The 56,240-nt window shown below is 62.9% G+C and carries 42 protein-coding genes, 1 tRNA gene and 2 pseudogenes; 24 read left to right on the top strand and 21 right to left on the bottom strand.

Translation table 11 applies throughout. From position 1 onward, the window contains the following. Positions 1–12: 12 nt before the first annotated feature. The 6 genes and pseudogenes from V7773_RS24700 to pvdM form a co-directional block, all read right to left on the bottom strand. Positions 13–4,161, bottom strand: a complete 4,149-nt coding sequence (locus V7773_RS24700) for an amino acid adenylation domain-containing protein (protein ID WP_336075712.1) — start codon at positions 4,159–4,161, stop codon at positions 13–15. A gap of 37 nt (positions 4,162–4,198) precedes the next feature. Beyond that, positions 4,199–5,857 carry a cyclic peptide export ABC transporter gene (locus V7773_RS24705; protein ID WP_336075713.1) on the bottom strand — a complete coding sequence of 553 codons (1,659 nt, stop codon included), beginning with the start codon at positions 5,855–5,857 and terminating at the stop codon, positions 4,199–4,201. Positions 5,858–6,167: 310 nt separating this feature from the next. Then, positions 6,168–6,299 (bottom strand): annotated as a pseudogene (locus V7773_RS24710) (formylglycine-generating enzyme family protein); the annotation flags it as partial. A gap of 166 nt (positions 6,300–6,465) precedes the next feature. After that, entirely contained in the window at positions 6,466–7,341 is an 876-nt protein-coding gene (gene pvdO / locus V7773_RS24715) for a dihydropyoverdine dehydrogenase (RefSeq protein ID WP_336075714.1), read from the bottom strand. Positions 7,342–7,364: 23 nt separating this feature from the next. Next, positions 7,365–8,645, bottom strand: coding sequence for a pyoverdine-tailoring periplasmic protein PvdN (pvdN, locus tag V7773_RS24720; protein ID WP_336075715.1), 1,281 nt, complete (start codon positions 8,643–8,645; stop codon positions 7,365–7,367). Beyond that, the gene (pvdM, locus tag V7773_RS24725; RefSeq protein WP_336075716.1) at positions 8,642–10,012 is read right to left on the bottom strand and encodes a pyoverdine-tailoring dipeptidase-like protein PvdM; all 1,371 of its coding nucleotides are present in this window, start codon (positions 10,010–10,012) and stop codon (positions 8,642–8,644) included. Before pvdM ends, pvdN begins: the two co-directional genes overlap by 4 nt. A 177-nt stretch (positions 10,013–10,189) precedes the next feature. Between pvdM and pvdP the strand changes: the two genes are divergently transcribed. Next, entirely contained in the window at positions 10,190–11,812 is a 1,623-nt protein-coding gene (pvdP, locus tag V7773_RS24730; RefSeq protein WP_336075718.1) for a pyoverdine maturation tyrosinase PvdP, read from the top strand. A 192-nt stretch (positions 11,813–12,004) separates the two neighbouring features. Here pvdP and V7773_RS24735 read toward each other — a convergent pair whose 3' ends face one another. The 4 genes from V7773_RS24735 to V7773_RS24750 form a co-directional block, all read right to left on the bottom strand. Further along, positions 12,005–12,331, bottom strand: a complete 327-nt coding sequence (locus V7773_RS24735) for a DUF6124 family protein (protein ID WP_092152579.1) — start codon at positions 12,329–12,331, stop codon at positions 12,005–12,007. A gap of 627 nt (positions 12,332–12,958) precedes the next feature. Next, complete coding sequence (locus V7773_RS24740; RefSeq protein WP_336075721.1) at positions 12,959–14,353, bottom strand: efflux transporter outer membrane subunit; 1,395 nt, start codon at positions 14,351–14,353, stop codon at positions 12,959–12,961. Positions 14,354–14,363: 10 nt separating this feature from the next. Continuing rightward, positions 14,364–16,334, bottom strand: a complete 1,971-nt coding sequence (locus V7773_RS24745) for a MacB family efflux pump subunit (protein WP_336075723.1) — start codon at positions 16,332–16,334, stop codon at positions 14,364–14,366. Further along, a complete protein-coding gene (locus tag V7773_RS24750; protein ID WP_336075725.1) occupies positions 16,335–17,486 on the bottom strand; it encodes an efflux RND transporter periplasmic adaptor subunit in 1,152 nt (383 codons plus the stop codon). It lies immediately after the preceding gene. 461 nt (positions 17,487–17,947) lie between these two features. Between V7773_RS24750 and V7773_RS24755 the strand changes: the two genes are divergently transcribed. The 11 genes from V7773_RS24755 (at position 17,948) to V7773_RS24805 (ending at position 32,261) form a co-directional block, all read left to right on the top strand. Then, complete coding sequence (locus V7773_RS24755) at positions 17,948–18,430, top strand: sigma-70 family RNA polymerase sigma factor (RefSeq protein WP_058546861.1); 483 nt, start codon at positions 17,948–17,950, stop codon at positions 18,428–18,430. Between the two features lie 145 nt (positions 18,431–18,575). Then, the gene (locus V7773_RS24760; protein WP_336075727.1) at positions 18,576–19,910 is read left to right on the top strand and encodes a lysine N(6)-hydroxylase/L-ornithine N(5)-oxygenase family protein; all 1,335 of its coding nucleotides are present in this window, start codon (positions 18,576–18,578) and stop codon (positions 19,908–19,910) included. A gap of 275 nt (positions 19,911–20,185) precedes the next feature. After that, on the top strand, positions 20,186–23,386 hold the full coding sequence (locus tag V7773_RS24765) for a transporter substrate-binding domain-containing protein (RefSeq protein WP_336075728.1): 3,201 nt from the start codon (positions 20,186–20,188) through the stop codon (positions 23,384–23,386). 127 nt (positions 23,387–23,513) lie between these two features. Further along, positions 23,514–23,948 (top strand): response regulator, encoded by a 435-nt coding sequence (locus V7773_RS24770; protein ID WP_336075729.1) that lies wholly within the window; start codon positions 23,514–23,516, stop codon positions 23,946–23,948. Positions 23,949–24,062: 114 nt separating this feature from the next. Next, positions 24,063–24,677 (top strand): response regulator transcription factor, encoded by a 615-nt coding sequence (locus V7773_RS24775; RefSeq protein ID WP_063325033.1) that lies wholly within the window; start codon positions 24,063–24,065, stop codon positions 24,675–24,677. 128 nt (positions 24,678–24,805) lie between these two features. After that, entirely contained in the window at positions 24,806–25,672 is an 867-nt protein-coding gene (locus V7773_RS24780; protein WP_336075732.1) for a pirin family protein, read from the top strand. A 120-nt stretch (positions 25,673–25,792) separates the two neighbouring features. After that, complete coding sequence (locus V7773_RS24785) at positions 25,793–27,235, top strand: mechanosensitive ion channel family protein (protein WP_092149218.1); 1,443 nt, start codon at positions 25,793–25,795, stop codon at positions 27,233–27,235. 304 nt (positions 27,236–27,539) lie between these two features. Then, positions 27,540–27,980 (top strand): carboxymuconolactone decarboxylase family protein, encoded by a 441-nt coding sequence (locus V7773_RS24790; RefSeq protein ID WP_336075733.1) that lies wholly within the window; start codon positions 27,540–27,542, stop codon positions 27,978–27,980. 223 nt (positions 27,981–28,203) lie between these two features. Next, positions 28,204–28,704 carry a sigma-70 family RNA polymerase sigma factor gene (locus tag V7773_RS24795; RefSeq protein ID WP_092149230.1) on the top strand — a complete coding sequence of 167 codons (501 nt, stop codon included), beginning with the start codon at positions 28,204–28,206 and terminating at the stop codon, positions 28,702–28,704. A gap of 37 nt (positions 28,705–28,741) precedes the next feature. Then, a complete protein-coding gene (locus V7773_RS24800; protein ID WP_336075734.1) occupies positions 28,742–29,725 on the top strand; it encodes a FecR family protein in 984 nt (327 codons plus the stop codon). A gap of 97 nt (positions 29,726–29,822) precedes the next feature. Continuing rightward, complete coding sequence (locus tag V7773_RS24805; protein WP_336075735.1) at positions 29,823–32,261, top strand: TonB-dependent siderophore receptor; 2,439 nt, start codon at positions 29,823–29,825, stop codon at positions 32,259–32,261. A 204-nt stretch (positions 32,262–32,465) separates the two neighbouring features. Here the strand turns inward: V7773_RS24805 and V7773_RS24810 are convergent, their stop codons facing one another. Beyond that, positions 32,466–33,617, bottom strand: a complete 1,152-nt coding sequence (locus V7773_RS24810; protein ID WP_336075736.1) for an MFS transporter — start codon at positions 33,615–33,617, stop codon at positions 32,466–32,468. 179 nt (positions 33,618–33,796) lie between these two features. On the opposite strand from V7773_RS24810, the gene V7773_RS24815 reads away from it, so the two are divergent. After that, positions 33,797–34,789, top strand: a complete 993-nt coding sequence (locus V7773_RS24815) for a diaminopimelate epimerase (protein WP_336075739.1) — start codon at positions 33,797–33,799, stop codon at positions 34,787–34,789. A 200-nt stretch (positions 34,790–34,989) separates the two neighbouring features. Here V7773_RS24815 and codA read toward each other — a convergent pair whose 3' ends face one another. From codA to V7773_RS24840, 5 genes are all read right to left on the bottom strand, one after another. Beyond that, positions 34,990–36,237 carry a cytosine deaminase gene (gene codA / locus V7773_RS24820; protein ID WP_336075741.1) on the bottom strand — a complete coding sequence of 416 codons (1,248 nt, stop codon included), beginning with the start codon at positions 36,235–36,237 and terminating at the stop codon, positions 34,990–34,992. 12 nt (positions 36,238–36,249) lie between these two features. After that, positions 36,250–37,521, bottom strand: a complete 1,272-nt coding sequence (codB, locus tag V7773_RS24825) for a cytosine permease (RefSeq protein ID WP_072345861.1) — start codon at positions 37,519–37,521, stop codon at positions 36,250–36,252. A 212-nt stretch (positions 37,522–37,733) separates the two neighbouring features. Then, entirely contained in the window at positions 37,734–38,564 is an 831-nt protein-coding gene (locus V7773_RS24830) for an alpha/beta fold hydrolase (protein WP_092347654.1), read from the bottom strand. Positions 38,565–38,796: 232 nt separating this feature from the next. Further along, positions 38,797–39,153 carry a 6-carboxytetrahydropterin synthase QueD gene (gene queD / locus V7773_RS24835; protein ID WP_003203918.1) on the bottom strand — a complete coding sequence of 119 codons (357 nt, stop codon included), beginning with the start codon at positions 39,151–39,153 and terminating at the stop codon, positions 38,797–38,799. 83 nt (positions 39,154–39,236) lie between these two features. Then, positions 39,237–40,316, bottom strand: coding sequence for a hypothetical protein (locus V7773_RS24840; protein WP_092149248.1), 1,080 nt, complete (start codon positions 40,314–40,316; stop codon positions 39,237–39,239). Between the two features lie 143 nt (positions 40,317–40,459). Between V7773_RS24840 and V7773_RS24845 the strand changes: the two genes are divergently transcribed. The 7 genes and pseudogenes from V7773_RS24845 to V7773_RS30610 all read left to right on the top strand — a co-directional run bounded on the left by V7773_RS24845 (position 40,460) and on the right by V7773_RS30610 (position 46,566). Then, a complete protein-coding gene (locus V7773_RS24845; protein ID WP_063320292.1) occupies positions 40,460–40,768 on the top strand; it encodes a PepSY domain-containing protein in 309 nt (102 codons plus the stop codon). After that, the gene (locus V7773_RS24850) at positions 40,768–41,079 is read left to right on the top strand and encodes a PepSY domain-containing protein (RefSeq protein ID WP_063320293.1); all 312 of its coding nucleotides are present in this window, start codon (positions 40,768–40,770) and stop codon (positions 41,077–41,079) included. Before V7773_RS24845 ends, V7773_RS24850 begins: the two co-directional genes overlap by 1 nt. Then, entirely contained in the window at positions 41,079–41,747 is a 669-nt protein-coding gene (locus tag V7773_RS24855) for a response regulator transcription factor (protein WP_063320294.1), read from the top strand. The genes V7773_RS24850 and V7773_RS24855 overlap by 1 nt, the downstream gene beginning before the upstream one ends. Then, on the top strand, positions 41,744–43,057 hold the full coding sequence (locus V7773_RS24860; protein ID WP_336075749.1) for a sensor histidine kinase: 1,314 nt from the start codon (positions 41,744–41,746) through the stop codon (positions 43,055–43,057). Before V7773_RS24855 ends, V7773_RS24860 begins: the two co-directional genes overlap by 4 nt. Positions 43,058–43,310: 253 nt before the next feature. Next, positions 43,311–44,627, top strand: coding sequence for a Na+/H+ antiporter family protein (locus V7773_RS24865; protein WP_336075754.1), 1,317 nt, complete (start codon positions 43,311–43,313; stop codon positions 44,625–44,627). Between the two features lie 259 nt (positions 44,628–44,886). Further along, positions 44,887–45,708, top strand: a pseudogene (locus tag V7773_RS30605) (cache domain-containing protein); the annotation flags it as partial. 102 nt (positions 45,709–45,810) lie between these two features. After that, the gene (locus V7773_RS30610) at positions 45,811–46,566 is read left to right on the top strand and encodes a methyl-accepting chemotaxis protein (protein WP_371856978.1); all 756 of its coding nucleotides are present in this window, start codon (positions 45,811–45,813) and stop codon (positions 46,564–46,566) included. A 274-nt stretch (positions 46,567–46,840) separates the two neighbouring features. On the opposite strand, the gene trhP is transcribed toward V7773_RS30610, so the two are convergent. Continuing rightward, a complete protein-coding gene (gene trhP / locus V7773_RS24875) occupies positions 46,841–48,172 on the bottom strand; it encodes a prephenate-dependent tRNA uridine(34) hydroxylase TrhP (protein WP_336075756.1) in 1,332 nt (443 codons plus the stop codon). A 147-nt stretch (positions 48,173–48,319) separates the two neighbouring features. Here trhP and V7773_RS24880 point away from each other — a divergent pair, with 147 nt between their 5' ends. Further along, complete coding sequence (locus V7773_RS24880; RefSeq protein ID WP_336075751.1) at positions 48,320–49,381, top strand: AI-2E family transporter; 1,062 nt, start codon at positions 48,320–48,322, stop codon at positions 49,379–49,381. Here V7773_RS24880 and V7773_RS24885 read toward each other — a convergent pair. The 3 genes from V7773_RS24885 to V7773_RS24895 form a co-directional block, all read right to left on the bottom strand. After that, positions 49,378–49,560 carry a hypothetical protein gene (locus tag V7773_RS24885; RefSeq protein ID WP_003203898.1) on the bottom strand — a complete coding sequence of 61 codons (183 nt, stop codon included), beginning with the start codon at positions 49,558–49,560 and terminating at the stop codon, positions 49,378–49,380. The two genes, V7773_RS24880 and V7773_RS24885, sit on opposite strands and share 4 nt — an antisense overlap. Positions 49,561–49,650: 90 nt before the next feature. Continuing rightward, entirely contained in the window at positions 49,651–49,845 is a 195-nt protein-coding gene (locus V7773_RS24890; RefSeq protein WP_003203896.1) for a hypothetical protein, read from the bottom strand. A 248-nt stretch (positions 49,846–50,093) separates the two neighbouring features. Beyond that, positions 50,094–50,169 (bottom strand) — tRNA-Asn (locus V7773_RS24895). Positions 50,170–50,404: 235 nt separating this feature from the next. Between V7773_RS24895 and V7773_RS24900 the strand changes: the two genes are divergently transcribed. Further along, positions 50,405–50,632, top strand: coding sequence for a hypothetical protein (locus tag V7773_RS24900; protein ID WP_063320300.1), 228 nt, complete (start codon positions 50,405–50,407; stop codon positions 50,630–50,632). Positions 50,633–50,844: 212 nt separating this feature from the next. Here V7773_RS24900 and V7773_RS24905 read toward each other — a convergent pair whose 3' ends face one another. After that, positions 50,845–52,041 carry an amino acid aminotransferase gene (locus V7773_RS24905; RefSeq protein WP_014337444.1) on the bottom strand — a complete coding sequence of 399 codons (1,197 nt, stop codon included), beginning with the start codon at positions 52,039–52,041 and terminating at the stop codon, positions 50,845–50,847. 331 nt (positions 52,042–52,372) lie between these two features. Between V7773_RS24905 and uvrB the strand changes: the two genes are divergently transcribed. Beyond that, a complete protein-coding gene (uvrB, locus tag V7773_RS24910) occupies positions 52,373–54,388 on the top strand; it encodes an excinuclease ABC subunit UvrB (RefSeq protein ID WP_336075752.1) in 2,016 nt (671 codons plus the stop codon). 224 nt (positions 54,389–54,612) lie between these two features. Next, positions 54,613–56,094 (top strand): glutamate--tRNA ligase, encoded by a 1,482-nt coding sequence (gltX, locus tag V7773_RS24915; RefSeq protein ID WP_336075753.1) that lies wholly within the window; start codon positions 54,613–54,615, stop codon positions 56,092–56,094. Positions 56,095–56,240 lie beyond the last annotated feature (146 nt).

The following is a 56,240-nucleotide window of genomic DNA, read 5'->3' on the forward strand; positions in this document are numbered from 1 at the left end:
TCGCGCTTGACCCTACTTATCGTGTGTCGTGCTGCTCAGAAAAGCCTCGATCAGCGAATCGAGCAACGTCTCATCAAAGATCATGCTGCGATGGCGCAGCGGGGAATACACCGAGCAATGCAGCTCCCCAGTTAGGCTATAACCCTTGATCAAACTCTCGCAGAAGGCCAGTTCTTCCGGCGTTTTTTCCGCCTGGGTCCACCAGCAGCTCGGGCGTACCCGTACCGGTTTGAAGGTGAATGCGTCAAACGCTTCCAGCAACCGATCATGCACCGAGAACGCCTGGGCGTTCATGACTTCATCCTTGACGCTCTGCACGATTGACAACAAGTCGCCTCGCCCCGGCTCGATCTGGCTGGCGGCCCATTCGTGGAATGCCTGGACCGTGCTGTCGGGGTTCTGTTGCCGGTAAGCCGCCGTGCGCTCGGTGAGGGTTGGAAACAGCAGATCGAAGTATTCGATGGCCCCCAGCAGATCCTGGGAGGCCGGGTCGGTTTGCCCATCGCCTGGCAAATGCCGATGACGCGATAGGGTTGCCGGGTACAGGTGTTCCGGAATCGTGCTGTCCACCAGGCCAAGGAAACTCACCGTATGGCCCTGGCTTTCCAGCGTCGCCGCAATGTCCAGGGCGATGGTCCCGCCCAAGGACCAGCCCATCAGGTAATACGGGCCCTGGGGCTGGGCGTTGACGATTTCCCGGCTGTAGTCGGCGATCATCTCGCGCCAGGCTTCAGGGCTCGCATGGGGCTCGCTGAAGCCACGGTGCATGACGCCAAAGGTGCGCGCCCGGTGTTGGAGTTTGCGCGCCAGTGGCTGATAGCAGAAGACGATGCCCCCACTGGGATGCAGGCAAAATAACTGCGGTGCGCTGGCGGGGGCGTTGTTCAATTCCACAAGGCATGGGGTCTGCTCCCGATGTTTTTGCGAAATGAACAGGGCCAACTCGGCGATGCTCGGGTGGGCCAGCAGCTCTTGCAGCCGCACCGTGATATTCAGGCGGGCCTTGAGGTTGGCGATCAGCTCGATGGCCAGGATCGAATGCCCGCCCAGTTCAAAGAAGCTGTCGTTGACACCCACGCGCTCAACCTTGAGGGACTGTTGCCAGAGCTGCGCCAGGGCCTCTTCCAACTGAGTGCGGGGCGCTACGTAGTTCGAATGCCGGAGGCTGGCGTCAGGCTCCGGCAAGGCCTTGCGGTCGAGTTTGCCGTTGGCGTTGAGAGGGAACCGGTCGATGAACAGCAGGTGGCTGGGCACCATGTAGTCCGGCAGCTGCGCTTTGAGCGCGCTCAACAAACCTTCGCGTAACTCGGCGCTGGGCGGCTGCGTGGCGATCACGTAGGCGACCAGTTGCAGGCCGGTCGGGCCGTCATGGGTCAGCACCACACAATCCTGGACCGCCGGCAGCGTTTGCAAACGTGCCTGGATTTCGCCCAATTCAATGCGGAATCCGCGGATCTTGACCTGATGATCCAGGCGCCCGATGTACTCGATGCTGCCGTCGGTGCGGTAGCGCGCCAGGTCGCCGGTGCGATACAGGCGGCCACCCGGCAGCGGATCGAACGGATCGGGGATAAACCGGCTGGCGGTCAGGTCGGCGCGCTGGTGGTAGCCACGAGCCAGGCCGGCCCTGCCGACATACAGCTCACCGATGCACCCCTTGGGGACCGGGTTCAGGTGCGCGTCGAGCAAGTACCAGGACAGGTCGACGATGGGCTGGCCGATCGGGCTCGCGGTCTCGCTGTGCAAGTCGCCGATCGACAGCGGTCGCCAGGTGACATGGACCGTGGTTTCCGTGATGCCATACATATTGATCAATTGCGGCGATTGGTCGCCGAAACGTTCGAACCAGGGGCGCAGGCTCTGCACGTCAATCGCTTCGCCGCCAAAAATCACCTGCCGCAACCGATGAGCAAGCGGCTGGTGAGCGTCGCAGGCGACCTGCAACAACGACTTGAACGCCGAAGGTGTCTGGTTGAGCACCGTAACGCTTTCCTGGCAAAGCAGGGCGTAGAACTCCTGCGGCGAACGGCTCACGGCGTGGGGCACGATGACCAGTCGGCCGCCGTGCAGCAACGCGCCGAAAATCTCCCACACGGAAAAGTCGAAGGCATAGGAATGAAACAGGCACCAGACGTCCTGGTGATCGAAGCTGAACCAGTGCTCCGTGGCCTGGAACAAGCGGCTGACGTTGTGATGCGCGAGCAGTGCGCCCTTGGGCTTGCCGGTCGAGCCTGAGGTGTAGATCACGTACGCCAGGTTATCCGGGTGTATCGGCACATCCGGATTGTGTTCGGGATAGGCGCTATCGGCGTCGCCCGAATCCAGCAACAGGCAGCCTATGCCAGCGGGCAGCGCCAGCGACTCACGCAGATGAGTCTGGGTCAGGATCTGCGTCACGCCACTGTCCTCGATCATGTACGCCAGGCGGTCAGCCGGGTAGGCCGGGTCCAGTGGCACGTAGGCACCGCCGGCCTTGAGGATTGCCAGCAGGCCGATGATCATCTGCGGTGTGCGCTCGACGGCGATGCCGACCAGTACGTCGGGTCCGACGCCTTGCTCGATCAGCCGGTGGGCCAATTGGTTGGCCCGTCGGTTGAGCTCGGCATAGCTCATGTGCAGCCCTTCAAACGTCAGGGCGATGGCGTCGCCCGTGGTGGCGGCATGGCTTTCGATCACCTGGTGCAGGCAACGCCCACGGGGCAGTTGGGTCGGCTGGCGGTTCCAGTCGTGCAGGGTGAGCTGGCGTTCATCAGCACTGAGCAATGGCAGCTCGCCGAGGGCGCGTTCAGGTGTTTCGATCAGGCCCCGCAACAGGTTCTGCCAGTGCTCGGCCATGCGCTCGATGGTGTCAGTGCGATAGAGATCACGGCTGTATTCGAAGGTCGCCACTATCTGCTGTTGTGAATAGTCGACATCCAGCGACAGGTCGAACTTGGCCTGGCTGTCGCCTGTGTCGAGAAATTCCAGGGCCAGTTCGCCTTTGGGGGAGATCGGCAGGGCCGGTGAGCCGGTGCGCCAGTTGAACAAGACCTGGAACAAGCCCTGTGCGCCGGGGTGTTGCAGTTGATCGAGGATCAGCTCCAGCGGGTAGTCGGCATGTTCAAGGGCGGCGAGGGACTGCCCGCGCAGATCCCGCAGAAAATCCAGCCCGCTGCGGCTCGAGTCGATTCGTGTGCGATACACCTGGCTGCTGACGAAAAAACCTACCAGGTCTTGGCTTTCATGGCTGTTGCGGTTGGCGTTGGGGACGCCGACGGTGAAATCGTCCTGGTTGCTGTACCGGCCCAGCAACATTTGCCAGGCCCCCAGCGCCACCACGAAAGGCGTCAGCCCCTGGCGTTGGCAGAACGTGTCCAGGGCCTGGGCCATTGCGGGGGCAAGTGACAGATGTACGCGTCCGGCCATATGTTGCTGGCCCGTGGCGCGGGGGAAATCCTGGGGCAGCTCCAACGTGGGCAGGTCCTGCCCCAAGTAGCGACTCCAGTATTCGCCACTGCGTTGGCAGGCCGTGCTTTGTAAATACTCGCCTCGCTGGCGGGTGGCGTAGTCGGCGTATTGCATGGGCAACGGCGGCAGCGGTGTCGGATCGTCGAGCACCGCACGGGCATAGGCCTGGGTCATGTCCTGCATGAGGATCGTGTTGGACCAGGCATCGGAGACGATGTGATGCATGTTGAGCAGCAGCACGTGTTCGGCGCTGTCCAGCCTCAGGAGCGTGGCCCGCATCAGCGGCGCGCGGCTGAGGTCGAACGGTTGCCGGGCGTGCAGCTCGATGCGCTGTGAGAGTGCCGAGGCACGCGCCTGGGGGGCGAGGGCGCCGAGGTCTTCCCGGTGCAGGACGAGGCAGGCGTCGCGCTCGACGACCTGGACCGGCGCGCCGTCGATGTCATTGAACGCGGTACGCAGGATGTCGTGTCGGTCGATGACCCGATTCAGGGCCTGTTCCAGGGCGTCGGCATCGAGCTCACCGCTCAGGCGCAGGGCCCGTGGCAGGTTGTAGGCCGAACGGGCCGGGTCACGCTGGTGCTCCAACCACAAGCGTTGCTGGGCGAAAGACAGGGGGGCGCGGTCCAGTCGGCGGCGGCTGGAGCTGGCGTGCGTGTCGCCCGCCAGGTCATCAAGCAGCAGCGTCAGCAGATCATCATCTAGCAGTTCGTTCATGGTGTTCTCGCGGTAAACAGCATTGCGTCGGGCGGGTTCAGGCAAACGCCGCCGGAGCTTTTTCACTGATCACCTGACCGGCCTGCATCCGGACCAGTTGATCGGCGATGTCGAAATAGCGGTCGTCGTGGGAAATGACGATGATGGTTTTGCCCAGCGCCTTCAGTTCCGGCAGCAGTTCGGTATAGAACACCCGCCGGAACAGCGGATCCTGGTCGGCGGCCCATTCGTCGAACACCAGCACGGGACGCTCCTCGAGCCAGGCATTGAGCAACGCCAGGCGTTTGCGCTGACCGGTGGACAGATCGGTGGTGTTGAAGGCACCGTCGCGGATGCTGACCTTGTGGGCGATTTCCAGGCGCTCCAGGTAGCGGTTGGCGTCCTTGGGCACCTGTTGATCGCCCTGGACCAGCTCATCGAACAGGTAGTAGTCGGCAAAGATCGTGGTGAACAACTGGCGATAATCGTCCCGTTGAGCGGCCCCTACCGGCGCGCCGTCGAGGAGGATTTCACCACCCTGGGGGAAGTAGAGGCCCAGCAGCAGTTTGATCAGCGTGGTCTTGCCTCCACCGTTTTCGCCGACGATGAACACGATGTCACCTTGGGCGATGGACAGGTTGACCGGTCCCAGGGCGAAGGGTTGGCTGCCTTCGACCACCGGGAAGGCGTAGTGCACATCACGCAGTTCCAGCTGTTGGATCGTGGGCTTGCGCAGGTGCTTGTCGTTGAGCAGCAGGTGCGGCTCGGGTGAGGAGAATTGCTCGGCCAGTTCGGCAATGCGCTTGAAGGCGATGTTCGCCCGGCTGATCACCGGCAAGGTCATCACCAGGTATTCCAGCGGGCCCTTCATGTACAACAGCACTAGCACGAAGCCGCTGAGCACGGTTTTATCGATGCCCAGCCACAGTGATTGCAGGGCCAGGACCAGGCCAATGACCACAAAAAACAGCATCGAGCCGAAGGTCTTGGCCACCACGAACGTGTTGACCGAGCGGATGTTGGTCGCGCAGATGTAGTCGGCGGTCGCTTCGATGCGCTGGCTGAACATGCGCTGGCGGCGTGGGCGATGAATGCGCAGTTCCTTGGCCCCGGCGGCGATGGCGCCGTAGTGTTTCTGCAGCGCATCCTCGGCCTCACGGGCCGCTTCGAAACCGCGGATGCCACGGGCACGCGCCAGGTATTGCACGACCGTGCCGATCACCAGCGCCACCAGCAGCAGCAAAAACATCGGCAGTGACAGGTAGGCCAGGTAACCCAGGCAACCGAGGGTGACCGTGAAGGCGATGGCCAGCGGCGCGAAGGAAAACGCGAAGTCGCTGACGGTGTTGACGTCGTGGGTCAAGACCGGAATGAGCCGATGGCTGCGATAGCGTTCGATCTGTTCGATGGGCGCCAGCAGGACTTTCTTGCCCAGGGACTTACGCAGCTCGGCGATGATGTTCTGGCCGACATGGTTGGTGCCGATGTCCGACAGAATCGAGGCCAGCAGCGCCGCCGCGCAAAGCCCGGCGAACGTCGCCAGCAGCCGGGGCGTGGGCGTTGTGGCGGCGTTCAGGGCGTCGTTGATGGTCGCCAGCAGGGCGGTGATGCTCAGGCCGCCCAGCATGCCCAAGAGAATGGAACCTACGACAATCAGCCGGAAGGGTTTGAGCAGGCTGAACATTTCATTGATCACCCCGCGGGTTGGTTGGCTCATGGAGGTTTCCCTGCTTGATGAAAGGGCGAAGGCCAGCGCGGGCATTCACCGCATGGGCTGGAGGACGGCGGCACGCCGGTTGGGGCGCGCCCACCTGTAGAACGATTGGTAGGAGAGGGGATTTAACGAGGATTCGCCTGACACACATTATTGTGGCGAGGGAGCTTGCTCCCGCTGGGCTGCGCAGCAGCCCCAAAAGCCCTCACGCGGTGAGCCAGACAAATAGCGGCAGCCGGTTTCAGGACTGCTGCGCAGCCCAGCGGGAGCAAGCTCCCTCGCCACAAAAGCGGATCTTCAGGCGGGCAGTTGATTACAAATCCCGCGCCACCCGAAAACCAATCCAGTCCCCCCGATCGCTGGGCACCAATGCGTTGCGGTTGCCGGAGCGGGAGAACACCGGGGCTTCGCCCCAGTCATTGCCACGGATACGCTTGAACTCGCACTTTTGTGGCAGGGGATTTAACGAGGAATCGTCTGACACACATTATTGTGGCGAGGGAGCTTGCTCCCGCTCGGTTGCGCAGCGACCGCAAAATCTGGGGCCGCTACGCAGCCCAGCGGGAGCAAGCTCCCTCGCCACAAAAGTGGGTCTTCAGGCGGGCAGCTGATTACATATCCCGCGCCACCCGAAAACCAATCCAGTCACCCCGATCGCTGGGCACCAGCGCGTTGCGGTTGCCCGAGCGGGAGAACACCGGCGCTTCGCCCCAGTCGTTGCCACGGATGCGCTTGAACTCGCACTTGCCGGTCAGCCAGGCGCTGCCATCGCTCGGTGCGCCGACGTAGCTGTCGTTGTAGCAATCGGCCGTCCACTCGTAGATGTTGCCGTGCATGTCGTAGACGCCGAAGGCATTGGGCGCGTAGCTGCCGGCCGGCGCGGTGAAGTTGTAGCCGTCCGCCGCACCGTAGGTGTTGGCGTGTTGGGCGATGCTGTATTCCTTGCCTGCGTCGAACGGGAAGGGGAACGGGCCGGCGCTGCCGCCGCGTGCCGCGTACTCGCGCAGGGATTCGCTGACCAGCCGGTACTGTTTGCCGGTTTTTTTCGATAGCCAGGCCACGTAAGCATTGGCCTCGGCGAAGTCCATGCACACCGCCGGGTGTCGGTCGGTGTATTGCTTGCGTGGGTCGCTGCCCTGGTAATCCGGAATGCCCGCCTTACAGGCGCGACCGGGGCGCTTGTCGCCGTCGGGCATCGTGTAGCCGGTGTCGCGCAGGTAGGCGAACCATTCGCCCTTGAGCACCTGGAAGCGGCTGATCGCCAGGGGCTTGGCAAACGTCACCGGGTGCATCGGACCTTCGTCGGGTTCGCGGCCCACTTCATCTTCCGGGGTGCCCATCTGAAAGGTGCCGGTGGGCAGCACGACCATTTCCGGGCAGTCCTTGCAGTCACGGAATACCTGGCCCGGTTGCGAGGCCTGGGCGCCGGAGGGCAAAAGGGCGGCGAGGGTCAGTGCCGGCAATAGTTTCAACGAAAAACTGTTCATCCGTCTCTCTCGATAAGTCAGGTTCAGAGTGTCTTGCTCAGCAAGCCCATGAAGCGGTCGATCTCGGCTTCGCTGTTGAGCAACCCCGGCGCGGTACGGACCACCGGCCCCGCATCGCGGTGCACGGCGTCGGCGATCACGCGGTTCTTCATCAGGTAGCCGGCGATCTCATCGCTGTCGCGGCCCTTGACCCGGAAGAAGGTGAAACCCGCGGACAGGTCCGGGCTCAGCGGCGTGACCAGCTCGATTTGCGGCTGTGCCACCAGCTGTTTTTTCAAGTAGCTGTTGAGGGTATGAATGCGCGCCTGCACCTCGGCCTTGCCCAGTTGCAGGTGCAGCTTGAAGGCTTCGTCCGCCGCCCAGCGATGCTCGAAGGCGTGGTAACCGCCGGGCGTCATGGTGGTGGAAAACGCCGTGGCTTCGGAAAAGGTCGGGATGATCGGCGTGACGTACTTGAGCTCTTCGCTGCGGCTGCACACCAGCCCCGTGCCCCGTGGGCCGAACATCCACTTGTGGGTGCCGGCGATGAAGAAGTCGCAGTTCATCGTCGGGAAGCTCAGGTCCTCGACGCCAAACCCGTGGACGCCGTCCACCACGTACACGATACGCTGCGCCTCGCTGCGGCCCTGGTTGTGCTTGTCCACCAGCGCGCCGATCTTGTCGATGGGCAGCTTCACGCCGCTGCCCGAGTGCACCCAGGTCATGCCCAGCACCCGAGTCTCGGGGCGGATGTTGCGGTCGATGGCTGTGAGGATCTGTTCATGGCTGGCATCGTGGGCGTTGTCGAACAGCTTGATCTTGCGCACCCGGGTGCCGCTGCGTTGGGTGCGCAGGTCGAGAATGGTGTGGGTGGCGTAGTGTTCGTGGGCCGTGGTGAGGATTTCCTGGTCGGCCGCCACGTGGACGCCGCCATAGATGATCGACAGGCCTTCGGTGGTGCTGCCGGTGAGGGCGATCTGCTTCGGGCTGGCTTGCAGGTAACGGCCGGCCCAGATGCGCACGTTTTCCTCACGCTCTTCGGTGACGCCCAGGTCCCAGTCCATCAACAGCCCCGGGTTTTTATCCAGGGCCGCGCGGTGCTTTTCGATGGCCTCGCGCACCGGGCGCGGGTGGGTGGTGACCAGGAAATTGGAGAAGTGCAGGTAGTCCGGGTCCTGGTCGAACAGCGAGCGCAGTTGTGCCCATTTATTCTTGGGCAGCGGCGGCAGAGGATCGGCACTGGCCGTGGCGGACAGGCTGGTGGCCAGGGGCAGGCCGGCGGCGAGGATCCCGGCCTGCTTCAGGAAGGTGCGACGTTCATTCATGGCTGGACGGTCTTCTGGGTCGAGGCGATGGCGGGGCGTGCGGCTTTCTGGACCTGATCCCAGACCCGCAGGAAATTGCCGCCCCACAGTTTGGCGATGTCGGTTTCGGAGTAGCCACGGGTCAGCAGTTCGGCGGTGACGTTGCGGATGTCGCCGACGTTCTCCCAGCCTTTCACACCGCCGCCTTCGTTGAAGTCCGAACTGATGCCGACGTGGTCGATGCCGATCTTGCGCACGGTGTAGTCGATGGCATCCCCCAGGTCCTTGAGGCTGGCCTTGGGTTCTTCTTCCAGGATGGCGTAGAGCTGGCTCGCGTACTGGCCGAACTTCTGCTCGGGCCAGGCGGCGATGATGGGGTCGCCGGGCATCAGTGCCATCGCCAGGTTGGGCAGCGGTTGCAGACCAAAACGCTCGCGCAAGGCGTTGAGTTTGTCCTGGGTTTTTTGTGTCAGGGGGCGCAGGTATTGGGAGAAACCGACGATCTGCACCACGCCGCCGCTGGCCTTGATCAGCTGCATTTCCTTGTCGCTGAGGTTGCGCGGGATGTCCACCATCGCCCGTGGCGCCGAATGGGAGGCGACCAGGGGCGTGCGGCTCAGTTGTGCGACTTGCTCCAGGGCCTGGGTCGACATCTGCGACACATCGATGATCACGCCCAGGTCGTTCAGGCGCGCCACCGCTTGCTTGCCGATGTCCGACAGGCCGCCCAGGGCATCGGGCGAGTCGTTGAAGAACGGCAGCGGACGCGAGGAGTCGGCCCAGTCGTTGTTGCCGATGTAGCTGAAGCCGAACATGCGCATGCCCCGCGCCGTCCACAGGTCCAGCAGGCTCAGGTCGTGGCCGAGGGGGTAGGCGTTGAGCATGCTGATGAAAATCGCGAACTTGCCTTCGCCGTGCAGGCGGCGGAAATCATCCGGGGTGTAGGCAATGGCGACCTGGTTGGGAAAGTCCCGGACCAGGCCGGTGATGATCTTGTAGCGCACTTCCTGTTGGTTGCGCGCTTCCTCGACGAAACCGGCAGTAGGCTTGTGCGGCGCATTGTCGCCGTTCCACAGCTCGGGCCAGCCGAACACCGTCAGGGCCGCGCCGGACAGCTGCCCGCGGTTGGCCTTGACCAGGTCGAACTGGCCACTGCCGTCCTTGTCTGCTTCATTGCCGGCGGTGCCGAAATCCAGCGGCACGGTGATGTGGCTGTCGAAGGACAGCAGGCGTTCGTGCAGCTCCCGGGCTTCTTTCATCACCTTGACCGGGTAGCCGGGGTTGTCCCGCCACCAGTGGTCCCAAGCCGCGACGCCAGCACCGACGGCCAACGCCAGGGCCAGGGGTAGGCCGATGAAAAGAGCCTTTTTCGAACGTCGTGTTGTCATTGCCGATCTCAGTCAGGTTCGCCTTGGAAGGACAGGCGCGGGGGCCTTTGCTATCTGGGGAGAACGAGTGATCGGTGGGGAAATTTAGGTGGCTTCGAGGGCCTCTATAAATTTGTTGGCCCACCCATCGTTCTAGCTTGGATAAAGCCCGTTCCAGGGCTGGACACAGGTAAGGCAATGACGATTTCTCGACGATGGTTCATGGCAGGCCTGGCGCTGACCGGTGCCGCCGTGCCTGCGGTGTATTACGGGCATCGCGAACTGACCCGACCGGACCCGACCATCACCCCTGGCGAGGCCTCGTTCGATGTGGCGGACGTGGCGGGCCAGCGTCGGGCCGATACGTTGCGGGGCATCTGGACGATCCGCTTCACCGGTCGCGACGCTGGCCTCGATGGCTTGCCCCAGGACGGTCTCCAGGTGTTCCTCGATATCGGCCACAAGGGCCGTGGCCTGGTGGGGTGCCTTGACACCGCCGAGCGGCTGCGCGCCGGGGATGAGCCACGTTATCGGGTGTTGGGCGACCTGGCCGACGCCGATCCGAAGCAACTGAGCTGGCGACTGATCGGCGCCCAGGCCCCGGGCGGCGCGCCGGACTATGAATTCACCATGACCCTGGACGAAGTCTGGGCCGGCTTCGGCAATGCCGGCACCGCGACGCTCAGCGGTCGTGTGTTGCGGTTGGATCGTCCGCTGGGCCTGCTGGAACTCGACAATCAGTTCATCGCCCGCAAGCAACCATTCCCCGAAGCCCGCGAACGTACGCCGCTGAGTCCGGCGCTGCTGGCTTGGCTGGTGTCGCCAGAACATCGGCTGTTCCACCAGCTCTGGCACGCTTCGCGGGACAAATGGCACACCCTGGACGAAGACAAGCGTAACGCCCTGCGCGGCATCGGTTGGCAGCCCGGCCCACGAGATCAGGAGCGCGACGCCCGCGGCCCGCGCAAGGATCGCAACGGCTCGGGCATCGACTTCTTCTTCATGCACCGGCACATGTTGGGCACGGCGCGTTCTTTCCAGGCGCTGCCGTCGTGGCCACGCTTCCCCTTGCCGCAACCGGAGCTGGAGCGTGATCGCCCGGGCTTCGCCCGCTATTTCGATAACCTCGACGGCACCGCGTTGCCACCCACCTGGCTGGCCGACGGCGACGAGCAATACGCCCAGTGGGTCAGCGACATCAAGACCGCCGAGACCTACCACAGCAATTTCCAGGTGTGGGAATCGCGCTATCGCGACCCGCGTTATCTGTCGAAACTGACCCTGGGCCAGTTTGGCTCGGAAGTGGAACTGGGCCTGCACGACTGGTTGCACATGCGCTGGGCCTCGGTGCCGCGTGACCCGTCCAACGGCCACCCGGTGCCGTTCGCTCGTGACCCGGACGACTTCGCCCAGCGCTGGTACGCGCCGGAAAACGACTTCCTCGGTGATCCGTTTTCCTCCCACGTCAACCCGGTGTTCTGGGCCTTCCACGGCTGGATCGACGACCGCCTCGAAGACTGGTTCCGTGCCCACGAACGTTTCCACCCGGGGGAAGTGAGCCGGCTCGAAGTCAGCGGCGTACCTTGGTTCGCCCCCGGCCGCTGGGTCGAAATCGCCGACCCCTGGCTGGGCCCGGACACCCACGGTTGCAACACCACGCCGGGGCTGCAGGCCGGACGCTCGGTGGAAATGGACCCGGAAACCATGAAACTGGCCCTGCGCATCACCTTCGGCAGCGATGACAAAAAGCTCACCGAACTGTTCCGCCGCGTGCCGCAACGGCCGTGGTATGCGCGCAATCTCAAGAGCAAGCCGGTGTAAACCCCGCCCTCCCAAAAAACTGAAGCGAACGCTGTTGTGGCGAGGGAGCTTGCTCCCGCTGGGCTGCGAAGCAGCCCCCAAACCAGCCCCCTCAAAAATATCTGATCCACCGAGGTGCCGGCCATTGGGGCTGCTGCGCAGCCCAGCGGGAGCAAGCTCCCTCGCCACAGGTGTCACTTGGCTTGAGTGCGTTTAGCGCGGCGCGGCGATGTCCAGGGCGCGGTTCGCCAGCAGTTCTGCCAACTCGATCATTTGCTGGATGCCCAGCGCAAAATGGCGCCGCGAGCCGTCCAGTTCAAAGGCCTGCTCGCTTGCCATGACGTTGACCGAAGCGAGGGTTTCGCTGAGGTTGGCCAGCAGGCATTCCATGTCGGCGCCTTCTGCAACAGTGAACAACTGACCCGGTGGCGGATTGGGTTTTTCGGGTTTTGGGTCGAGATAAAAGGCGAGGGCGCGGTCGGCGGCTTCGTTGAGTTTTTTCGAATCGTCTGCGGGGGGATTGGGGGTGATCTTGAACATGGTGTAACTCCTAGTATTAGTTTCAGGAGCCGACACTATCGCTACCAAACGATGGGGTGGCGGCCGTACGCGGGTTGGTAGACCGGAGCACTAGGAACCCGGCGCGCCCGAAGACGCCCTGCGCACGGCCACCATGAAACAGACACCGAGAGAGCATCTGCAGGAGGTGGCGCTTGCGCCTAGTTAACTCGCGGGCTACCAAACCCGATCGCTGAAATCAGCGACCCGGAAACGATAAAAGCCACGAGCCAGGCGCACAAGCCGGCGGATTCTGGCGCAGTTGTAGGCAATGACGCAAGGCAGCGTAGCCTCGCTCGGGAGTCCTACATGGCCGGATAAACAGAACCAAAGCCGAACCCCCATTTATGAAGCGTGGGACTTATCTGTGGCGAGGGAGCTTGCTCCCGCTGGGTCGCGAAGCGGCCCCAAACCAGCCCCCTCAAAACCTCTGTCCCACCGAGGTGCCGGCCATTGGGGCTGCTGTGCAGCCCAGCGGGAGCAAGCTCCCTCGCCACAGGTATCACTCAGCTCGACCATCTGCTGGATCCCCAGGGCAAGCCTTGCTCCCACAGAAGATAAGTTTCCCTCTCTTTCATTTGTCACTTGGCTTGAAGGTGTGTTCGAGACCTACATCACCCGCCAACCCCCACCCAACGCCCTGTACAACGCCACACTCGCCTGCACCCGCGCCAGTCTTAGTTGCACGTTCATATCCTGCGCGGCGTACAGCGTGCGCTGTGTTTCCAGTACGGTGAGCAAATCCTCGGCACCGGCCTGGTAGCGGCGCTGGGCGATGTCGAAGGCGGTCTGGGCCTGGTGCAGTTCTTCGGTTTGCCACTGCCGCTGCTGGTCCAGGCCGGTGATGCCGTTCAGGGCTTTTTCGACGTCGGCGAAGCCGTTGATGATGGCGGCGCGGTAGAGCTCCAGCAGTTCCTCCTGGCGCGCGGTGGTCCTGTCTCGTTCGGCCCGCAGGCGGCCGTTGTTGAAGATTGGTGCGGCCAAACCGGCGCTGAGGTTGTAGACGTTGTTGCGCAGCAACTGGTCGGCGATGTCGGCGCCAGTGCCCAGGCTCAGGCCCAGGGTGACGGAGGGCAGCATGGCGGCGCGGGCCACGCTGATGTCGGCCTGGGCAGCGGTGAGGCGCGCTTCGGCGGCGGCGATGTCCGGGCGGCGGCGCAGCAATTCGCTGGGTACGCCGGCGTCGATGGCGGGCCAGTGCAGGCGGTCGAAACCTTCGTCTTCGAGCCTGACCGATTGCACCGGCTGCCCCAGCAGTGTGGCCAGGGTGATCAGCGCCTCTTGGGCCTGCTGCTGCACTTGGGGCAAGCGGCGTTGCTGCGCCGCCACCAGGCTTTTCTGCTGGGACAGTTCCAGGGCCGTGGCGCTGCCGGCGTCGTAGCGAGTCTGCACCAGCTCGAGCACACTTTCGGCGTTGGCCAGGTTCAGTTCGGCGATGCGCTGTTGCTCGCGCAGGGATAACGCCTGGGTGTAGCTGTTGGCGACGCCGCTGAGCAGGGTCAATTCCACCGTCGCCCGGTCGAACTGACTGGCCGAGAGCGTGCTCAACGCACTGTCCCGGGCCGCCCGTTTGCCGCCCCAGAAATCCAGCTCATAGCTGGCGCTGAGGTTGGCGTCGTAGTAATCAATGGTGCGGTTATCCTCATCCACATCCAACTGGCTGTAACCCTTGCCCCGCAGCAACTCTTGGCGATTGCCGTTGAGCCCGGCCCGGATTTCCGGCAGCAGTGGGGCGCCGGCGATCACCGCACTGGCCTGGGCCTGGCGAACTCGGGCCATGGCGGCGGCGAGGTCGTGGCTGTCCAGGCGCGCTTGTTCGATCAGCCGGTTCAACTGTGGGCTGCCGAAGCGTGTCCACCATTGCTGGTTATCCGCTCGGGCGCTGGGCGTGTCGAGGTGCTGCCAGGCCGGCGGTGGCTGGATGCCGCTGTCCGAAGGCGACAACGGGCTGGCGCAGGCCGCCAATAGCAGGCTGGCGGCCAGGAGGGTCAGGGACGCTTTCATGGGATGAGGTTCATTCACTGGTGAGGGCCGCGACCGGGTCGAGGCGGGCGGCCTTGCGGGCCGGCATGAAACCGAAGACAACGCCGGTGACCAGGGCGCAGCCGAAGGCGCCGAACACCGCCAGCCATTCGAACGCCACGGCGATCTTGCCCAGCAGCAATGCGCCACCCACCAGCAGGGCCAGGCCGATACCCGCCAGCCCGCCGACCACCGAGAGCATCACCGCTTCGGTGAGGAACTGGCGCAGGATGTCGCGCTGTCGGGCGCCGGTGGCCATGCGGATGCCGATCTCGCGGGTGCGTTCGCGCACGGTCATGAGCATGATGTTCATCACGCCGATGCCGCCCACCAACAGCGAAATCGCCGCGATGGCGCCGAGCATCAGCGACAGCGTGCCCTGGGTGCGGGCTTCGGCCTGGATCATCGCGGCGTTGTTGGTCAGTTCGAAATCCTGCTTGCCGTCGTGCAGGCGCAACAGCGTTCGGGAGACGGCTTGCTCGGCTTCCTTGACCTTGCCCGCGTCCTTGGCGGCGATCACCACGTACTCGGGATGACGACTGCCGAACAGCCGTACGCTGGCGGCGGAGTAGGGCACGGCGACGCGGTCGTCGGCGTCCGAATCCCCGGAGCTGGCGCCTTTTTCGGCTAGCACGCCGACCACCTGGAACGGCATGTTCTCGATCAGGATGTAGCGGCCGACGGGGTCGGCGACGTCCTTGAACAGTTTCTGCCGGACCCGGTGGCCGATCACCGCCACCGCGGCAGCGCTACGCTCATCGGCCTCGCTGAAGTAACTGCCCTGGGCCACCGGCCAATTGAAGATGATCGGGAAATTCGTGTCATTGCCGCCGACGTAGCTGGTGTGGTCGAGGTTGCCGAAACGCACGCTGGCGTCGGCGCCGTTGACCGGCATGATCCGCTGCACTTCGGGCAGGGCGGCAAGGGCGGCCAGGTCGTATTCGCTGATGATGCCCTTGGCCGCGCGCGGGCTGGGTGCGCTGCCGTTGAGGTAGATGATGTTGGAGCCGAAGGCGCCCATCTGGGCCATGACCTGGCGCTTGCTGCCTTCGCCCACGGCCAGCATCACCACCACCGAGGCCACGCCGATGATGATGCCGAGCAAGGTCAGGGCGGTGCGGAAACGGTTGATCCACATCACCCGCCACGCGGCCTGCACGGCGTCGAGCAACTCGCCTTTCCAGGCGCCGTTGTGTTCGCTGCCGGCACTCAGGCGCTGGCGCAGGTCCACGGCTTGCAGGGCCTTGGAGTTGGCGTGCACCTCGTGTGGCGAAGAGGGTGCGTTGTCACTGATGATCAGCCCATCGCGGATCTCTATGATGCGCTTGGCCCGGGCCGCCACTTCGCGGTCGTGGGTGATCAGGATCACCACGTGGCCCTGGCTTGCCAGCTCGTCGAGCAAGGCCATGACCTCGATGCCACTCTGGCTGTCGAGGGCACCGGTGGGTTCGTCGGCGAGGATGATGTGGCCGCCGTTCATCAAGGCCCGGGCGATCGACACCCGTTGTTGCTGGCCGCCGGACAATTGATGGGGGCGGTTGCCAGTGCGGCTGGCCAGGCCCAGGCGTTCCAGCAGGGCACTGGCCCGGGCATGGCGCTCGGTGGCCGAGGTGCCGGCATAGATGGCCGGCATCTCGACGTTTTCCTGGGCGGTGCCGGAAGGAATCAGGTGATAGCCCTGGAACACGAAGCCGAACGCTTCGCGCCGTAGCCAGGCCAGCTCGTCGCTGCCCAGATTGGCGACGTCTTCGCCGGCAAAACGGTACTCGCCGCTGGTGGGGCGGTCGAGGCAGCCGAGGATGTTCATCAAGGTGGATTTGCCGGAGCCGGACGCGCCGACAATCGCCAGGAATTCCCCGGCGTGAATGGATAAGTCGATGCCGCGCAGCACCTCCACCCGAGGGCTGTCGCCACCGCCGTAGGCCTTGCGAATGTCCCGCAGTTCGATCAGGGGCGTGTTCATTCAGCCTCCGCTGCCGGTGGCCGGACCGATCAGTACCTGTTCGCCTTCGCTCAGGCCGTCGACGATCTGGATGCGCAGTCGATCGCTGACGCCGGTGCGAACGGTCCGCGACTGGACATCGCCGTTGTCGGCCAGCACCCGCACCTGGCCAGCGTTGTCCTGTAACGCAGCGGTGGGCACGGTCAGCACGTTCTGGGCCTGGGCCGCGACGAAAAATACTTGGGCGGTCATGTCGGTCATCAGGCTGCGGTCGGCGTTGTCTACGTCGAGCAACACGGTGTAGAGCACCACCCGTTCGCTGCCGCTGCGCCCACCGCTGGGGCTGCCACCCTGGCTGGCTTCCAGCGGGCGTGGCGGCACCGGGAGGATCTGGCGCACGGTGCTGCTCCAGCGACGGGTGCCACCGGACAGGGTGGTGAAATAGGCGGTCATGCCCGGTTTGACGTGGCCGATGTCGGCTTCCGAAACTTCGGCCCAGACCGTCATCGGCGACAGCCGGGCGATGCGCAGGATCAGCGGGGTTTGCTGCTGGGCGTTGAGGGTCTGGCCTTCCCTGGCACCGACGGCGACCACGGTGCCGCTCATGGGCGCATAGATCCGCGTGTAGCCCAGCTCGGCCTCGTCGCTGCGCAGGCTGGCCTGGGCCTGGCGGATCTGGGCCTGGAACATGTCGATGCGCGCCTGGGTCGCCCGCACTTCGGCCTGGGCGGTCTGCACGTCTTCCTCGCGGGTGGCGCCGCCGGCCTTGAGTTGCTGCTGGCGGCGGAATTTCTGCTGCGCCAGGTCGTGCTGGGCGCGCTGTTCCTGGAGCTGGGCCTTGAGGTTTTCAATCGAGAAGCGTCCGGCGTCCAACCTGGCTTTTTGTGTGGAGGGGTCGATTTCGACCAGGAGCTGGCCTTCGCGCACTTCGTCGCCGGCTTCCACGTGAATCTTCTGGATCTGCCCGGACGCCTGGGCGCCGACGTCGACATAACGCCGCGGTTGCAGGGTGCCCAGGGCGGTGACGCTGTTTTCGATATCGCCACGGGTGACGGGCGCGGTGACCAGGGGCGCCCGGCTTGGCGCGACCGCTTGCCACGCGGCGAAGGCCACGGCCGGAAGCAGGGCGAAAGTGAGAAGCCAGGCGCGTCGGGTAGGACGGGGACGTTTCATGCAGGGTTCCGGCCGGTGATATCGGGTCCGTCGCAGGCAGGGCAGGGACGGGAGGCTGTTCTGGTAAACGAGCGCTTGGGGCGGGAATTTACTGGGTTGAAACACTTGGTAGCAGGTTGGCGAATCAGCCGAAGCGACCCCGAACCCTGTGGCGAGGGAGCTTGCTCCCGCTGGACTGCGCAGCAGGCCCAAAACAGACGCCTCCATGAACCTGGAGGATCCGGGACTCAGGTTTCAGGGCCGCTTCGCGCCCCAGCGGGAGCAAGCTCCCTCGCCACAAAAGCCAGGGGCCGACGCCTCGTCAACTGAACGAATCAGCCCTGATACAAACCAAAGCTTTAAATCTATATGAGAATTACTATAAATTACGCGATTGAATCTGCCACTATCGTGCCATTGCCTTTCCCGGGCATGCCGAGTGGGCACAGGGATAGCTGGCGCAGCCATTGCGCACGGGAGTCATGTTGGAAAACTACTATCGCGAGCTGGTGTGTTTCCTGAACGCCAGGCTAGGCAACCGCCAGGCGGCCGAGGATGTGGTGCATGACGCCTATGTGCGGGTGCTGGAGCGCGCCAGCGACACGCCCATCGAACAGCCCCGGGCGTTCCTGTATCGCACGGCATTGAACCTGGTGATCGACGGGCATCGGCGCAATACCTTGCGCCAGGTCGAATCCCTGGAGGTGCTGGACAGCGAAGAGCGCTTTTTCACCCCGTCGCCCCAGACCAGCCTCGACCACGGCCAGCGCCTGGACATGCTCCAGCGTGCCCTGGCCGAGCTGCCACCACTGTGCCGCGAGAGCTTCCTGCTGCGCAAGCTCGAAGGCCTGTCCCACCCGCAAATCGCCGAGCGCCTGGGCATTTCCCGGGCACTGGTGGAAAAACACATCGTCAACGCCATGAAGCACTGCCGCGTTCGCGTGCGGCAGTGGGACGCGCATTAATCTGCCTACGCCGGTCGCCTCGCGGTAAATTTTTTTTCATTGTCCTCGTTCCTCTCAACACACGACTTGTTGGCCCCCTAAACGCTGGGCAGGTCACCCCAGGCTTTTCGCGCCCTGTTGAGGGCTTTTCCAGAGGACACTGGACATGACACAGGCAATTGCATCGCCCATCGTTCACGACTTGATCGGCATCGGTTTCGGCCCCTCGAACCTGGCGCTGGCCATCGCATTGCAGGAGCGCGGGCCGGTCCAGGGTGAACTGGACGTGCTGTTCCTCGACAAGCAGGCCGACTACCGCTGGCACGGCAACACCCTGGTGACCCAGAGCGAGTTGCAGATTTCCTTTCTCAAGGACCTGGTGACCCTGCGCAACCCCACCAGCCCGTATTCGTTCGTCAATTACCTCAAGCACCATGGCCGCCTGGTGGACTTCATCAACCTCGGCACCTTCTACCCGTGCCGCATGGAGTTCAATGACTACCTGCGCTGGGTGGCCGGGCATTTCACCGAACAGAGTCGCTATGGCGAAGAAGTGCTGCGCATCGAACCGCTGCTGCACAATCAGCAGGTCGAAGCCCTGCGGGTGATTTCCCGCGGCCGCCAGGGCGAAGAATTCGTACGTACCACCCGTTCGGTGGTGGTCAGTGCCGGTGGTACGCCGCGGATTCCCGAGGCGTTCAAGGTGTTCAAGGACGACGCGCGGGTGTTCCACCATTCCCAGTACCTGGAGCGCATGGCGGGCCAGCCGTGCGTGAAGGGCCAGCCGATGAAGATCGCGATCATCGGGGGTGGGCAAAGCGCGGCGGAGGCCTTCATCGACCTCAACGACAGCTTCCCTTCGGTGCAGGTCGACATGATCCTGCGCGGCTCGGCCCTCAAGCCGGCGGACGACAGCCCATTCGTCAATGAAGTGTTCTCGCCGGAGTTCACCGACCTGGTGTTCCAGCAACCCCACAGCGAGCGCGAGCGCCTGGTCAACGAGTACCACAACACCAACTATTCGGTGGTGGACATCGACCTGATCGAGCGCATCTACGGGATTTTCTATCGCCAGAAAGTCTCTGGCATCGCCCGTCATGCGTTCCGTACCCTCACTACGGTGGAGAAGGCCACGGCCACCGACGCCGGCGTGGAACTGGCGGTGCGCAACAACGCTACTGGCGAGTTGACCGTGCGCTGCTATGACGCCGTGGTGCTGGCCACAGGATACGAGCGGCAGATGCACCGCACCTTGCTGGAGCCGCTGGCGCAATACCTGGGGGATTTCGAGGTGGATCGCAACTACAAGCTGATCACCGACGAGCGCTGCAAGGCGGCGATCTACATGCAGGGCTTCTGCCAGGCCAGCCATGGCCTGAGCGACACCTTGCTGTCGATCCTGCCGGTGCGTGCCGATGAAATTGCCGGCTCGCTGTATGAGCACGGGAACAATCGCAGGCAGGCGCGTCCGGTGCGCGATCAGTTGCTCGCCGCCGTGTAGGTCCTGTGGGAGCGAGTCACTCGCAGGAAATCTATCAGCCAACGCAACCCTGTGGGAGCGAGCAAGCTCCCACAGGCCATAGGCGCGGTCTCTGGTCACTCGCAGGAAATTCTTCAGAAATTTCCTACACTCACTTCACAGCCTCCTGCTGTTTGACAGGCTCGGTTCGCTGTTCCCTCGTATTGGCAGTCTGAACCCCTCAGCCGGTCCACCCTGACTGTATGTGCAGTCGGTGTGAGCCGGGCCGACTACGCCAAGCGAAACACCCTGACCAGATGATGTTGCTTTTACGCACAGGCCTGGTGGCGCTGTTGCTGGGCTCATTGAGTGTGGTGTCACCAGTGGACGCGGCCCCCGAGGCGCTGCGGGTGCTCGGGCGCTCCAATGTGAGCGATTATTCGGTGTCCCTGGACGACGCCGACTGGACCTGGCTGCGCCAAAAGGGCACGTTGCAGTTGGGCGCCTCGGCGCCGGACTACGCGCCGTTCAGCATCACCGGCAATGGTCGTGACTATGAAGGCCTGACCGCCGATTATGCGCAATTGCTCGGGCAACTCCTTCACATCAAGGTGCAGGTCCAGCGCTACCCATCCCGTGCCGAATCGCTCCAGGCCCTGCGCGGCGGTGAGATCGATATGCTCGGCACCGCCAACGGCTTCGAAGCCAGCGACCCGGACCTGGCGATGTCCCAGGCCTATGCCGATGACCTGCCCACCCTCGTGGCGCGCATCAACGACAGCCAGGACTTGCCCAGCGACCTGGCGGGCAAGCGCGTGGCGATGCTGTATCACTACTTGCCGCCGCAGACGGTCGAGGCGTTTTACCCCGAAGCCTCCTTGCAGCTGTTCCCCTCGACCTTGAGCGCCATCGGTGCCGTGGCGTTTGGTCAGGCCGATGTTTATCTGGGGGACTCGATCAGTTCCAACTACCTGATCAGCAAGAATTACCTGAACAATATTCAACTGGCCGATTTTTCGCGCATGGAAGTGCAGCCGTTCGCCTTCGCGGTCAGCCGCGACAACGTGCGCCTGTTGCGCATCATCAATGCCGCGCTGCAAGCCATCCCCGCCAGCGAACAGATGAGCATCCTGAGGCGCTGGAGTGCTGGCGGCGCGAGCATGCCGGGTCAGCAGGCGCTGCACTTCAGCGTCAAGGAGCAGCGCTGGCTGGATGCCCACCCACGGATCAAAGTCGCTGCCAACGAAAATTTCTTGCCGCTGACGTTCTTCGATGAACAAGGCCATTTGCACGGCATCGGCGCCGATGTGCTGGCGAGGATCAGTTTGCGCACCGGTTTGAAATTCGATGTGCAGCGTGGCGACTCGGTTGATGATTTGATCGGGCAGATCAAGAGCGGCAAGGTCGACGTCCTGGCGACCGCCATACCCAGCACCGAACTCGAAGACGAGTTGCGCTTTACCCGACCGTACCTGACGAATCCGTTCGTGCTGGTGGTGCCCGCGCGGGCCAAGGGGCCGCTAACCCTGGACCAGATGGCCGGCAAGCGCCTGGCGCTGGTGCGTGGCAACGTGTTGCGCGAGTTCCTGCTGGAGCAGTTCCCCCGCGTGCAGTTGGTGACGGCACAAAACACCGCCGATGCCATGGCCATGGTCGCCGCCGGCAGGGCGGACGCTGCGGTCAATCCGCTGATCAGCGCCCGCTACATGATCTCCCGACAGTACCGCGACACGCTGCAGGTCACCAGTACCGTCGGCACCTTGCCCGCGCGCGTTGCGTTGGCGACGAACCGGGGCGCATTGGAGCTTTACTCGATTCTCGACAAGGCGCTGTTGAGCATTTCTCCCGAAGAGATGGACGAGCTGACCAACCGCTGGCGCAGTGAGGTGGTGATCGACGACAGTTACTGGCTGCGCAACCGCACCACGATTCTCCAGGGGTTCACCGTCGCTGCGCTGCTATTGCTGGTGACCTTGGGCTGGGTCATTTACTTGCGGCGCCTGCTGGAGCAATTGCGCGTCGCCAAGGAAAGTGCTGACGACGCCAACCGGGCCAAGACCACCTTCGTGGCGACCATGAGCCATGAGATTCGCACACCGATGAACGCGGTGATCGGCCTGCTGGAACTGGCCCTGAAAAAAGCCGATCAAGGCATCGTGGACCGGGTCGCCATCGAGGTCGCATCGGGGGCCGCCCATGGCATGCTGGACTTGATCGGCGACATCCTCGACATCGCCCGCATCGAGTCGGGCAAGCTGTCGCTGGCGCCGCAACGGGCCAATCTGCACGAATTGACCGAGTCGGTGGCGCGGATTTTCGAGGGCCTGGCCCGGCAGAAACACCTGCGCCTGCAACGGGTGCTGGACACCGGGGTCAACCATGACGTGTTGATCGACCCGTTGCGCTTCAAGCAGATCGTCTCGAACCTGTTGAGCAACGCCATCAAGTTCACCGACCAAGGCGAGGTGCGCCTGAGTGTGCGCGGCGAGCCGGACATTGAACACAGGCGCCTGGGCATTTGCCTGCGAGTCGAGGACACCGGCTGCGGGATTTCGCCTGAGGACCAGCGCCGCCTCTTCAGCCCCTTTACCCAGGCCAGCCACACGACCCAGTCGGCCCGCAGCGGTTCCGGGCTGGGGCTGGTCATCAGCCGCACCTTGTGCGAAATGATGGGCGGCACCCTGACGTTGCGCAGCGTGGCGGGGGCGGGCACGCAGGTCGAGATCCTGCTGGACCTGCCCCTGCTCGACGCCTTGCCGACCTCGCCGCCTGTCGAGGCTGAGGCGCTGGTGCCGGGCCGGGCGCTGAGTATCCTGGTGGTCGATGACTACCCGGCCAATCGCTTGCTGCTGTCCCAGCAACTGGGCTACCTGGGCCATCGTGTCCAGGAGGCGCAGAACGGTGTCGAAGGCCTGAACGCCTGGCGCAGCGAGCACTTCGATGTGGTCATCACCGATTGCAACATGCCCTTGATGAGCGGTTATGAACTCGCGCGGGCCATTCGCGACGAAGAGCATGCGCAAAACCTGTCGCCCGGGTTGATCCTGGGGTTCACGGCCAACGCCCAGCCTGAGGAAAAGGACCGCTGCGCCGAGGCCGGGATGGACGATTGCCTGTTCAAACCCATCAGCCTTCGGGCGCTCAATGCGTGCCTGGTTTCGGTCACGCCGGACGTGGGGGCGCCTCAGCCCGACGATGGCATCGACTTGACCAGCCTGGAACAACTGACCGGTGGCGACACGACCGCCATCAGGGCACTGCTGGAGGAACTGGTCAGCAGCAATGCCGACGATCAGGCGCGACTGTTGCACTTGTCCAGCCGACAAGACTTGCCGGGCCTGGCGGACCTGGCGCACCGGATCAAGGGTGGGGCGCGGATCGTCCAGGCGCAACGGCTGATCGCCGCCTGCGAGGCGCTGGAAAGCGCTTGTCGGGGCGGCGATACGTTGCTGCTCGCCCAAGCCGTGGAAGATATTCGCCAAGCCATCGAGCACGTGGCGGAGCAACTGAGGACCTAACAAGGGCTTCGTCTGGCTTCATTTTGGGAATAATCCTACATCGTCTTTCAAGCGCTTCCTCTAGCCTGACGGCCTTTAATGTTCTGAGCCGGTTTCTACCTGGCGCGTTGCTATTGGAAAGCTTGCCATGCCGAACAAAGCACTCCGTATCCTGATTGCCGACCCACACCATGCTCATCGAATCGTGCTGGAGCGCCTGTTCAATCAACAGGGCTATTTCCGGATTGTCCCCGTGAGCCATGTGCAAGAGTTGCTGACACTGGTGGAGTACGGCAGCGAGCCCTTCGACCTGATCGTCGTCAATGCCGGGCTGACCAGCGGGGCGTTGGACTTGCACGATTTTGTTATCTATAACCCACAGGTTCGTCACGGGATGATTTACAACGCGCAACCGGCCAGCCTGTCGCCGGTGCCGGTCGCGCGCCGATCGAGCATGCACCTGAGCCAGGCGCCACTGCCTGACCTTGTCTCCCTGCGGCGCCTGATGGAGCAGGTCGACCCTCAAGCCCGTGAGTCGCTGCAACCATGGACGCGCGCCCTCAGGCAGGGCCATGGACGCTGAGAAAGACCGCTGGTCTGCACTGTCGGATCTGACAGGTGGCTGGGCCTGGCGTTTGTGCAAGAGTCCGGTGCAGTCATGGCGCCGGTGCCGTTTGTAATGACCTGGGGAATTGCCTTGAAAGACGTGTTGATCGTGGATGACCACCCTGTCATACGAGGGGCACTGCGGCTTATTTGCCAGAATGAGGCGTTCACCCACATCCGAGACGCCAGCGGCGTGGCCGATGCCAGGGCCCTCATCAAGGAGTGCGTGCCAGACCTGGTGATCCTCGACCTGGTGATGAACGGTTTCGATGGCCTGGACCTGCTGGTCTGGATCATGGCCCAATTCCCTGAGTGCAGTGTGCTGGTGTTCACTTCCCAGGATGCGCAGCACTTCTGCAACCGCTGCATCTCGGCCGGGGCCCGGGGTTTTGTGACCAAGAAAAGCGACCTCAAGGAACTGACCAAGGCCATCCAGGCCTTGAAGTCCGGTTATGCCTATTTTCCGCAGATGTCCGTCAGGCTGGATTTTCAGCAGCGCAGCGAACAGCAGGCGCTGGAAAGCCTCTCCACCCGCGAGCTGTCCATCCTGCGCATGCTGGCCATGGGCATGCGCGGCAAGGACATCGCCGAAAGCCTGTTCCTGAGTCCAAAAACCGTCAGCACCTACAAGACTCGGCTGCTGGAAAAGCTTGGCCTGCAATCCTTGGTGGGGCTGTCGGAGTTCGCTAAGCGCAATCACCTTTGAATGACACCAGGCTTTTCAGTCGTTCTCTAAATAGAACGCTAAAGCCGATTTTTGCAGTCTAGTGCTGCAAAGGTGTCGGTTCTAAGCTGTGTCCATTGAATCGCAGTACCTGATTTTGGAGACACAGCATGAAAAACATCATTGGCCTCTACACCAGCCCACGGCCCCATTGGGTTGGCGATGGCTTCCAGGTTCGCACGCTGTTTTCCTACGACAACCTGGGCAAGCACGTCAGCCCGTTCTTGCTGCTTGACCACGCCGCCCCGACTGAATTCACGCCGACCAGCGAGCGTCGTGGCGTCGGCCAGCACCCGCATCGCGGTTTCGAAACCGTGACCATCGTCTACCAGGGCGAACTGGAGCACCGAGACTCCACCGGCAGCGGCGGCAAGATCGGTCCCGGCGACGTGCAATGGATGACCGCCGCGTCCGGCATCATCCACGAAGAGTTCCACTCCGAAGCCTTCGCCCGGCAGGGCGGGTTCATGGAGATGGTCCAGTTGTGGGTCAACCTGCCTGCCAAGGACAAGATGGCCCCGGCCGGCTACCAGACACTGCTCAAAGGCGACATTCCGAACATTGCGCTGAAGGACGATGCCGGCAGCCTGCGGTTGATCGCCGGGCGCTTCGAGGGGCATCAAGGGCCCGCGAAGACTTTCACCCCCATCGACGTCTGGGACATTCGCTTGAAGGCCGGTAAAGACCTGGTCCTTGACCTGCATGAAGACCACAACACCGCCCTGGTGGTGCTGCATGGCTCGGTCCAGGTCAATGGCCGCGAACGGGTCGAGGCCGGCCAGCTCGCGCTGTTCGACCGGGCTGGCGACCAATTGAGCCTGCAAGCCAATAACGATGCCGTTGTGCTGCTGCTCAGTGGCGAGCCGATCGACGAACCCATCGTTGGCCATGGCCCGTTCGTGATGAACAGCGAGCAGGAAATCCACCAGGCCTTCAACGATTTCCATTCCGGACGCTTCGGCCAGATGGACGATTGAACGCGAAAACAACAGCCATGCCGCTCCCACAATGGGGATCTGCATGGGGATCTGTGGGGATCTCTACAGGGCGTTCATTCTGTGCCAATCTTCGCCAATCGCTTTCCTGGAGCTGTCCCGATGCTGTCTCTGATCTCCGAGCACCCCCTGCTCTGTGCCCTGGCGCTGCTTGTGCTCGACATCCTGATATGGCGGCTGGTGAGTGCGGATCGGACCTACTGGAAAATCGGCGCGCGGCTGGTGATTTTTTCCTTGTTCAGCATGTTGCTGTTCAACGAGGGCCTCAACCCCATGGAGCCGGCGCAGTGGGTCGACGACGTGCCACGGCACCTGGCGGCCACCGGGTTGCAGATCGCCTGGTGGCTGCTCGCCGCGCGAACCCTGACGGTGATGATGGGCGCGGTGATGATGCAGCGGGTCGGTCACACCGGGCGCTTGTTGCAGGATTTGCTCGGCGCGGTGATTTTCCTGATCGCCGTCATCGCAGCGCTGGCCTATGTGCTGGACCTCCCAGTCAAGGGCGTGCTGGCAACGTCCGGCGCGATGGCGATCATTGTCGGCCTGGCCTTGCAGAGCACCCTCAGCGACGTGTTTTCCGGGATCGTGCTCAACACCACCAAGCCTTATCAGCTCGATGACTGGATTTCCATCGACGGCACCGAAGGCCGGGTCACTGACATCGACTGGCGGGCCACGCGGTTGCAGACCGCCCAGGGCAGCATGGCGGTGATCCCCAACTCACTCGCGGCCAAGGCCAAGGTCATCAACTTCAGCCGACCCAGCGATGTCCATGGGTTGTCCATCAGCGTCCAGGTCAGCCCCCACGCGCGGCCACAAACCGTGATCGACGCGCTGGAGCGAGCGATGATCGGCTGTCGGACCTTGCTCGCCAACCCGGCACCCTGCGTGACGCTCAAAAGCAGCAGCAGTGATGGGGCGGAATACGAGATCAGCGGGTTCGTCGCCTCCAGGGCCCAGAAGCGCGAGGTGCGCAACCAGCTGTTCGACCTGGCGTTCCGGCATTTGCAGGCCTCGGGCGTGAGCCTGTTGTCCAACAGTGAAAGCGCCACCGCCAAGGATGCGTCGCGGCCTCGGGCGTTGCTGGAAAGCTCGAACATCTTCTCCACCTTGCGCCAGGACGAGAAAGATACCTTCAGCCAGAACATGACCCTGCAGACCTTCCGCGCCGGCGACATGATTTTGCCGGCGGGGGAGGTCAGCGATCATTTGTTCATCATTGAATCCGGTGTGGTCAGCGTGACCCTTGTGCGCAACGGCCAGCCATTCGAGGCCGGGCGCATGGGGCCGGGAGAGGTGATCGGCGAAGCCGGGATCGTTTCCGAACAGGCCGCGCTGGCGAGCTTTTCGGCCAAGACCTTCTGCACCCTTTATCGCATCGAGAACAGCTACCTCAAGCCTTGCCTCGACGCCCGTCACGACATCAACGACGCCATGAAAAACCTGCTGGACGTACGCATCCACCTCGCCCAGAACCTCACCCGCGAGCTGCCCAAGCCCGTCGCCAAGAAGCGCTTCCTGCAGTGGCTGCGCAGCCGGGCCTGAACCTGCCCCGAAAACACCCCCTGTGGCGAGGGAGCTTGCTCCCGCTGGGTGGCGCAGCCGCCCCAAAATGGCCTACACCGTTCCCCAGGCAGACCGCGTCAGTCGGGTGACGACTGCTTCGCAGCCGAGCGGGAGCAAGCTCCCTCGCCACAACAGCCCGTAGGGTTGGACTCCCTTGAAAAGGCCAATACCCGGTCACGTCTTGCGGCGCCATTGGCCACCCGAACTTCCCAACAATTGGCTATTTGTACCGCGCCACTGCACGGCTAACGTAGCGCTACACCTCATTGTTCTGGAGCTCATTATGCAACCGCGTATCGATTTCTACACCGCTTCCCCCGACGCCTTCAAAGCCATGCTGGCCCTGGAAAATGCCGTCTCGAAACTGGGCCTGGAAAAATCCCTGCTGGAGCTGGTCAAGCTGCGTTCCTCGCAAATCAACGGCTGCGCCTTCTGCATCGACATGCACACCGCCGATGCTCGTAAGGACGGCGAGACCGAACGTCGCCTCTACGCCGTGACCGCCTGGCGCGAAGCACCGTTCTTCACCGGCCGCGAGCGCGCCGCTCTGGCCTGGACCGAAGCCCTGACCCGCCTGAGCGACACCCACGCGCCGGACGCCGACTATGCCCTGCTGAGCGAGCATTTCAGCCCCAAGGAAATGGTCGACCTGACCCTGGCGATCAACGCCATCAATGGCTGGAACCGTTTGGCGGTGGGCTTTCGCAAGATGCCTGAGGCGTAGTCAGAAAAAGCTACCCGGGGCGCCTGTGGGAGCAAAGCTTGCTCGCGATAGCGGTGCAACAGTCCATACACATCGACTGACACACCGTCATCGCGAGCAAGCTTTGCTCCCACATAGATTTAATCCTCATCTTTAAAGCTTCGGACGACAGGCACCGTAATAGGTTTGCTTCATATGAATAGTAACCATTACTATTCACACCCCGTTTCCACAGCGCGCCGCGATGACCCCCAAGCTGCCCCGCAGTCCCGGCTTTTTCGAGCATTACGAAGAGTTGATCGGCACCTGGACCCGTCGCCTGCGCAATCGCCAGCAGGCCGAGGACCTGGCCCATGACACCTTCGTGCGGGTGCTTGAGTCCGATTCGAGCGGGGTCGAGCAGCCACGGGCCTATTTGCATCAGACGGCGCGCAACATTGCAGTGGATGGCTATCGGCGCGAAGATCGACGGGGGGCCATGGAGGAGGCGGCCGTCGACCATAGCCAGTCGCTGTCGGGCGACCCGGAGCACTACATGCACGCGATCCAGCTGGCAGACTCCATCGAGCGAGCGCTTGCCGAGCTGCCGGCCAACTGCCGTACGGTGTTTGTCTGGCAGAAGATCGAAGGCCTGACCCAGGCGGAAATCGCCGAGCGTTTGGGCCTGTCCAAAAACATGGTGGAAAAATATATGATCCGCACCCTGCGGCATCTGCGCGATTGCCTGGACGGGCCTGGCCAATGATCCGTCGTCCTCTTCCACCTGAGCCACAGGACCTTCCATGATGGATAGCCGTGAATGCCCGTGCGGGCAGGACAGGGTTCGCGACGCGGCGGCGCAATGGTTCGTGCGCCTGCAAGCGCCCGCCATGAGTGTCGAGGAGCGCCAGCGTTTCGAAGCCTGGCTGGACGAACATGCCAACCACCGTGACGAAATTCAATTGCTCCAGGGTATCTGGAGCGCCACGGACCTGCTGCCCAAGGAACGCCTGCGAGCGCTGTGCGAACCTCCCGCCAAACGTCCCAAGCGTCGGCCACTGCTGCGCTATGCCGTCGCCGCCGGACTGTTCGCGGTGGCGCTGGGGTTGGGGCTGTTCAGCGGTTTGAGTTCTTCCACCGACTACAGCGGCGAATACACCACCGTCCTCGGCGAGCGTCGGCATATCGCCTTGCCGGACGGTTCGATGATCGACCTCAACAGCCGCAGCCGGGTGCGTATTCAATTTGCACATCATCAACGTCGGGTGGAACTGGTCGAAGGCGAGGCCATGTTCACGGTCGAGCATGATGCCGGCCGACCCTTCACCGTCGATGCGGGCAACGGCCAGGTGACGGTGACCGGGACGCGCTTCGATGTGCGCCGCGATGCCGACAAGACCCGGGTGGCGGTGGCGCAGGGCAGCGTCAAGGTCCAGGGACGCGCCGCGCCCCCGGCTCAGTTGGCCATACTGACAGCGGGTCTCGGCACCCAGATCGATGCCCAGGGCAAAGTCGCCACACCTTACGCGGTCAACGCCGAGGCGCTCACCGCCTGGCGCAACGGCAAACTGGTGTTCAACAACGCGCCGCTCAAGGAAGTGGCCGAAGAGGTTTCCCGTTATCGCACTCGCCCCCTGCGGGTCGGCAGCGCGGCGGTGGGCGACCTGCGCCTGACCAGCGTGTTCCGCGCCGACGATCCTGAGGCACTGCTCAAGGCGCTGCCGAGCATTCTGCCGGTGGCTGTGCGCAACCTGGATGACGGCAGCCAGGAAATAATTGCGCGATAAATTCAGGTTTTTTTCGAGTTCTTCGTCTTCTTGTCCAACTGCAACTGGTTTGCATTAACAGACGCGTATTCTTGCGATCAACAGGACAAGGTTCGACGTGAAAACAACCGCCAAAAACAACAACCGTACCCACGTACGCTGGCTGCCCCTGGCCCTGGCCCTGGCGGTCAGCGCCGCTGTGCCCCAGGCGTATGCCGATCAGGCTACCACCGCCATTCACATCCAGGCGCAGCCGTTGGGGCAAGCCTTGAGCCAGCTCGGCCAGCAAACCGCGTTGCAGGTGTTCTTCAGCCCCGAACTGGTGGCCGGTAAACAAGCGCCGGCCGTGGACGGCACCCTGTCCCCGGAAGCGGCCTTGCACCAACTGCTGCAAGGCAGTGGCCTGCAATACCAGATTGATGACGGTTCGGCGACCGTATTGCCGGCGCCTTCGGCCTCCAGCGCCGGCCCGCTGGAGCTCGGCGCTACTGAAATCCAGGTGGTCGGTGACTGGCTCGGCGATGCCAACGCCGAGGTGGTGCAGAACCACCCCGGCGCGCGGACGGTGATCCGCCGCGAAGCGATGGTGGAGCAGGGCGCGATGAACGTCGGCGACGTGCTGCGGCGCGTGCCGGGCGTGCAGGTGCAAGATGCCAACGGCACGGGTGGCAGCGACATTTCCCTGAACGTCGGCGTGCGCGGCCTGACTTCGCGCTTGTCGCCACGCTCCACGGTGTTGATCGACGGCGTGCCTGCAGCGTTCGCGCCCTACGGCCAGCCGCAACTGTCCATGGCGCCGATTTCCTCGGGCAACCTGGACAGTATCGACGTGGTGCGCGGCGCCGGTTCCGTGCGCTACGGGCCACAGAACGTCGGCGGGGTGATCAACTTCGTGACCCGGGCGATCCCGGAAAACGCCACTGGTGAAATCGGCAGCACCCTGGAAACCTCCCAGCGCGGCGGCTGGAAGCACATCGACACGGCGTTCCTCGGCGGCACGGCGGACAATGGCCTGGGCGTGGCGCTGTTGTATTCCGGCGTCAACGGCAACGGTTATCGCCGGAGCAACAACGACAATGACATCGACGACGTCATCCTCAAGACCCATTGGGCACCCACCGAGGTGGACGATTTCTCGCTGAACTTCCATTACTACGACGCCAAGGCCGACATGCCCGGTGGCCTGACCCAGAAGCAATACGACGCCGATCCGTACCAGTCCGACCGCGATTGGGACAACTTCAGTGGCCGGCGCAAGGACGTGTCGTTCAAATGGTTGCGCCAGATCGACGACCGCACCCAGGCCGAAGTGCTGACCTATTACTCCGACAGCTACCGTGGCAGCACCATCGCTTCCCGGGACCAGCGCAACCTGGTGTCTTACCCGCGCACCTATTACACCTTCGGCATCGAGCCCCGGATGTCCCATGTGTTCGACCTGGGCCCCACCACCCAAGAGGCCAGCGTGGGTTATCGCTACCTCAAGGAAGGCATGCACGAAGAGGCCAGTCGCCTGGCGTTGCGTGATAACGAACCAGTGGTGCGTCCGGGGGCCGACGGTCACGTCTACCAGGACCGTACCGGTGGCACTGAAGCCCACGCGGTGTATATCGATGACAAGATCGATGTCGGCAAGTGGACCATCACCCCGGGCATCCGCTTCGAAAGCATCAGTACCGAATGGCATGACCGCCCGGTGCTCGACACCGCCGGTCGCCCGGTGCAGGAAAAACGCCGCAGCATCGACAGCAACGAACCGCTGCCGGCCCTGAGCGTGATGTATCACCTGTCCGATGCCTGGAAGCTGTTCGCCAACTACGAGACCTCGTTCGGCAGCCTGCAGTATTTCCAGCTCGGCCAGGGTGGTGACGGCAACAACACCGCCAATGGCCTGAGCCCGGAAAAGGCCAAGACCTACGAGATCGGCACGCGCTACAACGATGACGTGTGGGGCGGGGAAGTGACGCTGTTCTACATCGACTTCGACGATGAGTTGCAATACATCAGCAATGACGTGGGCTGGACCAACATGGGCGCGACCAAGCACCAGGGGCTGGAGGCTTCGGTGCATTACGACATGGCCGCGCTCGACCCACGTCTCGAAGGCCTCACCGCCAATGCCGGTTTTACCTACACCCGTGCGACTTACGAAGGCCAGATCCCGAGCTTCAAGGGGCGTGACCTGCCGTTCTATTCCCGGCAGGTGGCCAACGTGGGCCTGCGCTACGACGTCAATCGCTGGACCTACAACCTCGACGCCTTTGCCCAGTCCAAGCAACGCTCACCGGGCAACAGCGTGAACGCCGATGGCAGCTTCAGTGACGACTACATCACCGATGGCAGCGCCGATGGGCAGTTTGGCGACATGCCGGGCTACGTGCTCTGGAACGTGCGCGCCGGTTATGACTTTGGCGCGCAGCTGTCGAACCTGAAAGTCGGCGCCGGGGTGAAGAACCTGTTCGACCATCAGTACTACACCCGCTCCAGCGACAACAACTCGGGCATGTACGTGGGCGCACCGCGTACGTTCTTTGTGCAGGCGAGTGTGGGGTTTTGATCGAGGACCAGGCCCTGTAGCTTGGAACACAATGCTAGGGGCTGAAATACAATCCAGTGGCGAGGGAGCTTGCTCCCGCTGGGTGGCGCAGCCGCCCCAAAATGGCCTGACGCCGTTTTCCAGGCAGACCGCATCGGCTGGTTTACGACTGCTGCGCAGCCGAGCGGGAGCAAGCTCCCTCGCCACAGAGAGCGGTGTGAGGCCTCAGACTTTCAACACTTTCCCGCTAATCGCCACCGCCACCAGCGACAGCGCAATCAACCCAAACGCAAAGCTCAAGCTGCTGCCATGGGCGACGAAACCAATCAGCGCCGGGCCGGCAAGGATGCCGGCATAGCCGATGGTGGTGATGGCCGGAACAGCGATGGCCTCTGGCATCAAGGTCTGTTTGCCGACGGCGGTGTACAGCACCGGCACGATGTTCGAACACCCGGCGCCCACCAACCCATAGCCCAGTAGCGCGGCTTGCCACATCGGTGCGAGGGTCGCCAACAGGAACCCGGCTGCCGCGATCGATCCGCCATAGATGATCACGCGTTTGGCTCCGAGGCGATGTACCACTGAATCGCCAGTCAGCCGGCCGACGGTCATGGTCAGCGCGAAGGCGGCATAACCCAGCCCGGCATAGGCGGTATCCACCGCGCGTTCGGTGGTCAGGAATACGGCGCTCCAGTCCAGCACCGCGCCTTCGGCCAGGAATACGATGAAACACAGGATGCCGATAAACAGCACCACGCCGTGGGGAATGGCGAACGCCGGTCCCGAGCTTTCACTGCCGTAGGGCAGCAGGTGCGGCGCAGCCTTGAACAACGCTACCAGCAGCACGCCATTGACCACCAGCGTCGCCCCCAGCGGCGAAAGCCCCAGGCCAAGCAGGGCACTGACACCCGCCGCGCCAATGATTCCGCCGAGACTGAACATGCCGTGGAAACCCGACATCATGGTCTTGCCACTGGCCCGTTCGACGATCACCGCTTGCAGGTTCACGGTCGAGTCCACGGTGCCGAGCCCGGCGCCAAACAGGAACAATGCGGCCACCAGCCAGGGCAGGGAGGTCATCGTCGCCAGCAACGGCAACGCCAGGCAGATCAGAAGCGTGCCGCCGCTGAGCACCCGCCGGCAGCCGAACCGCGTCGCCAGCGCACCGGAAATCGGCATCGCCAGGATCGACCCGACCCCCAGGCACAACAGCAGCAACCCGAGGGTGCCTTCATCCAGGTTCGCCCGCACCTTGGCGTAAGGCACCAGCGGCGCCCAGGCGGCGATGCCGATGCCGGCGATGAGATAGGCGATGCGGGTGGACATCTGTTCCAGGCGTCCGGGGATAAAGGTGGGCGGGGGCGTAATGGCAGTCATGAAACGTCCTTGGCTTACGTGCGATGCGGTGGTGCAGGCAGGAGCCTATGCTTGCATATCCACTGACCGCACCGCGACCCCTAGGTGCCGACGCGAATATCCGGTTGCCAGCAAGCTTTGCTCCCTGGCCTTTGCCGACATAAAGTAGCGGTCCTTGCTGGCTGATACCGGACAGATCCATGACGAAGTTTTATGACGCGCGCGGCAATATCTATGGCGTCATTTCCCCTCGGCAGGTTCGAGACTACGGCATCGCTCTGCCTCAGTCGGCTGCCCAGGCCGCGCAGACACGCGAGTCTTGGGCAACGGCTGCCGTGCACGCGTTCTGCGCCTGGGCGCCGGGCGAAGCTCCGCCGGATGCCAAGGCTCATCGCAGTGACGGTTTGCTGATCGGCCCGTTCCAGAACGAACCGCCCTTTGATCTGTTGATCGTCAATACCGACGGCACCCTGGCCGAGCGCAGTGGCAACGGCTTGACGATTTTCTCCCAGGCCTTGCAAGAGCAAGGCTTGATGGTGGGGCCTGGTGATTGCTTGCTGCAGGTCCATCACGATAAACCCGACGGTTTGTCACCGCTGCAAACCTCGGTTCGCGCTGCTGAATTCGAAGGCGCCCAAGGCTTCTGGCTGGACCTGGGCAAACCGCTGTTCGGGCCCGGCGCCGTCGGTGCCCAGGACGTCGAGCGTGTGATGTTCAACCAGTGCGATGTCAGCCGTGTGGCGGCGCTTGAACGGTTGAACCCGGCGTGGGGCAACAGCCAGTTCGTGAACATTGGCAACCCGCATTGCGTGACGCTGGTGGACAGTGCCGAGGCGCTGCCGAGTAATCCGCAGATGCGTGCGCCGGCGCTGTGCCAGAGCCTGACCCGCATCGCCTATGCTCCGCCGGGTGGGGCTGGATTGCCGTGCCCTATGGGGGTGAACCTGCAATGGGCCTGGCTCGAAGCCGAAGGGCGAATCGCCGCCCGGGTGTTCGAGCGGGGCGAAGGTCCCACCGCATCCTCGGGCACCAGCGCCAGCGCCGTGGCCTGCGCGGCGTGGCGGGCAGGGTGGGTGAAGGCAGGGCCGGTGAGTGTGATGATGCCAGGGGGGACTGCGCCGATTTTGCTGGAAGAAGAGGCGGGTGAGTTGGCGCGGGTCAGGTTGTTTGGGACGGCGCGGTCTGTGCCCTAGAGCTTTCTGAAGGTTTGTGGCGTGGTCGATGCCGCTATCGCGAGCAAGCTCGCTCTCACAATGGATCTGTGTCGGATACAACATTTCTATCCACTGAAGATCCCCTGTAGGAGCGAGCTTGCTCGCGATAGCGGCGAATCAGTCACATCCATATCAACGGATAGACCGTCATCGCGAGCACGCCCGCTCCCGCAGGGAAATCAGCCTGGCTGCTGCGCAAACTCCACCACCGGCATCTGCCGCTTCATCAGCACCTCACCGTTGCGAATCGAATAGAGCGGCAAGCCCTGGCTGCGGATCACTTCGTAGTCACTGTCCGCCGACAGGATCAGCAGGTTAGCCGGACGCCCGGGTTCCAGGCCGTAGCGCTCGCCCAGGGCCATGGCCTTGGCGCTGTTGTCGGTGACCAGGTCGAGGGCGCTTTGCAGGTTGCGGTAGCCGAGCATGTGGCAGATGTGCAGGCCGGCTTCGAGGACTCGCAAGATATTGCCGTTGCCCAGCGGGTACCACGGGTCGACGATGGAGTCCTGGCCGAAGCACACATTCATCCCGGCCTCAAGCAGTTCATTGACCCGGGTGACACCGCGGCGTTTGGGGAAATTATCGAAGCGCCCTTGCAGGTGAATGCTTTCGGTCGGGCACGAGACAAAGCTGATGCCCGAATGCCCGAGCAGGCGGAACAGCTTGGCGCAGTAGGCGTTGTCGTAGGAGCCCATGGCCGTGGTGTGGCTGGCGGTGACACGCGCGCCCATGTCGCGGCTGCGGGCTTCTTCAGCGAGCACTTCGAGGAAACGTGAGTGCGGGTCATCGGTTTCGTCGCAATGCACATCCACCAGGCAGCCGGTGCGCTCGGCCAGGTCCATGAGGAATTTCACCGAGCTGACGCCCTGGTCGCGGGTGTACTCGAAGTGGGGAATGCCGCCCACCACGTCGGCGCCCATGCGGATCGCTTCTTCCATGAGCTCGCGGCCGTTGCGATAGGACTCGATGCCTTCCTGGGGAAACGCGACGATCTGCATGTCGATCAGGTGACGGCTTTCCTCGCGCACTTGCAGCAGGGCCTTGAGTGCCGTGAGCTCGGGGTCGGTCACGTCGACGTGGGTACGCACATGCTGGATGCCATGGGCGGCGAGGGCCTGGATGGTTTTCTTGGCGCGGGTCTTGGTGTCTTCCTCGGTGATGGTGGCCTTGCGTTCGCCCCAGCACTCGATGCCTTCGAACAGCGTGCCGCTCATGTTCCAGCGCGGTTCACCGGCGGTGAGCGTGGCGTCCAGGTGGATGTGTGGTTCGACGAAGGGCGGGACCACCAGGTTGCCGCCGGCATCGAGGTCTTCCGGGCCGAGGCTGGGTGCCTCGGTCTGGCGGGCGATGTTGGCGATCAAGCCGTTTTCCAGGTGCAGTTCATGCAAGCCTTCACGGTTACGCAGACGGGCGTTGATGATGTGCATCAGGCGAATCCTTTAGAGGTTTTGTAGGGACGCATCAGCGGTGCGAGTACCCATTACGCTGATCAATAGCACATACGTTAGCGCGCCTGCAGCGATTCCTACCAGCGGCGCGACCCAGGGTGAATTGAACGCCGCGACGGTGCCAACCCCATAGGCCAACAGCCCGGGCCAGTTGAACGCCGGCAGTTGCGCCTCGGCCAGGCGCGGATAACGACCACGCCAGCGGAAGAAGAAATCGGCCATGATGACCCCGCCGATGGGGGGGATGACGGTGCCCAGCAGGATCAGGTAGGGCACCAGCAGATCGTACATGCCCAGCAGCGCCAGCAACGTGCCGATCACCGCGCCGCCGAGGGTTACGGTCTTGCGCCGACGGGTGCGCAGCAGGTTGCAACCGGCCACGGCGAAGTTGTAGATGGTGTTGTCCTGAGTGCTCCAGATGTTGAGCAGCAACATCGCCATCGCCGCCATGGCGAAGCCCTGCAGCAGCAACACTTCGACCACGTCCGGTTGTTGATAGACGATGGCTCCGTAGGCGCCGATCAGCACCATCAGGCCGTTACCCAGGAAGAAGCCGATCAGGCTCGCCAGCACCGCGACCTTCGCCGAGCGGGAGAACCGCGTCCAATTGGTGGCCTGGGTCGCGCCGCTGACGAAGGTGCCGAACACCAACGTGATGGCGGTGGACCAGTCGAGGCTGCCCGTCGGCACCACCGCCAACAAACCTTCGAAGCCGCCGACCTTCACCGTCGCGACCCACATCGACAGCATCAGCAGCAACATCATGGCCGGCACGGCAATGTAGGAGAGGATTTCCAAGCCGCGATAACCAATGTAGGCCGTGGCGCAGAACCCCAGGCCGAACAGCACCATCAACCCGAGCACGGTGCTCTCGCTCAACTCGAAATACTTGCCCAGCACCACCGCGGCAGTCGCCGTGCCCCAGGCGTACCAGCCGATCTGGGTGAACCCCAGGATCAAGTCACTGAGCTTGCTGCCTACCTCGCCGAAACAGAAACGCCCCATCAACACCGAATTGAGCCCGCTCTTGAAGGCGATATAGCCCAGGCCGGCGGCGTAGAGGCCCAGCAGCAGATTGCCGATGACGATGACCGTGAGCATTTCGGCAAAACCGAACGCTACCCCCAGCTTGCCGCCGGCAAACATGGTGGCGGTGAAAAAGGTGAAACCCAGCAGCACCATGGCCGTGGAGGCCAGGCCCTTGCGAGCGTGCATCGGGACTTCGCTCAAGGGATAGTCATTGCCCGGATCGTTCTGAGTCATGTGGCGGTCCTTGCGGATGAGAGATATCGCAAACGTGCAGCGCCCGTGCCAAGCGAGTGATCGCGAGGTTATTTATAGACAATCCTGGGGATTGGGTGGGCGCAGGGACCAAAAGCGGTGCAAGAGTGATTCAAGTTGGAACACGGATCTCACTCGCAGGAAATCCCCTGTGGGAGCGGGCTTGCTCGGTCCCACAAGGGGATGCGGTTTCTTCAGGGACCAAGATGCAATGGCAGGAACCGCAACACCGCCGCGACGATGGCCTCCGGCGCGTCTTCCTGGACCAGGTGCCCGGCATTTGGAATGGGATGAAATTGTGCCCCTGGGATCATCCGTTGCAGGGCCCGGCCGCGCTCGATGGGAATCCACTGATCATCCTCGCCCCACAGGATCTGGGTCGGGCAGCGCACGTTCGGATACAGCCCCTCGGCTTCACGGGTGTAGCGTTCGTCCATCTGCGCGATCTGCCGGTAGAACGCCGCCTGGCCCGGCTCGCCAAGCCACGGCTGCACGTAGGGCGCCAGTTCCGCGTCCGGGATGTCCCGTTTGATCGCGCCACGGACATAGGTCGGCACGATGGCCCGCTGAATGTAGTCGGGCAGGCCGCTGAAGGCCGCTTCATGCTGGCGGACATGCTGCACAAAGGGCGAACCCCAGGGTGACAGCGCCACGGGGTCGATCAGGGTCAGGCTGCGGTAATCCTTGCCGTTTAGCAGGTGCGTGCGTAGGGCCGTGGCACCGCCAAAGTCATGGGCCACCACGTCCGGGCAATCCAGGCGCCAATGCTCCAGCAATTGTGCGAACAACAGGTTTTGCACGCCGAGGGACACGTCGGCATCGGGTTGCGCGGATTGGCCATACCCCAGCAGGTCGAAGTAATGCACCCGGTGGGTGGCGAAGAACAGCGGGGCGATCCGGTGCCACACGTAGGAAGAGAAAGGAGTGCCGTGGACAAACACCAACGGCGGGCCATCGCCGTGGATGGCGTAGCGGATGCAGTGCCCGTTGAAGTCGTATGTTTGATCCAGCGTCCAGTGGGTCATGATCGATACTCCCCAGAAAATGGCTCAGGGGCTAGAGCATAGGCCAATGCCATTGAGCTGGGGAGACACCCTTGTGGCGAGGGAGCTTGCTCCCGCTGGGGCGCGAAGCGGTCCTCAAGCCTGAGATTGCGGTGTATCAGGTTGAGTCGAGTCGCTGCTTTTGGGGCTGCTGCGCAGCCCAGCGGGAGCAAGCTCCCTCGCCACAGGAAACTCCCTTGCCACAAGGAGAGGGTTATTCGCCGTGGTAGATGCAACCGCTGGTGCAGGTCTCATGGATGCGGATGGCGCTGAGTTCCGGCAGCAATGGCTTCAATTCATTCCAGATCCACTTGGCCAGGACTTCGCTGGTGGGGTTTTCCAGGCCAGGAATGTCGTTGAGGTAGTTGTGGTCCAGGCGCTCGTAGAGCGGCTTGAAGATCGCCTTGATTTCCGAGAAGTCGCGAATCCAGCCCGTGTGTGGATCGATGTCGCCGCTCAGGTGGATCGCCACTTTGAACGAGTGGCCGTGAAGGCGGCCGCACTTGTGGCCGTCCGGCACGTGGGGCAGGCGGTGGGCGGATTCGAAGGTAAACTCTTTGAAAATTTCCACAGGTTCGGGCTCTTTAGATATCGGTGCGCAAGGCAGGCGGCGCAGTTTATCAGTTTGATAACGGCGGTGCGCGACCGTGCTGACTAAAGGGTCAGCAAACGCTCGCCCAAGCCACCGTTGGCCGTCAGCTCCAGGAACTCGTCACCGAGCCGGCGGCTCTCGTCCATCGCCGTGCGCCAGTACTTGCGGCGGCTCGGGTCATCGCCCATGAAGCGCTTGAAGTCGTTGCGGTCCGGCAGTTTGCCGTAGGGCAGGCGCGCCAGGTATTCACGGGACGGTGCCAGCAGCAGCACGTCTTGCAGGCGGTCGACGTTGCCCCGGCGCCACGGCAGGCCCTTGTCGAACCAGCCGGGGATGACCCGGTCGGTGAAATGCGGGTAGAGCACGATGTCCTCGCCGCTGTAGGGCAGGTCGAGGTGGTAGTCCAGCAGACCGCCGTCGCGGTAGGTACCGGCACCGGCGCCCGGCAGGTCGCGCACGCCTTCCATCACCATCGGGATCGAGCCCGAGGCCAGCAGGGCCTGGCGCAGGTTGCCGGCCGCCAGCGGAACGAAACGTGACGGAAAGTCATTCAACGGATGCAGGGGCGGGGCCAGGCGCGGGTCATGGATGATCAGCCGTTCGAAATGCCGCGACAGCCGCGCCCGACCTCGCAGGTTGTCGGCGATCACCGACGACAAGCCCAGGCCCAGTCGGCCGCGATGATCCTGGGCCAGCAGGCCGTGGCTCTTGACCACCATGATGTTGAGCCGGTATCGCGGGTTATCGAGGATCGACGCATCGCGGCCGTCGAGCAAATCATCGAGCATGCGTTGCGAGCTTTGGCTGACCCCGGCCATGGTCACGCCTTTGGCAAAGCTTTGTTCGTTGTACAAGGTGCCCAGGCGCCGGATGCCCTCGGCGGCATCCGGCAGGCAGGCGCTGGCGAAGCGCCAGGCACCCACCGAGGCCCCGATCAGCGAGCGCTCCCGGGGCGCGGCAGGCAGCCATTCGTCGAACAGCGCCAAGTCCAGCCCCTGGATGCCCAGGGCCTTGGGACCACCGGCAGCGCCCGGCAGGATGCCGACGTCGGCGGCGTTCAAGCCGGCCTGGCGAATCCGCGCGAACGCACGGGGGCCGGCCTTGAGGGTGAGGGCGGGAAACTTGATGTGGATGGCGGTCATACCGGTCTCGAATGCGGGTAAGCGGCTGATTATAACGACACAAAACCTTGTTATTGATGTGGGTCCCATGATGGCCATTCAGTTTCAGTTAAGTTCACCTCGATACAGTCCCCCCGGTAAAGATTATAAGAAGGAGATACCCCATGAACCGCCTGACTGCCTTTTTTATCGCGACCCTGATGGCACTGGGAACCAGCCTGGTTCACGCACGAGACCTGGACACGGACGAAGCCCGCAAACTGCAAGACGCTGGTACCATCCTGTCCTTTGAAAAACTCAACGCCGCTGCCCTGGCCGAACACCCTGGCGCCACCTTGACCGATACCGAGCTGGACGAAGAGTACGGCAAGTACATTTACCAGGTGGATTTGCGTGATACGAAGGGCATTGAGTGGGATCTGGAATTGGACGCCACCAACGGCAAGGTGCTCAAGAATCATCAGGATACGTAATGAAGCTTAATCTGCGCGCCCATAATCGATGGGCGCTGGCGCTGCTGGCGTTTTGTTCGCTGGCCGTGGCCCGGGACCTGGATCAGGACGAGGCCCTGCAACTGCGCCAGCAGGGTGTGATCTTGCCGCTGGAGCAACTGCTGCAACAGGCGCTGGACCTGCACCCGGGCGCCAAACTGCTGGAAGCCGAGCTGGAGGAGAAACACGGCGTCTATATTTATGAGGTCGAGTTGCTGGACACCGACGGCGTCGTGCGCGAATTGGACCTGGAGGCCGCGACCGGCCGCTTACTCAAAGATAAGGAAGACTGATGCGCCTGCTTCTGGTGGAAGATCACGTGCCCCTGGCTGATGAACTGATGGCCGGGCTTGCACGCCAGGGCTACGCCGTCGACTGGCTCGCCGATGGTCGCGACGCGGTGTACCAGGGCAGCAGCGAACCCTACGACCTGATCATCCTCGATCTCGGCCTGCCGGGCGTGCCGGGGCTTGAGGTGCTCGCCCAATGGCGTGCCGGTGGCTTGAGCACGCCAGTGTTGATCCTTACCGCGCGCGGTTCCTGGGCCGAGCGCATCGAAGGCCTCAAGGCCGGGGCCGACGATTACCTGACCAAACCTTTTCATCCTGAAGAGCTGCAGTTGCGGATCCAGGCGTTGCTGCGCCGTTCCCACGGCCAGGTCAACCAGCCGACGCTGAAGTCGGCCGGGTTGCACCTGGATGAGAGTCGCCAGTGCGTGGTCCGCGACGGCACCGACATCCAGCTCACGGCCGCCGAGTTCCGCCTGTTGCGCTATTTCATGCTGCATCCCGAGCAGATCCTTTCCAAAAGCCATCTCGCCGAACACCTGTATGACGGTGAGACCGAGCGCGATTCCAACGTGCTTGAAGTCCACGTCAATCACCTGCGGCGCAAGCTGGGCCGCAGCGTGATCGAAACCCGTCGCGGCCAGGGTTACCTGTTCGGCGGGCAGGCGCAGTGAGATCCATCCAGCGGCGCCTGAGCCTGGGGTTGATCGGTGTGATGGTGGTGGTCGGCCTGGTTCTGGCACAGACCAGCCTGTGGTTGTTCGAGCTGGGCTTGCAGCGTTACCTGGAAGCCGGGCTGCGCAACGACAGCGAAAACCTGCTGGTGGCCCTGGTGCGCGGCCCGCAGGGGCTGCAACTGGATGAACGACGCTTGTCGCCGGCCTATCAGCGGCCGTTTTCCGGGCATTATTTCCGTATCGACTTTGCCGATGTGCACTGGCGCTCCCGCTCCCTGTGGGACCAGGAATTGCCCCGGCTCGATCACCCGGGCCTGCACAGCAACCTGCAACTGGGGCCTGAGGGCCAGAAGCTGCTGGTGCTACGCACCGACTATCGACGGCTGGGCCAGGCGATCTCCATCAGCGTGGCCCAGGATTACACGCCGGTGCGTGACAGCTTCCGCCGAATGCAGCAGATCGGCCTGGGGCTCGGGTTGGCGGGGTTGCTGTTGATTCTGTTGCTGCAACGCATCACCGTGCGCCGCGCCTTGCGTCCGCTGGACCGGGCGCGGGAGCAGATTGCCCAGTTGCAGCGTGGGCAGCGTTCGCAACTCGACGAACAGGTGCCACGGGAGCTGGAACCGCTGGTGGCGCAAATCAACCATCTGCTGGCTCACACCGAGGACAGCCTCAAGCGTTCACGCAACGCCCTGGGCAACCTCGGCCATGCCTTGAAGACCCCGCTGGCGGTGCTGCAAAGCCTGGCTTCGAACGAGAAGCTCGATCCGTATCCCGAGTTGCGCAAGCTGCTGCTCGATCAACTGGAGCAGGTCCGCCAGCGCCTGAACCGGGAACTCAACCGCGCCCGCTTGTCCGGCGATGCCTTGCCCGGCGCGCACCTGGACTGCGATGCCGAGCTGCCGGGATTGCTCGCCACACTGAACATGATCCACGGCGAACACCTGCGCCTGAGCTACGCCGCCCCGCCGGGCCTGCACCTGCCCTGGGATCGTGAAGACCTGCTGGAATTGTTGGGCAACCTGCTGGACAACGCCTGCAAATGGGCCGACGCCGAAGTGCGCCTGACCATGACCGAGACAGCCGACGGATTCAGTCTGGCCGTGGAAGACGACGGCCCGGGCATCCCCAGGGATCGCCGCGACCAGGTGTTCAGCCGCGGCACGCGGCTGGATGAACAGACCGATGGACACGGCCTGGGCCTGGGCATCGTGCGGGACATCGTCGACACCTGGGGCGGCCTGCTGGCGTTGGACGACAGCGAGTGGGGTGGATTGAAGGTCGTGATTGAGTTGCCCAAGCGCTGACCTCTATCGCATGGCGCCGCCCTCCTGTGGGAGCGAGCTTGCTCGCGATGGCGTCAGTTCAGCCACATGGATAGCTACCGAAAGATCGCTATCGCGAGCAAGCTCGCTCCCACTAGGGTGGGGCGGCGGTGGTAGTCAATATTGCGAGATTTGAAAACCCGCCCCACGGCCCTTGCAGCTTGCCGCCGCTTGCTGCAAAGTCGCGACCTTTTTGTCCGGTGGCTTTCCATCGCTGTGCTTTGAGGTAATGATGATAAATGCAGTAATTGCCGCGGTTGGCGTCATGCTGGTGCTCAGCCTGGCCCGCGTGCATGTGGTGATCGCGCTGATTATCGGTGCGTTGGTGGGTGGCCTAACGGGTGGCCTGGGGATCGAGGCGACGCTCAAGGCGTTCAATGCCGGCCTGGGTGGCGGTGCGACGGTGGCGCTGTCCTACGCCTTGCTCGGCGCTTTCGCCGTGGCGATTGCCAAGTCCGGCATGGCCCACGCCCTGGCGGACAAAGCCCTGGCCCTGGTGGATCGCCAGGACACTGCCGGCGGCAGGGGCGTCAAATGGGTGCTGATCGGTTTGCTGGGAACGGTCGCGGTCGCCTCCCAGAACATTTTGCCGATTCATATCGCTTTCATTCCGCTGCTGGTGCCGCCGCTGCTCTATGTGCTGACCAAGTTGCAGCTGGACCGCCGGTTGATCGCCTGCGTCATGACCTTCGGCTTGATCACGCCCTACATGTTCCTGCCGGTTGGTTTCGGCAATATCTTCCTCAACGAAATCCTCCTGGCCAACATCGCCCGCAGCGGTGTGGACGTCAGCGGCATCAACGTCACCCATGCCATGGGCATCCCGGCGCTGGGCATGGTGTTTGGTCTGCTGTTGTCGTTGTTTTCCTACCGCAAGAAGCGCGTCTATGACCTGAAGAAAATCGCCCGGGTCGAGCAAGTGGCCGTGCGCTACAACCCACTGAGCCTGATGGTGGCCGGTTTTGCGGTGGCGGCGGCGTTTGCGGTGCAACTGCTGGTGGACTCGATGATCATCGGCGCCCTGGTCGGGTTCCTGATTTTCTCGCTGTCGGGGGTGGTGCGCTGGCGCGAGACTGACGACCTGTTCACCGAAGGCATGAAGATGATGGCGATGATCGGCTTCATCATGATCGCGGCCTCAGGCTTCGCCGAAGTGATGAAGGCCACCGACGAAGTCCAGAGCCTGGTGGAGTCTTCGGCGGCCTGGATCGGCCACAACAAGGGCATTGGCGCGCTGATGATGTTGCTGGTGGGGCTGCTGGTGACCATGGGCATCGGCTCGTCGTTTTCCACGGTGCCGATCCTGGCGACGATTTTCGTGCCACTGTGCCTGCAACTGGGCTTTAGCCCGCTGGCGATCGTCTGCATCGTCGGCACCGCCGGCGCCCTGGGCGATGCTGGCTCGCCCGCCTCGGACTCGACCCTGGGTCCGACCTCCGGCCTGAACATCGACGGCCAGCACCATCACATCTGGGACACCGTGGTCCCGACCTTCATCCACTACAACCTGCCGCTGCTGGTGTTTGGTTGGGTGGCGGCGATGGTGTTGTAAGGCTGATTCAACAGGGCTCAAGGACCGAGTCGCATCCTTCGCGAGCAAGCCCGCTCCCACACTGGATCCGCAATGAACACAGAATATGTGTGCACCAGCGATCCCTTGTGGGAGCGGGCTTGCTCGCGATGAGGCCTTTGAATCCCGCGAAGAAGTTGCTGCCTGTACGCGATAGCCGGTTAAACCTGTCCTACAGTTTTGCCGTGCGGTGCCGTTAATACAGCTAACCACGCCAATAACACCTACAAGAGTGAACAGCATGCGCCTGAGCCTGAAGGCTAAAGTCCTGTCCCTTGCGATACTGCCGGTATTGCTGTCCGCCGTGATCATCAGCCTGACCACGGCTTTCATCTTGAAGGAGCAAGCTAGCAAAGAGGTCCAGCAGACCCGCGAACGCCTGCTCAGCGAGGCCAAGGCCACGCTGCAGAACTATGTGGCAGTGGGCCTGACCGCCATCAAGCCGCTCTACGATGCCGCTGCGCCTGGCGATAATGAAGCGCGTGCCCAGGCGATCAAGCTGCTGTCGAACATCAGCTACGGCAAGGACGGCTATTTCTTCGGCTACGACTCCGAGACCATTCGTCTGTTCAAGGCCAACAGCCCCGATGGCGTTGGCAAGAGTTTCAAGGACAACCGCGACCCGAACGGTGTCTACGTCAACCGCGACCTGGTGAAAGTCGCCAAGGACGGAACGCATTATCTGGAATACAGCTCGCCACTGCCCGGCAGCCAGGACTTGGTGCCCAAGCTCGGCTACACCGAGTACCTGTCCAAGTGGGACCTGGCAGTCGGTAGCTCGGTCAACCTGGACGGCATCGAGGCCCAGGTGGCCCTGGTGGAAGCCAAGGTCCACGATCGTGTACAAGGCGTGATATTGAGCATTGTCGGGATCGCCGCCGTGGTGTTGCTGGTGATCGCGGTCGTGGGCCTGTTGCTGGCCAATGCGATCCTGCGTCCCCTGCACCTGATGAAAGACAACCTCGACGACATCGCCGCGGGCGAGGGCGACCTGACCCGTCGGCTGACCATCACCAGCCAGGACGAGCTCGGCCAACTGGCCGGTTCGTTCAACCGCTTCGTCGACAAGATCCACGGCCTGGTGCGGCAGATCACCGACATGACCTCGCAACTGACCGGGCTGGTGACGCAAGTCTCCGAGCAGGCCCAGCGCTCCGAGCAGGCCATGGAACGCCAGCGCCACGAAACTGATCAGGTCGCCACGGCGATCAACGAGATGTCCTCGGCGGCCCAGGAAGTCGCCCGCAGCGCCCAGGGTGCCGCCGTCGCGGCCCAGCAGACCGACGAGGAAGGACAATCGGCCAAGCGTGTGGTGGCCGGCAGCATCCAGCAGATTCATGCGTTGGTGAACGATATCCGCAGCAGCGGCGTGTCCCTGGACAGCCTGCAGCAGGACGTGGCCTCGATCGTCAGCGTGCTCGGAGTGATTCGTTCGATTGCCGAGCAGACCAACCTGCTGGCCCTCAACGCCGCCATCGAGGCTGCGCGTGCTGGCGAGGCAGGGCGTGGGTTTGCCGTGGTGGCCGATGAAGTACGGGCCCTGGCCAGCCGGACCCAGCAGAGCACCCAGGAAATCCAGGGCATGATCGATCGCCTGCAATCAGGCACCCACGCGGCGGTGGAAGCGATGCGCCGTTCCAGTGAGGCCGGCGACGGCACCTCGGAACGGGCCAACGAGGCGGGCGCCTCCCTGGACACCATGGCGCAACTGATCGGCACCATCAACTCGATGAACGCCCAGATCGCCAGCGCTGCCGAAGAACAGACCGCGGTGGCCGAGGAAATCAACCGCAGCGTGCATCAGATCGCCGTGGCCGTGGACAGCGTCGCCGACGAAACCCAACTCGGCGCCCAGACCTCCCGCAGCCTGGCCGACCTGGGCCAGCGCCTGGGCAAGCTGGTGGGGCAGTTCCGGATCTGATCCCATCGCAGCAGGAGCTGCCGAAGGCTGCGATCTTTTGCTCTCGATCCAGATGTTTTCACCCGGGCAACCGGGTCTTATCGAGAAAGAAGGATCGCAGCCTTCGGCAGTTCCTGCCGGGTAAGTGGCGAGGGAGCTTGCTCCCGCTGGGTTGCGAAGCAACCCTGGAGCCAGGCACCTCGGTGTAACGGGCTGATCACCTTTTTGGGGCTGCTCCGCAGCCCAGCGGGAGCAAGCTCCCTCGCCACATTGCCACATTGCCACATTGCCATAATCAGGCAGGCAACTCGCGCACATCGCGCATCAACAACCCAAACCGCAGGTCCACCGCATCCGGGATGGGCAGGTACACCACGTGTCCATCCCCCGGTGCCACCTCGATGCCCTGGCCTTTGGCATTCTGCAACTGATGCAGGTCGAAGTGGAAATTGCCCTTGGGGGTCATCAGTTCCATGTGATCCCCCAGGCCAAAGCGGTTCTTCACCCGCACTTCGGCCAGGCGCTCGCGCCGTGCGCCGGTCAGTTCACCGACGAACTGCTGGCGCTCCGACACCGAGCTGCCGTTCTGGTAGTTCTGGTATTCGTCGTGCACGTGGCGCCTGAGAAAACCTTCGGTGTAACCGCGCTGGGCCAGGGACTCCAGGTCGGTCATCAGGCCACGATCGAATTCCCGACCGGCCATCGCGTCATCGATGGCCCGGCGATACACCTGGGTGGTGCGCGCGCAATAGAAGTGCGACTTGGTCCGGCCTTCGATCTTCAGCGAATGCACGCCCATGCGCGCCAGGCGCTCGACGTGTTGTACGGCGCGCAGGTCCTTGGCATTCATGATGTAGGTGCCGTGTTCGTCCTCGAAGGCCGGCATGGATTCTTCCGGGCGGTTGGCTTCCTGGAGCAAAAACACTTGGTCGGTGGGCGCGCCGAGGCCCAGGGTCGGCTCGGGCTGATAGCTCTGCACAATGTCGCCCACGGCATTTTCCACCGCCGGTTGTGCCGCATATTTCCAGCGACAGGCATTGGTGCAACTGCCCTGGTTGGCGTCGCGCTTGTTTAAATAGCCGGACAGCAGGCAGCGCCCGGAATAAGCCATGCACAGCGCTCCGTGGACGAACACTTCCAGTTCCATGGCCGGCACCTGCTCGCGGATCTCGGCGATTTCCTCCAGGGACAGTTCCCGGGACAGGATGATCCGGCTCAAGCCCTGCTGCTGCCAGAACTCGACGCTCGCCCAGTTCACCGTGTTGGCCTGCACCGACAGGTGAATCGGCATCTGGGGGAAGTGCCGGCGCACCAGCATGATCAGCCCCGGGTCGGACATGATCAGCGCGTCCGGCGCCATGGCGATCACCGGTTCAAGGTCTTTGAGGAAGGTGCGCAGCTTGGCGTTGTGCGGGGCAATGTTCACCACCACGTAGAAGCGCTTGCCCATGGCCTGGGCCTCGGCAATACCCAAGGCCAGATTCGCATGGTCGAACTCGTTGTTGCGCACCCGCAGGCTGTAGCGCGGCTGGCCGGCATACACCGCATCGGCACCGTAGGCGAAGGCATAGCGCATGTTTTTCAGGGTACCGGCGGGAGCCAGCAGTTCGGGGGCGGCGAGGGTCATGATGGCGTCGGATCGCAAAAGGCGGCGAGGGTAGCCCATGGTCGGCCAGGCCTTATTGATCTGAATCAATGCACGGCGCAAACGAGAAGGCACTCCCACGAGTCCTGGCGGACTAATGTTTATCCCGCCTTAGGACATGGAAAGCTGATGAATCGAAAGATGCTGCAAAACAAAGCCCAGATGCTGCTCCTGGTGCTGGTCACCATCGCGTTCATCTGGATTCTGCTGCCGTTTTACGGCGCGGTGTTCTGGGCGGTGATTCTGGGCATCGTCTTTGCGCCGATGCAGCGCCGCCTGCAGTTGAAATTCGGCTGGCACCGCAATGTCACGTCGCTGTTCACGTTGAGCATCTGTGTGGTCAGCGCGATCTTGCCGGTGATCATCATCAGTACGTTGTTGGTCCAGGAAGGCGCGGCGCTGTACAAGAGCCTGGAAAGCGGAGAACTGGACATTGCCGATTACCTGGCCCGTTTCAAGGATGCCTTGCCGCCGTACTTTCAGCACCTGCTGGACCGCTTCGGCCTGGGCAACCTGAACGGCTTGCGCGACAAGATCGTCAGGAGCGCGATGCAGGGCAGCGAGTTCTTCGCCACCCAGGCCTTCAGTTTCGGGCAGGGCACCTTTCAGTTCATGGTCAGCTTCTTCGTGATGATCTACCTGCTGTTCTTCTTTCTGCGCGACGGCGCGGAGCTGGTGCGCAAGGTGCGCATGGCCATTCCCTTGGCGGAACACCAAAAGCGCCGCCTGCAGCTGAAGTTCAATCGAGTGGTGCGCGCCACGGTGAAAGGCAACCTGCTGGTCGCCATCAGCCAGGGGGCGCTGGGTGGGCTGATCTTCTGGGTCCTGGGGATTCCGACGGTGTTGCCCTGGGCGGTGCTGATGGCGTTCCTGTCGTTGTTGCCAGCGGTCGGGGCGGGCCTCGTCTGGGCGCCGGTGGCGGTGTATTTCCTGCTCTCGGGGGCGATCTGGCAGGGCGTGGTGCTGACGCTGTTCGGGGTGTTCGTGATCGGCCTGGTGGACAATTTCCTGCGCCCGATCCTGGTGGGCAAGGACACCAAGATGCCCGACTACATGGTGCTGGTCTCGACACTGGGCGGGCTGGCGGTGTTCGGCCTCAATGGCTTCGTGATCGGGCCACTGATCGCCGCGCTGTTCATGTCGAGTTGGGCGCTGTTCGTCGAAACCACGCCGCGGGTGCAGTTGCCCTAGGCGCTCAGCAGGTACGGGCCGATGCGTTGCGACAGGGCCTGGGCGGCGGGCAGTGAAGTCAGCGGGCCGCTGATGGTCACGCCGTCTTGCACCAGATACCAGCAGGCCAGCAACCCGAGCTCGCGGAGTGGGGCAGGGACGGCGCTGCCAATGACAGACATGATTTGAACCTTGGGCATGGGACACCTCCATCAATCGATGGGGGTTACCTTACGACTCAGTGGGGGTAACGAAAAATCAACCGGCTCAATAGTAGGAATCGATGCCGCTCAATCGACGACCAGATCGAGCATGTGCACCACTTCCTGCTCGTTGAGCAGGCCCTTGCGCACCAGGTTTTCCGCCAACAGGGAAAGGAACTTGGCGCTGCGGTGGCCTTCGAGTTGCTTGAGTTCGGTCAGCACGTTGTACACCTTGCTTGAGGTGCACAGGCCGACGATGCGATGGGGGTTTTGTGTGGGCATACCTTCGTCCTTGTTTTTATGAAGCTGTTGTTGGCGGACAGAGCCAGTTTGCGGCCCTGTCATGACGCTCACGTGACAGCTTGGGTTGTTGGAAAAAAGAAAGCAGGATTCAGACCATAATGCCTTTTTGGCGCCGGATTATTGTTCCTGTAGCGACCTCGGCAAGTCTTTTCAACCAGCTGCGCTTAAATTTTTCCCACAAAAAAGCCCCTGAACCTTTCGATTCAGGGGCTTGATTGCTTGCTATCTGGCTCCACGACCTGGACTCGAACCAGGGACCCAGTGATTAACAGTCACTTGCTCTACCAACTGAGCTATCGCGGAATGGCGCGTATGTTACTGATTGGAAAAGAGAAGTCAAGCGTCCATTGGCGGACGGCGCATTCCTGGTGCCCTTTGACGGTCAATCAACGATTGGCAGTTACCGTCAGGGCAGGAGAGGACTACCATGGTCGCCCGGAAGTGGCAGGATGCGCTGCCGGCCATTCGCCGACATTAAGGTACGCGCCATGAACCACCTGTTACCTCTTCTCAGTGCCCGCCGCGCCGAGGTGCTCTTGTGAGTACCGCCCAGATCAGCTTGCCCAAGGGTGTGGGGCCTCACGCGGAGAAACTGTACGACGCCATCACCCAGGCCAGCACGGCTGAGGAATTGAACCGTGCCGGGGGCAAGGCCGAGGGTTTTGTCCTGGGGCTGGAAAGTACCAAGGCGATCAAGAGCCAGGTGGCCGAGTCGCTGTACGTCGTGTACGACGATGCGGCGAGCCAGCGGGCGACGGAGTTGTAGTTCTGGAGGCTTTTTGTGGCGAGGGAGCTTGCTCCCGCTGGGCTGCGTAGCAGCCCCAGGAAATGCTTGAGCCAATCAGTCTGACACACCGCGGTGGCTGGCTTTAGGGCCGCTTCGCAGCCCAGCGGGAGCAAGCTCCCTCGCCACGGGTCGGTGTGCGGGCTCAAAAAAAACGGGAAGCCATGGCTTCCCGTTCTTCATTACAGAGACCTTCAGATCACCTGGACGATGGCCTTGGTCACCGCATCGATGTTGTTCTGGTTCAGCGCGGCCACGCAGATGCGGCCGGTGTCCAGGGCATAGATGCCGAACTCGTTGCGCAGGCGCGTCACTTGTTCAACGGTCAGGCCGGAGTAGGAGAACATCCCGCTCTGGCGTGCGACGAAGCTGAAGTCGTGGTGCGGGGCGGCCTTGGCCAGCATGTCCACCATCTGGATGCGCATGCCGCGAATGCGCAGGCGCATTTCGGCCAGCTCGGCTTCCCACTGGGCCCGCAGTTCCGGGCTGTTGAGCACGGCGGCGACGATGCTGGCGCCGTGGGTCGGTGGGTTGGAGTAGTTGGTGCGGATCACGCGCTTGACCTGGGACAGCACGCGGGCACTTTCTTCTTTCGATTCGCTGACGATCGACAGGGCGCCGACGCGCTCGCCGTACAGGGAGAACGACTTGGAGAACGAGCTGGAGGCAAAGAAGGTCAGGCCCGACTCGGCGAACAGGCGCACGGCCGCCGCGTCTTCGTCGATACCGGCGCCAAAGCCCTGGTAGGCCATGTCCAGGAACGGAACGTGGTTCTTGGCCTTGACCACGGCCAGCACGTTTTTCCAGTCTTCCGGGCTCAGGTCCACGCCGGTCGGGTTGTGGCAGCAGGCGTGCAGCACAACGATCGAGCGGTCGGGCAGGGCGTTGAGGTCTTCCAGCAGGCCGCTGCGGTTCACGTCGTGGGTGGCGGCGTCGTAGTAGCGGTAGTTCTGCACCGGGAAACCAGCGGTTTCGAACAGGGCGCGGTGGTTTTCCCAGCTTGGGTCGCTGATGGCGACGACGGCGTCAGGCAGCAGTTGCTTGAGGAAGTCGGCACCGATCTTCAGTGCGCCGGTGCCGCCCACGGCCTGGGTGGTGATGACGCGACCGGAGGCGATCAGCGGCGAATCCTTGCCGAACAGCAAGGTCTGCACGGCCTGGTCGTAGGCGGCAATGCCGTCGATCGGCAAGTAGCCACGGGAAACGTGCTGAGCCACGCGAGCCGTCTCGGCCTCGACAACGGCGCGCAGGAGTGGAATACGCCCCTCTTCATTGCAGTAAACACCTACACCCAGATTGACCTTGTTGGTACGGGTGTCGGCGTTGAAAGCTTCGTTGAGGCCCAGGATGGGGTCGCGGGGTGCCAATTCGACAGCGGAAAACAGGCTCATTATTGCGCGGCTCTAATGGAGAGTGAGGGGAGGTGTGGCGCTCCAGCCGAATGCACTAGAGCGGTGCACAAACGGGGAGCTAGTATAGAGGCCATCACTCGGCACGGCGACAGGCGATTCGGCTTTCAGGCTAAGTTTTTTCGATTTTTTTCGACCGTTAGTCCTTTCGCCGCGTCAAAGTCTTCAAGGCGTGTAGGACGTTCGTCTTGAAAGCGAAGGCATTCACCTCCACATTGTGTGCATCCCAGCTTTTTCCTCGGGCGACACCCGTCGTTTCGGTCTTTCTCGTTCCTGTCGGCTGGCCGACAGGGGTGAATCCAGAGGTTATGTCATGTCTGAATTCCAGCTAGTCACCCGCTTCCAGCCCGCCGGCGATCAGCCGGAAGCCATCCGCCAGATGGTCGAAGGCATCGAGGCCGGGCTGGCGCACCAGACGTTGCTCGGTGTGACCGGTTCGGGCAAGACCTTCAGCATCGCCAACGTGATCGCCCAGATTCAGCGCCCGACCCTGGTACTGGCGCCGAACAAGACCCTGGCGGCGCAGCTGTACGGCGAGTTCAAAGCGTTTTTCCCGAATAACGCCGTGGAATACTTCGTTTCCTACTACGACTACTACCAACCCGAGGCCTACGTGCCGTCGTCGGACACCTTCATCGAGAAGGATGCCTCGATCAACGATCACATCGAACAGATGCGACTGTCGGCGACCAAGGCCTTGCTCGAGCGCAAGGACGCGATCATCGTCACCACGGTGTCGTGCATCTACGGCCTGGGCAGCCCGGAAACCTACTTGAAGATGGTGCTGCACGTAGACCGTGGCGACAAACTCGACCAACGCGCCTTGCTGCGGCGCCTGGCGGACTTGCAGTACACCCGCAACGACATGGATTTCGCCCGGGCGACGTTCCGGGTGCGTGGCGATGTGATCGACATCTACCCGGCGGAATCGGACCTGGAAGCGATTCGCATCGAGTTGTTCGACGATGAAGTGGAGAGCCTCTCGGCGTTCGACCCGCTGACCGGTGAAGTGATCCGCAAGTTGCCACGCTTCACGTTCTATCCCAAGAGCCACTATGTGACGCCCCGGGAAACCCTGCTGGACGCCATCGAAGGAATCAAGGTCGAGTTGCAGGAGCGCCTGGAATACCTGCGTTCGAACAACAAGCTGGTGGAAGCCCAGCGTCTGGAGCAGAGGACCCGGTTTGACCTGGAGATGATCCTGGAGCTGGGCTACTGCAACGGCATCGAAAACTATTCGCGCTACCTGTCGGGCCGTCCGGCGGGCGCGCCACCCCCCACCTTGTATGACTACCTGCCAGCCGATGCCCTGCTGGTCATCGACGAGTCCCACGTCAGCGTGCCCCAGGTCGGCGCCATGTACAAAGGCGACCGTTCGCGCAAGGAAACCCTGGTGGAATACGGTTTCCGCCTGCCCTCGGCGCTGGACAACCGGCCGATGCGCTTCGATGAATGGGAAAGCGTGAGCCCGCAGACGATTTTTGTCTCGGCCACCCCTGGCAACTACGAAGCCGAGCATGCCGGGCGGGTGGTCGAGCAAGTGGTGCGACCGACCGGGCTGGTGGACCCGCAAGTCGAGGTGCGCCCGGCGCTGACCCAGGTGGACGACCTGCTCTCGGAAATCTCCAAGCGCGTGGCGCTGGAGGAGCGAGTGCTGGTCACCACGCTGACCAAGCGCATGGCCGAAGACCTTACCGATTACCTGGCCGACCACGGCGTGCGGGTGCGTTACCTGCACTCGGACATCGACACGGTGGAGCGGGTCGAGATCATTCGCGACCTGCGCCTGGGCACTTTCGATGTGTTGGTGGGGATCAACCTGCTGCGCGAAGGCCTGGACATGCCGGAAGTGTCGCTGGTGGCGATTCTCGACGCCGACAAGGAAGGTTTCCTGCGTTCCGAGCGTTCGTTGATCCAGACCATCGGTCGCGCGGCACGTAACCTCAATGGCCGGGCGATTCTGTATGCCGACCGCATCACCGGCTCCATGGAGCGGGCCATTGGCGAGACCGAGCGCCGTCGTGACAAACAGATCGCCTTCAACCTGGCCAACGGCATTACCCCCAAGGGCGTGTTCAAGGACGTCGCCGACATCATGGAGGGCGCCACCGTGCCCGGCTCGCGCAGCAAGAAGCGCAAGGGCATGGCCAAGGCCGCCGAAGAGAGCGCTCGTTACGAGGCCGAACTGCGCTCGCCAAGCGAAATCACCAAGCGCATCCGTCAATTGGAAGAGAAGATGTACCAGTTGGCCCGGGACCTGGAGTTCGAGGCGGCGGCGCAGTTGCGCGATGAGATTGGCAAGTTGCGCGAGCGTTTGCTGGTTGTCTGAGGTTGTGTGGCGACCTTAAGGGCGTCATCGCGAGCAAGCTCGCCCCCACAGTTCGATCGAGTCGCCCAATGATCCTTTGTGGGAGCGGGCTTGCTCGCGAAGGGGGCGACTCGGTCTGACGACTGGCGACACAAATCCCGCTCTCACTGGAGCCCGCCCGCCATCGCCTGTTACCATTCGCCCCCTGTTTGATCTTCGCTTTTATATTCTTTCCGAGACATGCCATGACCACCGTCCGCACCCGCATCGCGCCTTCGCCCACTGGCGATCCCCATGTCGGCACCGCCTACATCGCTTTGTTCAACTATTGCTTTGCCAAGCAGCATGGTGGCGAGTTCATTCTGCGGATCGAGGACACCGACCAGTTGCGTTCGACCCGCGAGTCCGAACAGCAGATCTTCGACGCCCTGCGCTGGTTGGGGATCGACTGGAGCGAAGGCCCGGACGTCGGCGGCCCGCACGGTCCGTATCGCCAGAGCGAGCGTGGTGACATCTACCAGCAGTATTGCCAGCAACTGGTGGACATGGGGCATGCGTTCCCGTGTTTCTGCACCGCCGAAGAGCTGGACCAGATGCGCGCCGAGCAAATGGCCCGTGGCGAAACCCCGCGCTACGACGGCCGGGCGCTGCTGCTGTCCAAGGAAGAAGTCGCTCGTCGCCTGGCGGCTGGCGAGCCTCATGTGATCCGCATGAAGGTGCCAACCGAAGGCGTCTGCGTGGTGCCGGACATGCTGCGTGGCGATGTCGAGATCCCGTGGGATCGCATGGACATGCAAGTGCTGATGAAGACCGACGGCCTGCCGACGTACTTCCTGGCCAACGTGGTCGACGATCACTTGATGGGCATCACCCACGTGTTGCGCGGTGAAGAATGGCTGCCGTCGGCGCCGAAACTGATCCTGCTCTACGAATACTTCGGCTGGGAGCAACCACAGCTGTGCTACATGCCGCTGCTGCGTAACCCGGACAAGAGCAAGCTGTCCAAGCGCAAGAACCCGACCTCGGTGACGTTCTACGAGCGCATGGGCTTCATGCCCGAGGCAATGCTCAACTACCTGGGACGCATGGGCTGGTCGATGCCGGACGAGCGCGAGAAGTTCTCGCTGCAGGAAATGGTCGAGCATTTCGATCTGTCGCGCGTGTCCCTGGGTGGGCCGATCTTCGACATCGAGAAACTGTCGTGGCTCAACGGCCAGTGGCTGCGGGACCTGCCGGTGGAAGAGTTCGCCGCGCGTGTGCAGAAGTGGGCGTTGAATCCTGAGTACATGATGAAGATCGCGCCTCATGTGCAGGGCAGGGTAGAGACCTTCAGTCAGATCGCCCCGCTGGCCGGTTTCTTCTTCGCCGGCGGCGTGACGCCGGATGCGAAGTTGTTCGAATCCAAGAAGCTTTCGGGCGACCAGGTGCGCCAGTTGATGCAACTGATCCTGTGGAAGCTCGAAAGCCTGCGTCAGTGGGAGAAGGACAGCATCACCGCGACCATCCAGGCCGTGGTCGAATCGCTGGAGTTGAAACTGCGCGATGCCATGCCGCTGATGTTCGCCGCCATTACCGGCCAGGCCAGCTCGGTGTCGGTGCTCGATGCGATGGAAATCCTCGGGCCGGACCTGACCCGTTTCCGCCTGCGCCAGGCCATCGATCTGCTCGGTGGTGTGTCGAAGAAGGAAAACAAGGAGTGGGAAAAACTGCTGGGCGCGATCGCGTAAGCGCTCGATGAGGCAGGGCATACCCCGGTTTTCCGGGGTTTGTCGGTAAGTGATTGTTATCCCGGCAAAAAATTTTCAAATTTGTTGAAAATAAATTTGACAGCCCTCCGATACGCCCTTAAGATTCGCCCCGTCCTCAGCGATGA

The organism is Pseudomonas sp. 3JA, from assembly GCF_036961705.1.
In the GTDB taxonomy this organism is placed as follows: Bacteria; Pseudomonadota; Gammaproteobacteria; order Pseudomonadales; family Pseudomonadaceae; genus Aquipseudomonas; species Aquipseudomonas fluorescens_Q.

What these genes read in the sequence shown, in the direction of transcription:
- V7773_RS24700 (WP_336075712.1), bottom strand. Translation starts at nt 4,161, where the DNA reads ATGAACGAACTGCTAGATGATGATCTGCTGACGCTGCTGCTTGATGAC.
- V7773_RS24705 (WP_336075713.1), bottom strand. Translation starts at nt 5,857, where the DNA reads ATGAGCCAACCAACCCGCGGGGTGATCAATGAAATGTTCAGCCTGCTC.
- pvdO (WP_336075714.1), bottom strand. Translation starts at nt 7,341, where the DNA reads ATGAACAGTTTTTCGTTGAAACTATTGCCGGCACTGACCCTCGCCGCC.
- pvdN (WP_336075715.1), bottom strand. Translation starts at nt 8,645, where the DNA reads ATGAATGAACGTCGCACCTTCCTGAAGCAGGCCGGGATCCTCGCCGCC.
- pvdM (WP_336075716.1), bottom strand. Translation starts at nt 10,012, where the DNA reads ATGACAACACGACGTTCGAAAAAGGCTCTTTTCATCGGCCTACCCCTG.
- pvdP (WP_336075718.1), top strand. Translation starts at nt 10,190, where the DNA reads ATGACGATTTCTCGACGATGGTTCATGGCAGGCCTGGCGCTGACCGGT.
- V7773_RS24735 (WP_092152579.1), bottom strand. Translation starts at nt 12,331, where the DNA reads ATGTTCAAGATCACCCCCAATCCCCCCGCAGACGATTCGAAAAAACTC.
- V7773_RS24740 (WP_336075721.1), bottom strand. Translation starts at nt 14,353, where the DNA reads ATGAAAGCGTCCCTGACCCTCCTGGCCGCCAGCCTGCTATTGGCGGCC.
- V7773_RS24745 (WP_336075723.1), bottom strand. Translation starts at nt 16,334, where the DNA reads ATGAACACGCCCCTGATCGAACTGCGGGACATTCGCAAGGCCTACGGC.
- V7773_RS24750 (WP_336075725.1), bottom strand. Translation starts at nt 17,486, where the DNA reads ATGAAACGTCCCCGTCCTACCCGACGCGCCTGGCTTCTCACTTTCGCC.
- V7773_RS24755 (WP_058546861.1), top strand. Translation starts at nt 17,948, where the DNA reads ATGTTGGAAAACTACTATCGCGAGCTGGTGTGTTTCCTGAACGCCAGG.
- V7773_RS24760 (WP_336075727.1), top strand. Translation starts at nt 18,576, where the DNA reads ATGACACAGGCAATTGCATCGCCCATCGTTCACGACTTGATCGGCATC.
- V7773_RS24765 (WP_336075728.1), top strand. Translation starts at nt 20,186, where the DNA reads ATGATGTTGCTTTTACGCACAGGCCTGGTGGCGCTGTTGCTGGGCTCA.
- V7773_RS24770 (WP_336075729.1), top strand. Translation starts at nt 23,514, where the DNA reads ATGCCGAACAAAGCACTCCGTATCCTGATTGCCGACCCACACCATGCT.
- V7773_RS24780 (WP_336075732.1), top strand. Translation starts at nt 24,806, where the DNA reads ATGAAAAACATCATTGGCCTCTACACCAGCCCACGGCCCCATTGGGTT.
- V7773_RS24785 (WP_092149218.1), top strand. Translation starts at nt 25,793, where the DNA reads ATGCTGTCTCTGATCTCCGAGCACCCCCTGCTCTGTGCCCTGGCGCTG.
- V7773_RS24790 (WP_336075733.1), top strand. Translation starts at nt 27,540, where the DNA reads ATGCAACCGCGTATCGATTTCTACACCGCTTCCCCCGACGCCTTCAAA.
- V7773_RS24795 (WP_092149230.1), top strand. Translation starts at nt 28,204, where the DNA reads ATGACCCCCAAGCTGCCCCGCAGTCCCGGCTTTTTCGAGCATTACGAA.
- V7773_RS24800 (WP_336075734.1), top strand. Translation starts at nt 28,742, where the DNA reads ATGATGGATAGCCGTGAATGCCCGTGCGGGCAGGACAGGGTTCGCGAC.
- V7773_RS24810 (WP_336075736.1), bottom strand. Translation starts at nt 33,617, where the DNA reads ATGACTGCCATTACGCCCCCGCCCACCTTTATCCCCGGACGCCTGGAA.
- V7773_RS24815 (WP_336075739.1), top strand. Translation starts at nt 33,797, where the DNA reads ATGACGAAGTTTTATGACGCGCGCGGCAATATCTATGGCGTCATTTCC.
- codA (WP_336075741.1), bottom strand. Translation starts at nt 36,237, where the DNA reads ATGCACATCATCAACGCCCGTCTGCGTAACCGTGAAGGCTTGCATGAA.
- codB (WP_072345861.1), bottom strand. Translation starts at nt 37,521, where the DNA reads ATGACTCAGAACGATCCGGGCAATGACTATCCCTTGAGCGAAGTCCCG.
- V7773_RS24830 (WP_092347654.1), bottom strand. Translation starts at nt 38,564, where the DNA reads ATGACCCACTGGACGCTGGATCAAACATACGACTTCAACGGGCACTGC.
- V7773_RS24840 (WP_092149248.1), bottom strand. Translation starts at nt 40,316, where the DNA reads ATGACCGCCATCCACATCAAGTTTCCCGCCCTCACCCTCAAGGCCGGC.
- V7773_RS24845 (WP_063320292.1), top strand. Translation starts at nt 40,460, where the DNA reads ATGAACCGCCTGACTGCCTTTTTTATCGCGACCCTGATGGCACTGGGA.
- V7773_RS24850 (WP_063320293.1), top strand. Translation starts at nt 40,768, where the DNA reads ATGAAGCTTAATCTGCGCGCCCATAATCGATGGGCGCTGGCGCTGCTG.
- V7773_RS24855 (WP_063320294.1), top strand. Translation starts at nt 41,079, where the DNA reads ATGCGCCTGCTTCTGGTGGAAGATCACGTGCCCCTGGCTGATGAACTG.
- V7773_RS30610 (WP_371856978.1), top strand. Translation starts at nt 45,811, where the DNA reads ATGGAACGCCAGCGCCACGAAACTGATCAGGTCGCCACGGCGATCAAC.
- trhP (WP_336075756.1), bottom strand. Translation starts at nt 48,172, where the DNA reads ATGACCCTCGCCGCCCCCGAACTGCTGGCTCCCGCCGGTACCCTGAAA.
- V7773_RS24880 (WP_336075751.1), top strand. Translation starts at nt 48,320, where the DNA reads ATGAATCGAAAGATGCTGCAAAACAAAGCCCAGATGCTGCTCCTGGTG.
- V7773_RS24885 (WP_003203898.1), bottom strand. Translation starts at nt 49,560, where the DNA reads ATGCCCAAGGTTCAAATCATGTCTGTCATTGGCAGCGCCGTCCCTGCC.
- V7773_RS24890 (WP_003203896.1), bottom strand. Translation starts at nt 49,845, where the DNA reads ATGCCCACACAAAACCCCCATCGCATCGTCGGCCTGTGCACCTCAAGC.
- V7773_RS24905 (WP_014337444.1), bottom strand. Translation starts at nt 52,041, where the DNA reads ATGAGCCTGTTTTCCGCTGTCGAATTGGCACCCCGCGACCCCATCCTG.
- uvrB (WP_336075752.1), top strand. Translation starts at nt 52,373, where the DNA reads ATGTCTGAATTCCAGCTAGTCACCCGCTTCCAGCCCGCCGGCGATCAG.
- gltX (WP_336075753.1), top strand. Translation starts at nt 54,613, where the DNA reads ATGACCACCGTCCGCACCCGCATCGCGCCTTCGCCCACTGGCGATCCC.